Source organism: Neorhizobium populisoli (genome assembly GCF_019430945.1).
Classification (GTDB): Bacteria; Pseudomonadota; Alphaproteobacteria; order Rhizobiales; family Rhizobiaceae; genus Neorhizobium; species Neorhizobium populisoli.
The window spans coordinates 1-57671 of record NZ_JAHYCB010000004.1 but is presented as its reverse complement, the minus strand read 5'-3'; the positions used below and the strand labels follow the sequence as shown (position 1 = coordinate 57671).

At 60.8% G+C, this 57671-nt stretch carries 50 protein-coding genes, 1 tRNA gene and 1 pseudogene; 18 read left to right on the top strand and 34 right to left on the bottom strand.

The window, feature by feature from the left end:
• Positions 1-24 precede the first annotated feature (24 nt).
• On the bottom strand, positions 25-840 hold the full coding sequence (locus KX729_RS11490) for a DeoR/GlpR family DNA-binding transcription regulator (protein WP_219742605.1): 816 nt from the start codon (positions 838-840) through the stop codon (positions 25-27).
• A 198-nt stretch (positions 841-1038) separates the two neighbouring features.
• On the opposite strand from KX729_RS11490, the gene KX729_RS11485 reads away from it, so the two are divergent.
• The 7 genes from KX729_RS11485 (at position 1039) to KX729_RS11455 (ending at position 9791) form a co-directional block, all read left to right on the top strand.
• Complete coding sequence (locus KX729_RS11485; RefSeq protein WP_219742604.1) at positions 1039-3135, top strand: bifunctional rhamnulose-1-phosphate aldolase/short-chain dehydrogenase; 2097 nt, start codon at positions 1039-1041, stop codon at positions 3133-3135.
• A 168-nt stretch (positions 3136-3303) separates the two neighbouring features.
• On the top strand, positions 3304-4596 hold the full coding sequence (gene rhaI, locus KX729_RS11480; RefSeq protein ID WP_219742603.1) for an L-rhamnose catabolism isomerase: 1293 nt from the start codon (positions 3304-3306) through the stop codon (positions 4594-4596).
• Between the two features lie 151 nt (positions 4597-4747).
• Complete coding sequence (locus KX729_RS11475) at positions 4748-5575, top strand: metallophosphoesterase family protein (RefSeq protein ID WP_219742602.1); 828 nt, start codon at positions 4748-4750, stop codon at positions 5573-5575.
• Positions 5572-6738 carry an ABC transporter ATP-binding protein gene (locus KX729_RS11470; RefSeq protein ID WP_219742601.1) on the top strand — a complete coding sequence of 389 codons (1167 nt, stop codon included), beginning with the start codon at positions 5572-5574 and terminating at the stop codon, positions 6736-6738. Before KX729_RS11475 ends, KX729_RS11470 begins: the two co-directional genes overlap by 4 nt.
• On the top strand, positions 6731-7663 hold the full coding sequence (locus KX729_RS11465) for a carbohydrate ABC transporter permease (RefSeq protein WP_219742600.1): 933 nt from the start codon (positions 6731-6733) through the stop codon (positions 7661-7663). Before KX729_RS11470 ends, KX729_RS11465 begins: the two co-directional genes overlap by 8 nt.
• Complete coding sequence (locus tag KX729_RS11460) at positions 7660-8496, top strand: carbohydrate ABC transporter permease (protein WP_219742599.1); 837 nt, start codon at positions 7660-7662, stop codon at positions 8494-8496. The genes KX729_RS11465 and KX729_RS11460 overlap by 4 nt, the downstream gene beginning before the upstream one ends.
• 29 nt (positions 8497-8525) lie before the next feature.
• Positions 8526-9791, top strand: a complete 1266-nt coding sequence (locus KX729_RS11455) for an ABC transporter substrate-binding protein (protein WP_219742598.1) — start codon at positions 8526-8528, stop codon at positions 9789-9791.
• Between the two features lie 183 nt (positions 9792-9974).
• Here KX729_RS11455 and KX729_RS11450 read toward each other — a convergent pair whose 3' ends face one another.
• From KX729_RS11450 to KX729_RS11355, 20 genes are all read right to left on the bottom strand, one after another.
• Positions 9975-10955 (bottom strand): substrate-binding domain-containing protein, encoded by a 981-nt coding sequence (locus KX729_RS11450; protein ID WP_219742597.1) that lies wholly within the window; start codon positions 10953-10955, stop codon positions 9975-9977.
• A gap of 153 nt (positions 10956-11108) precedes the next feature.
• A complete protein-coding gene (locus KX729_RS11445) occupies positions 11109-11846 on the bottom strand; it encodes a tyrosine-protein phosphatase (RefSeq protein WP_219742596.1) in 738 nt (245 codons plus the stop codon).
• Between the two features lies 1 nt (position 11847).
• Positions 11848-12714, bottom strand: coding sequence for a carbohydrate ABC transporter permease (locus tag KX729_RS11440; protein ID WP_219742595.1), 867 nt, complete (start codon positions 12712-12714; stop codon positions 11848-11850).
• Complete coding sequence (locus tag KX729_RS11435; RefSeq protein ID WP_219742594.1) at positions 12704-13657, bottom strand: carbohydrate ABC transporter permease; 954 nt, start codon at positions 13655-13657, stop codon at positions 12704-12706. Before KX729_RS11435 ends, KX729_RS11440 begins: the two co-directional genes overlap by 11 nt.
• 258 nt (positions 13658-13915) lie before the next feature.
• Complete coding sequence (locus tag KX729_RS11430; protein WP_219742593.1) at positions 13916-15211, bottom strand: ABC transporter substrate-binding protein; 1296 nt, start codon at positions 15209-15211, stop codon at positions 13916-13918.
• Between the two features lie 24 nt (positions 15212-15235).
• Positions 15236-16078: a metallophosphoesterase family protein gene (locus tag KX729_RS11425; protein ID WP_219742592.1), complete on the bottom strand. Its 843-nt coding sequence runs from the start codon at positions 16076-16078 to the stop codon at positions 15236-15238.
• 103 nt (positions 16079-16181) lie between these two features.
• Entirely contained in the window at positions 16182-16823 is a 642-nt protein-coding gene (locus tag KX729_RS11420; RefSeq protein ID WP_219742591.1) for a TetR family transcriptional regulator, read from the bottom strand.
• 132 nt (positions 16824-16955) lie between these two features.
• Entirely contained in the window at positions 16956-18080 is a 1125-nt protein-coding gene (locus KX729_RS11415) for a siroheme synthase domain-containing protein (protein WP_312990851.1), read from the bottom strand.
• Between the two features lie 19 nt (positions 18081-18099).
• A complete protein-coding gene (locus KX729_RS11410; RefSeq protein ID WP_219742589.1) occupies positions 18100-20790 on the bottom strand; it encodes a nitrate reductase in 2691 nt (896 codons plus the stop codon).
• A 230-nt stretch (positions 20791-21020) separates the two neighbouring features.
• The gene (nirD, locus tag KX729_RS11405; RefSeq protein WP_219742588.1) at positions 21021-21359 is read right to left on the bottom strand and encodes a nitrite reductase small subunit NirD; all 339 of its coding nucleotides are present in this window, start codon (positions 21357-21359) and stop codon (positions 21021-21023) included.
• 5 nt (positions 21360-21364) lie between these two features.
• Positions 21365-23815, bottom strand: a complete 2451-nt coding sequence (gene nirB / locus KX729_RS11400; protein WP_219742587.1) for a nitrite reductase large subunit NirB — start codon at positions 23813-23815, stop codon at positions 21365-21367.
• Between the two features lie 6 nt (positions 23816-23821).
• The gene (locus KX729_RS11395; protein ID WP_219742586.1) at positions 23822-24619 is read right to left on the bottom strand and encodes an ABC transporter ATP-binding protein; all 798 of its coding nucleotides are present in this window, start codon (positions 24617-24619) and stop codon (positions 23822-23824) included.
• A gap of 10 nt (positions 24620-24629) precedes the next feature.
• Positions 24630-25511 (bottom strand): nitrate ABC transporter permease, encoded by an 882-nt coding sequence (ntrB, locus tag KX729_RS11390; RefSeq protein WP_219742585.1) that lies wholly within the window; start codon positions 25509-25511, stop codon positions 24630-24632.
• Between the two features lie 209 nt (positions 25512-25720).
• The gene (locus tag KX729_RS11385) at positions 25721-27019 is read right to left on the bottom strand and encodes a CmpA/NrtA family ABC transporter substrate-binding protein (protein ID WP_219742584.1); all 1299 of its coding nucleotides are present in this window, start codon (positions 27017-27019) and stop codon (positions 25721-25723) included.
• Positions 27020-27377: 358 nt separating this feature from the next.
• Positions 27378-28655, bottom strand: a complete 1278-nt coding sequence (locus tag KX729_RS11380; protein ID WP_219742583.1) for a CmpA/NrtA family ABC transporter substrate-binding protein — start codon at positions 28653-28655, stop codon at positions 27378-27380.
• Positions 28656-28698: 43 nt separating this feature from the next.
• Positions 28699-29286, bottom strand: coding sequence for an ANTAR domain-containing response regulator (locus KX729_RS11375; RefSeq protein ID WP_219742582.1), 588 nt, complete (start codon positions 29284-29286; stop codon positions 28699-28701).
• A 150-nt stretch (positions 29287-29436) separates the two neighbouring features.
• Positions 29437-30747: a four-carbon acid sugar kinase family protein gene (locus KX729_RS11370; RefSeq protein WP_219742581.1), complete on the bottom strand. Its 1311-nt coding sequence runs from the start codon at positions 30745-30747 to the stop codon at positions 29437-29439.
• The gene (locus KX729_RS11365; protein ID WP_219742580.1) at positions 30744-32018 is read right to left on the bottom strand and encodes a RuBisCO large subunit C-terminal-like domain-containing protein; all 1275 of its coding nucleotides are present in this window, start codon (positions 32016-32018) and stop codon (positions 30744-30746) included. Before KX729_RS11365 ends, KX729_RS11370 begins: the two co-directional genes overlap by 4 nt.
• Positions 32019-32023: 5 nt before the next feature.
• Positions 32024-32563, bottom strand: a complete 540-nt coding sequence (locus KX729_RS11360) for a VOC family protein (protein ID WP_219742579.1) — start codon at positions 32561-32563, stop codon at positions 32024-32026.
• Positions 32564-32642: 79 nt separating this feature from the next.
• Complete coding sequence (locus tag KX729_RS11355; protein ID WP_219743109.1) at positions 32643-33659, bottom strand: TRAP transporter substrate-binding protein; 1017 nt, start codon at positions 33657-33659, stop codon at positions 32643-32645.
• 107 nt (positions 33660-33766) lie between these two features.
• Here KX729_RS11355 and KX729_RS11350 point away from each other — a divergent pair, with 107 nt between their 5' ends.
• A complete protein-coding gene (locus tag KX729_RS11350) occupies positions 33767-34825 on the top strand; it encodes a LacI family DNA-binding transcriptional regulator (protein WP_219742578.1) in 1059 nt (352 codons plus the stop codon).
• Positions 34826-35054: 229 nt separating this feature from the next.
• Positions 35055-36920 carry a TRAP transporter large permease gene (locus KX729_RS11345; protein WP_219742577.1) on the top strand — a complete coding sequence of 622 codons (1866 nt, stop codon included), beginning with the start codon at positions 35055-35057 and terminating at the stop codon, positions 36918-36920.
• A 356-nt stretch (positions 36921-37276) separates the two neighbouring features.
• Here the strand turns inward: KX729_RS11345 and KX729_RS11340 are convergent, their stop codons facing one another.
• The 8 genes from KX729_RS11340 to KX729_RS11305 are packed head-to-tail and all read right to left on the bottom strand — an operon-like array spanning position 37277 to position 46749.
• Positions 37277-39673, bottom strand: a complete 2397-nt coding sequence (locus tag KX729_RS11340; RefSeq protein WP_219742576.1) for a penicillin acylase family protein — start codon at positions 39671-39673, stop codon at positions 37277-37279.
• Positions 39674-39691: 18 nt separating this feature from the next.
• Positions 39692-40669 (bottom strand): ABC transporter ATP-binding protein, encoded by a 978-nt coding sequence (locus tag KX729_RS11335; protein WP_219742575.1) that lies wholly within the window; start codon positions 40667-40669, stop codon positions 39692-39694.
• Positions 40666-41664 (bottom strand): ABC transporter ATP-binding protein, encoded by a 999-nt coding sequence (locus KX729_RS11330; RefSeq protein WP_219742574.1) that lies wholly within the window; start codon positions 41662-41664, stop codon positions 40666-40668. Before KX729_RS11330 ends, KX729_RS11335 begins: the two co-directional genes overlap by 4 nt.
• A gap of 3 nt (positions 41665-41667) precedes the next feature.
• Positions 41668-42450, bottom strand: a complete 783-nt coding sequence (locus tag KX729_RS11325) for an SDR family NAD(P)-dependent oxidoreductase (RefSeq protein ID WP_219742573.1) — start codon at positions 42448-42450, stop codon at positions 41668-41670.
• A gap of 12 nt (positions 42451-42462) precedes the next feature.
• Positions 42463-43326 carry an ABC transporter permease gene (locus KX729_RS11320; protein WP_219742572.1) on the bottom strand — a complete coding sequence of 288 codons (864 nt, stop codon included), beginning with the start codon at positions 43324-43326 and terminating at the stop codon, positions 42463-42465.
• A gap of 11 nt (positions 43327-43337) precedes the next feature.
• Positions 43338-44258, bottom strand: coding sequence for an ABC transporter permease (locus tag KX729_RS11315; protein WP_219742571.1), 921 nt, complete (start codon positions 44256-44258; stop codon positions 43338-43340).
• Positions 44259-44271: 13 nt separating this feature from the next.
• A complete protein-coding gene (locus KX729_RS11310; protein ID WP_219742570.1) occupies positions 44272-45765 on the bottom strand; it encodes an ABC transporter substrate-binding protein in 1494 nt (497 codons plus the stop codon).
• A 48-nt stretch (positions 45766-45813) separates the two neighbouring features.
• Positions 45814-46749 carry a polysaccharide deacetylase family protein gene (locus KX729_RS11305; RefSeq protein ID WP_219742569.1) on the bottom strand — a complete coding sequence of 312 codons (936 nt, stop codon included), beginning with the start codon at positions 46747-46749 and terminating at the stop codon, positions 45814-45816.
• A 134-nt stretch (positions 46750-46883) separates the two neighbouring features.
• Between KX729_RS11305 and KX729_RS11300 the strand changes: the two genes are divergently transcribed.
• Entirely contained in the window at positions 46884-47630 is a 747-nt protein-coding gene (locus KX729_RS11300; RefSeq protein WP_312990823.1) for an IclR family transcriptional regulator, read from the top strand.
• A gap of 48 nt (positions 47631-47678) precedes the next feature.
• On the opposite strand, the gene KX729_RS11295 is transcribed toward KX729_RS11300, so the two are convergent.
• The 4 genes from KX729_RS11295 to KX729_RS11280 are packed head-to-tail and all read right to left on the bottom strand — an operon-like array spanning position 47679 to position 51041.
• Complete coding sequence (locus KX729_RS11295) at positions 47679-48311, bottom strand: SGNH/GDSL hydrolase family protein (RefSeq protein ID WP_219742567.1); 633 nt, start codon at positions 48309-48311, stop codon at positions 47679-47681.
• Positions 48312-48344: 33 nt separating this feature from the next.
• Positions 48345-49202, bottom strand: coding sequence for an ABC transporter permease (locus KX729_RS11290; protein WP_219742566.1), 858 nt, complete (start codon positions 49200-49202; stop codon positions 48345-48347).
• On the bottom strand, positions 49195-49962 hold the full coding sequence (locus KX729_RS11285; protein WP_219742565.1) for an ABC transporter ATP-binding protein: 768 nt from the start codon (positions 49960-49962) through the stop codon (positions 49195-49197). The genes KX729_RS11290 and KX729_RS11285 overlap by 8 nt, the downstream gene beginning before the upstream one ends.
• Before the next feature lie 53 nt (positions 49963-50015).
• On the bottom strand, positions 50016-51041 hold the full coding sequence (locus tag KX729_RS11280) for an ABC transporter substrate-binding protein (RefSeq protein ID WP_219742564.1): 1026 nt from the start codon (positions 51039-51041) through the stop codon (positions 50016-50018).
• Between the two features lie 330 nt (positions 51042-51371).
• Here KX729_RS11280 and KX729_RS11275 point away from each other — a divergent pair, with 330 nt between their 5' ends.
• Positions 51372-52868 carry an alkaline phosphatase family protein gene (locus tag KX729_RS11275; RefSeq protein WP_219742563.1) on the top strand — a complete coding sequence of 499 codons (1497 nt, stop codon included), beginning with the start codon at positions 51372-51374 and terminating at the stop codon, positions 52866-52868.
• Positions 52869-52972: 104 nt separating this feature from the next.
• On the opposite strand, the gene KX729_RS11270 is transcribed toward KX729_RS11275, so the two are convergent.
• A complete protein-coding gene (locus KX729_RS11270) occupies positions 52973-53422 on the bottom strand; it encodes a DoxX family protein (protein ID WP_219742562.1) in 450 nt (149 codons plus the stop codon).
• Positions 53423-53575: 153 nt separating this feature from the next.
• On the opposite strand from KX729_RS11270, the gene KX729_RS11265 reads away from it, so the two are divergent.
• The 7 genes and pseudogenes from KX729_RS11265 to KX729_RS11235 all read left to right on the top strand — a co-directional run.
• Positions 53576-53875, top strand: coding sequence for an Rdx family protein (locus KX729_RS11265; protein ID WP_219742561.1), 300 nt, complete (start codon positions 53576-53578; stop codon positions 53873-53875).
• A 102-nt stretch (positions 53876-53977) separates the two neighbouring features.
• Positions 53978-54064, top strand: a tRNA-Leu gene (locus tag KX729_RS11260).
• A 193-nt stretch (positions 54065-54257) separates the two neighbouring features.
• Positions 54258-55451 (top strand): tyrosine-type recombinase/integrase, encoded by a 1194-nt coding sequence (locus tag KX729_RS11255; RefSeq protein ID WP_219742560.1) that lies wholly within the window; start codon positions 54258-54260, stop codon positions 55449-55451.
• 82 nt (positions 55452-55533) lie between these two features.
• Positions 55534-56595, top strand: a complete 1062-nt coding sequence (locus KX729_RS11250; RefSeq protein WP_219742559.1) for a hypothetical protein — start codon at positions 55534-55536, stop codon at positions 56593-56595.
• A gap of 102 nt (positions 56596-56697) precedes the next feature.
• Positions 56698-56904 carry a helix-turn-helix transcriptional regulator gene (locus tag KX729_RS11245; RefSeq protein WP_115668775.1) on the top strand — a complete coding sequence of 69 codons (207 nt, stop codon included), beginning with the start codon at positions 56698-56700 and terminating at the stop codon, positions 56902-56904.
• Complete coding sequence (locus tag KX729_RS11240) at positions 56905-57315, top strand: helix-turn-helix domain-containing protein (RefSeq protein WP_219742558.1); 411 nt, start codon at positions 56905-56907, stop codon at positions 57313-57315. It begins immediately after the preceding gene.
• Positions 57293-57671 (top strand): annotated as a pseudogene (locus tag KX729_RS11235) (helix-turn-helix domain-containing protein); the annotation flags it as partial. The gene KX729_RS11240 and the pseudogene KX729_RS11235, both read left to right, overlap by 23 nt.

Below are 57671 nucleotides of genomic sequence, written 5' to 3'. Positions count from 1 at the left end.
AATCCTTCTCCCGCCAGCCGCTCCTCATGCGGCGGACGAGGAATCCTCCTTCACCATGTCCGCGGCCGCGGCGCCGGCGATAATCAGCGTCACGCCGGCCTCTTCGATCATCCGCGCCGCATCATCCGAAATTCCGTCGTCGGTAATGATCGTCGTCACCCGTTCCAGCGGGCATAAAATGAGGCTCGAACGGCGGTTGAATTTCGACGAATCCACCATGACGATCAGCTCTTCGGCCTGATGCATCAGTTTCTGTTCGCTCTGGATCACTAGCGCATCGCCTTCCATCACGCCGAGCGGGCCGATGCCCTGTGCGCCGATGAACATGCGGCGCGCATAAAAATTGCGGATCGCATCGTTCTCGAAGGGCGACAGGATCAAGCTCTGCTCGCGATAGATCGCGCCGCCCGGGATCGTCACCGTGCTTTTCGAATGTTTGACCAGATGTTCGGCGATGGCGAAGGAATTGGTCATCACCTGCAGCCGACGGGCCGACATGAAATGCACCATCTGAAACGTCGTCGTGCCGCCGTTGATGATGACGCTGTCGCCCTCGTCGCAAAGCTCGACGGCGCGGCGGGCAATCGCCCGCTTCTTGTCGATATTGACGCCTTCCGAAACTCGGAAAGAACGAGCGGCAAGCTGGCCGATCTGCGGCGGGTGCACCGCTTCGGCTCCACCACGCACACGCCGGAGCTTACCCTGCACATGCAATGCCGCAATGTCGCGCCGGATCGTGGCTTCGGAAGCCTCGGTCAGCTCGGCAATATCCTGCACGGTGATCACAGGCTTTTCCTGGATCGCGCTCAGGATGATGCGATGGCGTTCACGTTCGTGCATGGGGCTCCTCCTAAGCATCAACTATTACTTGAAATTTACCGTTGTCAATCAGAAACGATCAAATTCGCTTTTATTGCGCTGCACAATGAAAGTTTGTGATCGTTTTTGATTGACATGTGTTGCGGCGATGCGCGATACCCATGGCAGGGAGATGGCGGCTGTTTGCTGCCGTAAGCCGAAATATTGGGAGGACAAGCCATGTCGGGCCAAACCCGCCTTCTCGAAAACCATTGGGATGATTCCTATGCCGCCAAGCTCGATGAGCCCGGCAAACTGCTCTATCGCTCCAACCTGCTCGGCGCCGACAAGCGCATCACCAATTACGGCGGCGGCAATACGTCCGCCAAAGTGATGGAGACCGACCCGCTGACCGGCGAAAAGGTCAAGGTCATGTGGGTCAAGGGCTCGGGCGGCGATGTCGGCACGATTAAGCTGGACGGTTTCGCGACCCTCTACATGGACAAGCTCGAAGCGCTGAAGGGCATCTATAAGGGCGTCGAGGACGAGGACCGCATGGTCGGCTTCCTTCCGCATTGCACCTTTAACCTCAATCCACGCGCTGCTTCAATTGATACGCCGCTGCATGGTTTCGTGCCCTTCACGCACGTCGATCACATGCATCCCGACGCGATCATCGCCATTGCCGCTTCGAAGAATTCCAAGGAACTGACGCGGCAGATCTTTGGCGATGCGATAGGCTGGCTGCCCTGGCGTCGCCCGGGTTTTCAGCTGGGCCTCGATGTCGAAGCCTTCGTGAAGGCCAATCCGAATGCCAAGGGCGTCGTGCTGGAAAGCCATGGCCTGTTTACCTGGGATAACGACGCCAAGGCCTGCTATAAACTGACGCTCGAGATCATCAACAAGGCGATCGAGTGGTTTGCCAAGGAAACGGAAGGCAAGACGGTCTTCGGCGGTTCCGTGACGAACAGCCTGCCGGCGCCGGAGCGACGGGCGATCGCGGCGAAGCTGATGCCGGAAATCCGTGGCCGCATCGGCAAGGCGGAGCGCAAGCTCGGCGATTTCGACGATCAGGACGCGGTGCTGGAATTCGTCAATTCGAAAGATCTGAAGCCGCTCGGAAACCTCGGCACGTCCTGCCCGGACCATTTCCTGCGTACCAAGATCCGGCCACTGATCGTCGATTTCGATCCGGCCAAGCCCGATGTCGATGCGGTCATCGCCGGCCTCGACAAGGCGTTGGAAGATTACCGCGCCGACTACGCACGTTATTACGAAGCCTGCAAACACGACAACTCGCCGAAGATGCGTGACCCGAACCCTGTCGTTTTCCTTATTCCCGGCGTTGGTATGTTGTCCTTCGCGCGCGACAAGGCAACCGCCCGCATTGCCGGCGAGTTCTATGTCAACGCCATCAACGTGATGCGCGGCGCGTCTACCGTTTCCGAATATCAGGGCCTGCCGGAGCAGGAGGCCTTCGACATCGAATACTGGCTGCTCGAAGAGGCCAAGCTGCAGCGCATGCCGAAGCCGAAAAGCCTCGCCGGTCAGGTGGCTTTCGTCACCGGCGGCGCCGGCGGCATCGGCCGGGCGACGGCCTCGCGGCTGATGGGCGAGGGCGCCTGCGTCGTGCTGGTGGATATTGACGGCGCGGCTTTGGACGCTACCAAGGCGGATTTCGAAAAGTCCTTCGGCAAGGATGCGGTGCGCGGCGTGCTGCTCGACGTCACCAGCGAAGTAGGCGTGCTGGAAGCGTTCTCCGAAGCCTGCGTCGAATTTGGCGGCGTTGATATCCTCGTCTCGAATGCCGGCATTGCCTCCTCGGCTCCGGTCGAGGAAACGACGCTTGCCATGTGGAGCAAGAATATCGACATCCTGGCGACCGGTTATTTCCTCGTGTCGCGTGAGGCCTTCCGGCTGTTCCGTCGGCAGAAGCTCGGCGGTAACGTCGTCTTCGTCGCCTCGAAGAACGGGCTTGCCTCGTCGCCGAATGCGTCCGCTTATTGCACGGCCAAGGCTGCCGAAATCCATCTCGCCCGTTGCCTGGCGCTGGAAGGCGCGGATGCTGGTATTCGCGTCAATACGGTCAATCCTGATGCGGTTCTGCGCGGTTCGAAGATCTGGAACGGCGAGTGGCGCGAACAGCGGGCTGCCTCGTCCAAGATCGAGGTTTCGGAGCTTGAAGAGCATTACCGCAAGCGTTCGATGCTGAAGCTCAATGTGTTTCCGGAGGATATTGCGGAGGCGATCTACTTCCTGGCGTCGGACCTATCCGCGAAATCGACCGGCAATATCATCAATGTCGATGCCGGGAATGCGCAGAGTTTTACGCGCTAGTCGTCGTCGACCGGCTTGCCCCTCACTAACCCCCTCCCCGAACGCGGGGAGAGGGGACGTGCCTCAAGCGACGCTGGTTTGAATGGAGAGGGTGCCACGATTCTCCTTCGCCCCGTTTACGGGGAGAAGGTGCCCGGCAGGGTGGATGAGGGGCTTTGGGAGGAACACATGACAGAACTACAGATCGCCGCGGACATCATCTCCGCCGAAAACGACAAACGCTCAAAAGCGCTCACATCTGATTACGCCGCACTCGGCGAAAATTTGTCGCGCCGTGGCGTGGACATCGACGCTATCACCAAAAAAGTCTCGGAATTTTTCGTCGCCGTCCCCTCATGGGGCGTTGGCACCGGCGGCACCCGTTTTGCCCGCTTTCCCGGCCAGGGCGAACCACGTGGCATTTTCGACAAGCTCGACGATTGTTCGGTCATCCATCAGCTGACCCAGGCGACACCGACCGTCTCGCTGCATATCCCGTGGGACAAGGCCGATCCGAAGGAATTGCGGGCCAGGGGTGATGCGCTGGGCCTCGGTTTCGACGCCATGAACTCCAACACGTTCTCCGACGCCCCGGGCCAGGCCCATTCCTACAAATACGGCTCGCTCAGCCATACGGACGCGGCAACCCGCGCCCAGGCGGTCGAGCACAATCTCGAATGTATCGAGATCGGCAAGGCGATCGGCTCCAAGGCGCTGACAGTATGGATCGGCGACGGTTCGAATTTCCCGGGCCAGAGCCATTTCACGCGCGTTTTCGAACGTTACCTCGCGTCGATGGCGGAGATCTACAAGGCGCTGCCGGACGATTGGCGGCTGTTCTCCGAACACAAGATGTATGAGCCGGCATTCTATTCGACGGTCGTGCAGGACTGGGGCACCAATTACCTGATCGCCAATACGCTCGGCGAAAAAGCCATGTGCCTGGTCGATCTCGGCCACCACGCGCCGAACACCAATATCGAGATGATCGTCGCGCGCCTCATTCAGTTCGGCAAGCTGGGCGGCTTCCATTTCAACGATTCCAAATACGGCGACGACGATCTGGATGCCGGCGCGATCGAGCCCTATCGGCTGTTTCTCGTCTTCAACGAATTGGTCGATGCCGAATATCGCGGCGTCAAGGGTTTCCATCCGGCCCATATGATCGACCAGTCGCACAACGTCACCGATCCGATCGAAAGCCTGATTTCCAGCGCCAACGAGATCCGCCGCGCCTATGCGCAGGCATTGCTCGTCGATCGCAAGGCGCTCGATGGATATCAGCAGGAAAACGATGCGCTGATGGCATCGGAAAGCCTGAAGCGTGCTTACCGCACCGATGTCGAGCCGATCCTCGCGGAAGCCCGGCGGAGGGCCGGCGGGGCGATCGATCCGGTCGCGGCATATCGCGCCAGCGGCTATCGCAAGAAGGTTACGGCGGAGCGCCCGGCGTCCTCTGCCGGTGGCGGCGGGATCGTCTGATAGGGACCTTCGGAAGCCGCTTTACAGCTATATGACGAAAATGAAAGAAGGCTGGAAAACTCTGTAACCGGCCTGACACGAGAGAGCTCTAAGGAAACTCGCACCTCGCCTTCGCAATTGCGAAAGGCGCTCGCGAGACCGGAGAGCTGCCGTGAAGATCATCCAGATTACCGATACCCATTTCAGCCCGGAAAAGCAGCATTTCAACGGCAACTGGGCGCCGCTCCTGAACTGGATCGAGGACGCTCGCGCCGACCTGATCATTCATACCGGCGACCTGACCGTCGATGGCGCCGACAAGGCTGAAGACATCACGTTCTGCATGGACCTGATGCGTCAGGTCTCGGTTCCGATGCTGATCGTGCCCGGCAATCACGATGTCGGCCACATGCCGGGTGGCAGCCAGCCGGTCAATGCCGAGCGTCTGAGGCGCTGGCGCGATCTGGCCGGCCCGGACCGCTGGTTCCATGACGCCGGTGAATGGCGCTCCGTCGGCCTCAACTCGCTGATCCTCGGCCATGAGGACGACGAGGAGCAGGCGCAGTTCGAATGGCTGCGCGAAACGCTGGAAGACCGCAAGGGCCGTCGCATTGCGCTTTTCGCCCACAAGCCGCTGTTCGTCGATGCGCCGGATGAAGGCGAGACCGGTTATTGGGGTGCCCGCCCGAAGGAACGCGCCCAGCTCTTCGACCTGATCAAAGCTCATGACGTTGCGCTTTACGCCAGCGGCCATCTGCATTGGGCCTGGCAGGGCCGTCATGAGAACATGGCGCTGACCTGGGGACCTTCAGCCGCCTTCGTCATCGACAAGCTGGAGCGAGAAATGCCGGGCGAGCGCCTGATCGGCGCCGCGGTTCACACGTTCGGCGACGATGTGCAGACAGAGATCGTCGCCGTGCCGGGCATGACCGCCTATGTCATCGACGACGTCATCCACGAAGTCTATCCGAGCCCGGCCAAGGCAGAGGAGGAAGCATGAGCAAGCTTTCTCTCCGCAACATCCACAAGGCCTTTGGCGGCAACCAGATCCTCAAGGGCGTCAGCCTCGATGCCGACGAAAACGAGTTTATCGCGCTGGTCGGCCCGTCCGGCTGCGGCAAGAGCACGCTGCTGCGTATTCTCGCGGGTCTCGAAAGCGCCGATGGCGGCGAGATCGTCGTGGGTGACCGCGACCTTTCGCCGGTGCCGGCCGCGGACCGCAACATCGCCATGGTGTTCCAGTCCTACGCGCTTTATCCGCACCTGACGGCTGCGCAGAACATCGCCGTACCGCTCGTCATGCGCAACCTGACACGTGCGCAGCGCCTGCCGCTCGTCGGCCCGCTGGTGCCCAGCCAGCGCAAGGCGATCGCCACGATCAAGCGCGAAGTGCGCGACATGGCCGTCTCTTTGAAGATCGATCATCTGATGGATCGCAAGCCCGGCCAGATGTCCGGTGGTCAGCGCCAGCGCGTCGCCCTCGGCCGCGCCATGGTGCGCCGGCCTTCCGTTTTCCTGATGGACGAGCCGCTATCGAACCTCGATGCCAACCTGCGCGTCCACGCCCGCGGCGAGATCGTCGAACTGCACCGCCGCGCCGGCGTGCCGACCATCTATGTCACCCACGATCAGGCCGAAGCACTGTCGATGGCCGACCGAGTCGCCGTGATGATCGGCGGCGCGCTGCTGCAGCTTGCCTCGCCGCAGGTCATCTATGATGATCCCCAGCATATCGAGGTGGCAAAGTTTATCGGCCAGCCGCGCATCAATCTCTTCGCCTCGCAAGTCGCTGAGGATGGCATGGTGGCAATGGGTAACACTCGCCTGCGGCCCGCCGAGACGCTTACAGCCGGCACGCCGGTGACGATTGGCATCCGTCCGGAATTCGTGGCCGTCAGCCGCAATAGCCAGCACGGCCTGCCGGCGCATATCGATCGCGTCGAATTCCTAGGCTCCGAAATCATCCTCTATTGCCGCCTCGATGCGGTCGGCGAGAATGTCATCGCCAAGCTCTCGCCCTCCGAAGGTGCGGGGCTCGCCGCCGGCATGCCGGTGCGCCTGCAATTCGACGCGGATCGCCTCTTCGTTTTCGCCGAAGACGGTCGCCGATTGCCCTCACTGCCGGTGAACGCGGATGTTGCGCTGGAGACGGCCCATGGCTGAGGCGATTGCGGCTCCCGGTCTGATCGGCAAGTCGTCAGCGCGTTCGACCGCCGAACGGCGCGAGGCACATTCCGGCTGGATGCTTTCGCTGCCGGCGCTCGTGCTGCTGTTCATGTTCATCTTGCTGCCGGTCGCCGCCGTCATCCTGATGAGCTTTACCGATTACGAACTCGGTTATACCGGCTTCAAATGGGTCGGCGTTGAGAACTACGCCGACCTCTTCACCAACCGCACCTTCAAGCGATCGCTGTGGAACACCACGGTCTACACCGCGATCGTCGCGCCCGTTTCGATCTTCATGGCGCTCGGGCTTGCCATGCTGATAGAAAGCGAAGGCATCGGCCGGTCGTTCTTCCGCACCGCCTATTTCCTGCCGGTGGCCTCGCTGCTCGTCGCCATGGCGACCGTTTGGCAATACCTTTTCCACCCGACGATCGGCCCGGTGAATGCACTCCTTCGGCTCGTGGATATCGAGGGTCCGAACTGGCTCGGCGCGTCCGGCTATGTGCTCTACGGCCTGTCGATCATCGGAGTCTGGCAGTCGGTCGGCTTTAACCTCGTGCTCTTCCTCGCCGGCCTCACCGCCATCCCGCGTGAGCTGTATGCGGCCGCGCATGTCGATGGCGCCCGGTCGTCCTGGGACCGCTTCCGGCTGGTCACCTGGCCGATGCTCGGGCCGACGACGCTGTTCGTCACCACGATCAGCATCATCAATGCCGTCAAGGTGTTCGAAACCGTCAAGACGCTCACCGAAGGCGGGCCGAACAAGGCGTCCGAAGTGCTGCTCTTCACCATCTATCAGGAAGGTTTCGTCTACCTGCGCGTCGGTTACGCCTCCGCCATGACGGTCGTTTTCCTGCTCATCCTCGTGATCCTGATGTTCCTGCAATACCGGATCCAGGACCGGCAGGTGCACTACTCATGAACGCGAACACCTTCACACTTGGTCGCGCGCTGCGCCTCTTCATCGTGAGCTTCGGCGCACTAATCTTCCTGGCGCCTTACGTTTTCATGATCTCGACGGCCGGCAAGGCGCAGAGCGACATCTTTTCCTCGTCGCTCAACCTTATCCCGCAGAATCTCTCCTATGTCGCGAATTTCACCAAGGCGCTGACGCGTGTCTCGATGACGACGCTGCTGTGGAACGGCGTCGTGGTCTGCGCGCTGATCTTCGTCATCCAGGTGGTGATCGCCATTCCCTGCGCTTATGCGATGGCGAAGCTGAAGTTCCGCGCGGCGCGGGTGATGATGGTGCTGGTCATGCTTGGCCTGCTGGTGCCGATCCATGCCACCGCGCTGCCGATATACGTGGCTTTCGACCGCGCCGCCCTGCTCAACAGCTATTTCGCGCTGGTGGCACCCTTCACCATCTCGGTCTTCGGCATCTTCCTCTTCCTGCAGTTCTTCCGCGCCATGCCGGACGACCTGATCCATGCCGCTCGGCTCGACGGCATGTCGGAGATCGGCATCATCGCGCGTGTCATCGTGCCGAATGCCTGGCCGGCGATCACCGCCTTCGCGATCTTCTCGGTCGTGGCGCACTGGAACGACCTCTACTGGCCGCTGATCGTCATCTCGAACCAGTCCTATGCCACCCCGCCACTCGGGCTTCTCTATTTCCGGGCAGCCGAGGCCGGCGACGATTACGGCGCGCTGATGGCCGCTACTCTCATCATCACCTTTCCGCTCGTCGCGGCCTTTCTGCTTGCCCAGAAGCGCTTCGTTGAGGGCATCACCATGACCGGTCTCAAGGGCTGACCGGCATTCAACTCTCAGGAGAACATGCGATGAAGCATTTCACCAAATTCCTCGCCACAGCCGCGGTCGCCATGACCGTGTCGTTCCCGGCATTCGCCGACACGACGCTGACCGTGCATTACCCGATGCCGGGCTTCTTCAAGGACGTGATGGACACGATCTCTAAGAAGTTCATGGAAGAGAACCCGGATATCAAGCTCCAGTTCGCCAACCCGTCCGCCACGTATGAAGAAGGCATCCAGCTGATCATGCGCCAGGCCGGTACCGCAGAAATGCCGGACCTGACCTTCATCGGCCTGAACCGCCTGCGCATGGTGCAGGAGCGTGACCTGCCGGTCGACCTCGGCCCGTTCCTCGCCAAGGAAGGCGACGTATCGAAGCTCGGCTTTTCCGACACGCTCCTGAAGATCGCCCAGGTCAAGGGCAAGCAGGTCGGCCTCGCCTTCGCGATGTCGAACCCGATCATGTACTACAATGCCGATCTGGTGAAAGCTGCCGGCGGCAACCCGGACCAGCCGCCGAAGACCTGGGACGAGGTCATTGCCCTCGGCGCCAAGATCAAGGCGCTTGGCAACGGCGTCGAAGGTATCGACTTCCGCTGGCAGGGTGACGACTGGATGTTCTCCGCGCTGCTGTTCGGCGCCGGCGGCCAGATGCTGAGCGACGACGAAAAGTCCGTCGCCTTTGCCGGTCCGGAAGGCGAAAAGGCTGTCGCCGTCCTCGACCAGATGGTCAAGAAGGGTGGCCTGCCGATCTTCACCGCCGCCGCTGGCGAACAGGCCTTCTTCGCCGGCAAGGTCGGTCTTGAATTCAAGACCACCGGCGCGCTGCGCAACACGATCAAGAGCGTTGGCAACAAGTTCGACCTGCGCACCGCCCAGATCCCGCTGATCGACCCGGTCAACGGCAAGCTGCCGACCGGCGGCAATGCCATTGTCATCCTGACCCGCGATGCCGCCAAGCAGCAGGCCGCGTGGAAGTTCGCCAAGTTCGCCGCCGGTCCGTACGGTTCCTCCGTCGTCGTTCCGGGCACGGGCTACGTTCCGAACAACGAACTGGCCGCCAAGTCGCCGGAATATCTTGGCAACTTCTACAAGGAAAACCCGCTCTTTGTTGCCGGCCTGAGCCAGATGAACCGCATGGTTCCGTGGTACGCCTTCCCGGGCACCAACGGCGTGAAGGTCACCCAGACCATCGTCGAAAACCTGTCGCGCGTCGTCGAACAGCAGGCCAAGCCGACTGAAGCGCTGAACGACGCCGCAGACGAAGTGAAGAAGCTGCTGCCGCGTAACTAAGCGATCTCTGCCTTAAGGATAAAAAGCCGCCGCTTCCCAAGGGAGGCGGCGGTTTTCGTTTGTTTGGAAATGTGAGCCGGTGCGACACGATCAACGTGGATAGATGCTCGGGACAGGCCCGAGCATGACGGCGGAGATAGTGGCTATCTTGGCAACTTGGCAAACGGTAGCGTCCGGCTGATCCTAGATTGCCCGCACCGTCCCGCCGCGCCGCATCGTATAGGCGAGATCGAGGTGGCGGGCAGGGGCGGCGTTCTCGGCAATGTCGAGTAGCAGCGATGCGGCTGCGGCACCCATGCTGGCATCAGGCATCTCGACCGTCGTCAGCGGCGGGTCCATCAGCCGCCCGATGGCAATCCCGTCAAAGCCTGCAACGGAGACGTCGCCCGGCACGGAAAGCCCCTCGCGCCGCAGCGAGCCGATGACGCCGAGCGCAAGAAGATCGTTGGAGGCAATGATCGCGGTCGGCGAGGCGGTTGCGAGCGCTGCGCTGAGATCGAGGTGGTCGTAACCGTTGACGAACGAGATCTGCACCGCTTCGAGCGGTGCGATACCGTGATCGACCATCGCATCGCGATACCCTTCATGCCGGCGGCGGGCGCGGTCGGAGCCCGCAAAGCTACCGGATACGAACAGGATGCGGCGATGGCCGATTGCGATCAGCATCTGCGTCAGTTCGCGGCCGGCATTGCGATTGTCCACGGTCACGGCGGCCGGAAACAGCGCGGTCGGCAGGTTGTTGAGAAGCACGGTCGGCGGCAGCGACGGCATCAGCGCGACGCTCGTTGCGGGATCGCAGACGGTGAGGATCAACCCCGTCGGCCGCTCGTTGAGGAGCGAGGCAACCGCATCCGCCTCGCGCGCCGGGTCGTAGTTCGATTGGGCGATCAGCACATTGTGGCCGGCCACCAGCATACGGTTCTGGATGCTGGACAGTGATGAAGCAAAAACGGGATTGGTGATGCTTGGGATCAGCACGCCGATCACCGGCCGGCGGCCCAGCCGGCCTGCCGACGCATTTGCCGGGCGATAACCGAGTTCGGCTGCCGCACGGCGCACCTTGCGCACCATGCCATCGCTGACATTGCCGCGGCGGCTGAGCGCCCGGCTCGCGGTCGCCAGCGAACATCCCGCCCTTGCCGCCACCTGTTCCAGCGTCGCCATCGAAAAGAAACCTTCCGTTTGTCGGCCTCGATGCCGCGGGCGGCAGGTTTCTCCTCGATATGTTAGAGTTTTATGTCAGAGAAACGTATTCGCGGCATGCTCCAGTCTGTCAGCGGTCACCCAGGCGATGCCGACCGACCGGGAGTTGCGGGTTCAGAGCCGGTTTTGCAGCCGCTCGATTGCGGCATCATCGAAGCCGAGCGTAACGAGATAATCCCGGACGGTGCCATAGTGCAGACGGATATGATCCAGCGCCTGGCGCATGCTGCGGGGCTCGGAGGCGAGCACGATATCGACCAGCGCTGCCGGCGTGCCGCGACCAAGTGCCCGTTCGCGAAGTTTTTCGATCAACGGACCGGAAATCGTCGCGGTCAGCGCATAGTCCTCGATGATCGTCGCTTCGTCGACGCCGGCATTGGCGAGCAGGAGGGCGGAGATGACGCCGGTCCGGTCCTTGCCGGCGCTGCAGTGGAAAAGTACGGCGCCTTCCGGTGCATCGGCGATGATGTTCAGCACTTCTGCGATGGCCGGCTGGCAGTTGTCGATCGCCTGGCAATAACGGTCGCCCATGTCGAAGCTAAGGGTTGATTCCGCCATCATCTCGACCGGCGCCAGCGCCGAAAAGACCGGCGTATTGTGATAACGCACACGGTCGTGGCCGACGAACGGATTGGCCTGCGCGGCGATCTCATGGGCATTGCGCAGATCGATGACGGTTGCCAGACCGTGACCGAGCAGCGCTTCGATATCGGCCTCACTCAAATCATGCAGGGCATCGCCGCGCAGCACGGAACGCCAGCGGGTCGAGCCGCCGTCTGCCGTCTTGTAACCGCCGAGGTCACGGACATTGTGGGCGCCCTCGAGCGCGATCAGTCGGTCATGGATGAGCATATCAGCGGATTCCGGATTTCATGAAGGATTCGATGACGTGGCGTTGCAGGACGAGGTAGATGATCAGGATCGGCAGGCTGGCGAGTGCTGCGGCTGCCATCAAGGGTCCCCAGAGATTGCCTTCCTGCGTCATGAACATCTGCAGGCCGATCTGCACGACGGAGTTTTCCGGTTTGCGGGAGAGAAGCAGGGGCCAGAAATATTCGTTCCAGGCGGAGATGAAGGCGATGATCGACAGCGAGGCGATCGGAGCGCCCATGTTCGGGGCAACGATCTGCCAGAGGATCTTCCAGCTTTTCGCCCCGTCGATGCGCGCTGCCTCCAGGATCTCGGTCGGGAAGGAGCGCATGGCATGGTAGAGCAGCAGCACCGCGAAAGCGTGGCTGGCATTCGGCAGGATGAGGCCGGTCAGCGTGTCGAGCAGGCCAAGCTTTGAGGCGAGCACGTAGTTCGGGATCATCGTCACCTGGAAGGGGACGAGCCAGGACAGTGCGATCAAGCCGTGGATGACGCCGGAGAGCCGCATTTTCCAGCGCACCAGCGCATAGGCAGCGAACAGGCCGGTCACGACCTGCAGGCCCGCGGTCGTCGCCGCCACGACCGTGGTGTTGAACAGCATCTGCAGCATCGGGATGCGGGTCAGCACGAAAACGTAATTGTCGAGCGTCGGATTGGCCGGCCACATCGCGGTCGAAAAGATTTCGTTTTCCGGGCGGAGTGAGGTGACGATCATCCAGTAGATCGGAAAGATCGACAGGACCGACAGAACGATCATCACCACATGCACGGCGATACGGCGTGTCTTGCCGCCGGTTTCGGCGGTCAGCGAGGCGAGCGGCTGGTGGTCGTGTGAAGTGTCAATTGTCATAGACCGCAAACCTCTTGGTCAGCCACATGCAGCCCGCGGCGAGAATGGCGAAGCCGAGGAAGGCGATCATGCCGGCGGCCGAACTCCAGCCGGCCGACATGGTCTGAAAGCCGTATTCCCACAGCAGGTAGAAGATGTTGGTGGTGGATTTCAGCGGGCCGCCATTGGTCAGCACGTTGATATAGGCAAAGCTCCACTGCGCGCCGAACAGGATGGTCATCATCGACAGAAGCAGGATGGTGGGCGACAGAAGCGGAAGACGGATATCGCGGATGATGCCCCAGCGGCTGGCGCCATCGATGCGCGCCGCCTCGATATAGGACGGGTTGATGCTGGCATTCGCTGCCGAAAACAGCAGCGTCGAGAAACCGATCAGCTTCCAGCCGGTGATCCAGGTCAGCGTCGCCAGCGCATAGTTCGGATCGGTCAGGAAACCGATGCGGCCGAGGCCAAGCTGTTCGAGACCGAGCGTGATCAGGCCCTGGTCCTCGTTCAGCAGCCAGCGCCAGAGGATGGCGGCGACGACGGGGGCGACGATCATCGGCACGAAGATCAGGCCGCGATAGATCATCCGGGCGCGGCCGGTCAGGTCCTGCGTCCAGATCGCCACGAAAAGTGGGATGATGACTGACATCGGGAAAAGGCCGAGGATGTAATAGAGCGTATTCCAGAGCGCGTTGCGCATCTCGGGCAGCGCCATCAGACGCTCGTAATTCTTCAGGCCCACATAGCGCGGTGTGGCGGTGGGCAGCATGTTCCACTGGTAGAAGGAAAGCTGGAAGGCTTCGACCAGCGGGATATAGGTCCAGACGAACAACAGCACGAGCGCGGGGGTGAGATAAAGCCAGGGTGAAATGGTGAAGGGCTCGCGCTGGCGGCGTATCTTTGCCGGCGCGCGGGCGATCGTCAGCGGTCTGGCGAAATCTGCCTGAATATCGGTCATGGTTGGTCCATCCGGGTGTTTTTCAAATGCCGGGCGGTAACAAGCGAGCCCGCCCGGCATTCTTTCCTCGTGATCTCAGGCCTCCGGAAAACGCCGCGTTTTCTGGAGGCCTTCGTCTGCGTCGAGAGTTTTGCCCCTCATCCGCCTGCCGGCACCTTCTCCCCGTTCTGACGGGGAGAAGGCCACAAGCCGCGGCCTTTCCGTTCCCTCTCCCCGCTTGCGGGAAGAGGGTCAGGGTGAGGGGGCAGCCTTACGTGTTTAAGGCATCAGATCCTGAGCCTGCTCCTGCGCAGTCTTCAGCGTCGCTATCGGATCACCCGAGCCGAAGACGGCTTCGCGAACCGAGTCCATCATCATCTTCTCAACCTGACGGTAGTTCGGGCCGGGGAAGGCCATATTCGGGGTCAGGCGATTGAGCTGCTCCAGGTTGGAACGGAACATCGGGTTTTCCTTCGCCCACGGACCGAGCTGGTTCGGATCGTCGACGATATCGAGGCGCAGCGGCAGGTAGCCGATCTTGCTGGTGATGATCGTGTAGGCATCCGGGCTGGTCAGGTATTTCAGCAGCTCGTAGGAGGCGCGCTGTTTGGCCGGGTCCTTCGAGAAGACGAACAGCGCGCTGCCGGAGTTCGTCGGTGCCGTCGGCTTTTCGCCGAAGGAGGGCATCGGAGCAAGGCGCAGGTCGAACTTGCCGGCAGCCGACTTCTTGACGCTGGAAAGAAGTGCGGTCGTGTAGAGGAACATACCCATGTTACCGGCAGAAAACGTGTCGGAGGCGCTGGCCGGATCGATCTTGGCATGCGCGCCGCTCTGAACCATGTCGCGCATCGTCTTGACGGCTTCGGCAGCGTTCTTGTCGGCGAAAGTCAGCTTGTCGCCTTCACGCACCTTGCCGCCGTTCGACATGACGATCGACTGGTAGACGAACGTGCCGTCGGTCGGGCCGTAGGCGCCCGGGAAGAAGCCGTTCTTGCTGGTCTTTTCCTTGATCGCCTTGCCGGCGATGGCGACGTCGGCCCAGGTCTTCGGCGGGTTGTTCGGGTCGAGGCCGGCAGCCTTGAAGAGGTCGGCATTGTAATAAAGGATCGGGGTGGAGAACGTATAGGCGAGACCATAGGTCTTGCCGTCGACCTTGCCGAGTTCCAAGCCCTTGGGGAATATGCCGGTCAGGTGTTCCTTCAGTTCGGCCGGGCTGACCATGTCTTCCAGCGCATTGCCGCCGAGGTCGGAGGCGATGAAGATCAGGTCGCGGAAGGTCAGCTGGGCGACGTCCGGCTGTTTGCCGGCAACGACATCGGCCTGAACGCGGTTGATGATTTCGTTGGAGGGGACGGCGATCGTCTCCACCTTCACGTTCGGGTTCTTCTTCTCGAAATTGGCAATCAGCTCCTTGGTGGCTTCGGAACCAGCGCCGGCGGAGGCGAGATTGTAGTTGTAGAAGGTGATGGTGACCGGCTTGTCGACGGTCTTCGGCATTTCGGCGAAGGCGCCGAAGGGAAGAAGCGACGTAGCGGCCAGCGTCGCCATCAGCTTGAGAATGGTTCTGCGCAGCATTTGCGTGTCTCCGGGAGGGTAGGATTATTCGGCGGCGACGGGCATTGCCCGGGCCATCAGAAGTTCGAGCGGATAGGTGTTGAGTTCGGCGCGGTCGGACGGCAGCGGCACGAAGGCCATGGTGAGGCCGGACGGGCGGATGGTGCCGATGCCGAAGGAGGCGCCGCGGACCATGCGCAGGATGTCGGTGCGCAGGATATCGGTCGCGGCATGCTGACCGGTGCCGACGACGACCGGAATGCCGTGCCAGACGGAAACGCGGTCATGGTGGATATGGCCGCTGAGGACGCCGATGATGTTGCGGCCCTTCAGCAGTTCACGGAAACGTTCGGACTGCGGGAAGTGGATGGTGCGCCAATGGGTGGCGTCCGCCTCTTCGCCGAGTGCCGGCGGATGATGGACGACGATCAGCTTCGGCAGTTCCAGGTGCTTGTCGAGGGTCGATGCGAGCCAGTCGAACTGTTCCGGATCGATCGTGCCGCCGATCAGGCCCGGCGTGGTGGAGTCGATCGTGACGATGTGAATGCCGTCGATGATCGTATCGTGGTCGTAAGGCGCGTCCGGATCGACCGATTCGACGCCCATGCCCTCGTAGAAGCCGGGGCGGGTATCGTGGTTGCCGAGCGCGTAAATCACCGGAACGTCGATCTTGGCGTCGATGATTTCCTTCAGCCGGCGGAAGCTTTCCGCATCGCCACGGTTCGTCAGGTCGCCGCTGGCGATGACGAATTGCGGCTTCGGCGTCACGGTCGCGACGAGATCGAGCACCTTGTGCAGCGTCTCGGTCGTGTCCGAATGCAGATGGCTGTCATCGGCGGTGCCGATATGCAGGTCGGTAAGATGGATGAAGGTGGTTTCGCGGCGCATCGGATGCCTCCTGAAGGGCAGTTTCGTCAGGAGGATCGATAGGAGCGGTTTGTTTCCCGGTCGTGACGGATTTCGAATGCCGTTCGAATTGATCGTGGAAAGCTTAAATGGGGCGGCGGAACATCGGCGCGATCACCTCGATCATGCGGGCGATGACGAATTCGGGATCGTCGAGATTCATGCTGTGATTGGTGAGGATTTCGGTGCGGGAACGGCTTCTCGTTACCTGCGAGCGGATGCCGAGCGCCGAGTTCAGCCGCCAGCCGATATCCACCTCATCCAGCCACGGCGCAATCCGCTTCAGAGGCGGGATGAAGGCCAAGTGATGTTCGACATTGTCGATGATCTTGCGGTAATGCGGACCGCCCTCGCGATGAGCCTTTGCCATCGAGGTGAAATGCGACAGGACCGGATAGCTGGATGACGGATCGAGGCTCCAGCGGATCGACGGGCCGACCAGTGCCGCAATGACCTCGTCGAGATCGGCAGGCTCGGGCGCCCGGCGATCGATCGCCTTGCGTAGCAGGCTCAACCGCTCGGCATTCAAGCGGCGGTAGACGCGCTCAGCGACAGCCGCGATCAGGGCTTCCTGCGATCCGAAATGATAGACGATCGCCGAAGGCGTCGCATGCGCTTCAACCGCAATCTTGCGTGCCGTCAGCTCCTCCAGAACCTCGGATTCACATAACAGATGCTCGCAGGCATCCATAAGCCTGATAGCGGTCAGATTGGTGCGGCCGTGCATGCATCGCTCTCCGAACGGAGAATATAATGAACCCGTTTCGTGTAGGGCGGATGACAGCGGCGGAAGGGTGTCGCTCGGATGCAAATTCGGTTGAGGCGATCCTGTCCATTGGCCCGCGTCGCGAGAGCACCATCACCCGTTCGATCCTTGTGCGGGCTCCCTCCCGCTTACGTCAGGACCACCGGCGCCCAGTGGGATATTCCGCTTGAATTTACGCTCACGCCTTTCCCGGCAAGATGGCGCGGTATTAGCTGCGACCACACCGGGAATGATGTTGATCGGGATTCCTCTTGCGGTGAGAAAAGCGATTTCCCTGGAAGCTGCTGAATCATCGACTGTCAAGCGCACGACATTCTTGCCGGCATTTGCAGATGCCGCCATTGCTTCGATGATATCGTCCGAAGCCGTGATCTTCAAATCTTGCCGGCGCTCTACAGGCCGCCGTTCTGCCTCCCGGCGGGCGAGCTCCAGCACGTCAGGGGAAATTCGGTCATCGTACAGAATGATATCGGCAGCCTGCAGGGCGCGGACAGCCTTTAGGGTCAGAAGCTCTGCGTCGTCTGGATGGGTGGCGATCAGCGTCGCACGGCCCTTGCCGTTCTGTGCAGCTGCCACGGCGGTCACATCTGCAAGGATGGCTGCTTCGCTTCGGCCGTCGGGCGCCGGTCCGAAAGCGCGATGGACGAAGCGTTCCCAGAAGCTTCGGCGCTGCTGTCCCGGCAGAAGGCGCTTGTTGATCGTCTCGCGCAGAGATTGGGCGATTTCGGCCCATGCCTGAAGGGATTGCGGCAGCGATGTTTCGATACGCCGCCGGATCGCCTGGGCGAGAACCGGCGCCGCGCCGTCTGTCGAGATCGACACCACGACCGGCGAGCGGTTGACGATCGAACCGAACTGGAAACGGCAGAAGGCCGGCTTGTCGATGACATTTACCGGAACGCCGGCTGCACGCGCAGCACTCGCCAAAGCCATTGCATCGGCTTCGTCCTCGCAGTCGGCGACTGCGAGTTCGGCGCCGGCGAAAATGCCACGATGCCAGGGCAGGGCGTGATGGATGAAACGGCCGCCAGGATGTTCTGCCGGCCGCGCGATCAAGACCTCGAACATTTCGGACAGCTTCTGAGCATAGACATGGACCTCGGCCCCGCAGGCCGCCAGAAGCTCTGCCTTCCACGCCGCGGCATCCGAGCCGCCGGTGACGATGACGCGTTTGCCTTCTAGAGCCCAGAACACCGGCAGTTTGGCGAGTGGCGCCATGCGGGCGCTTCGTGTCCGCTCATTCCGCGGCAACGGCAAGACATCCATCAATGATCCCCCTGATTTCGGAGCGACAGGAGCCGCAATTTGTGCCGGCATTGGTTTGCCTGCCCACGGCTTCGACGCTATGGCAACCGCTGCGGATAGCGGACACGATCTGGTTGACCCCGATCGAAAAGCAGGAGCAGACGGTCGCGCCCGGGTCCGGCTGGTCGGCCCCTGGCCTGCCGGCGACAATTGAGAAGCGCCTGCGCATATCTGAATGATCGGCCGTCAGCTGGCTGATCGCCCAGTTGCGGGCGACGGCGACGGGTTGGCGGGCCAGGAAGAGTGCGGCAAGCAGGCGCGGACCTTCGAAAAAGGCGAGCCGGATATCGCCCGATTGCAGGTCCGCATAACCGATCGGTTCTATCCCGGCCGCGATATCGAAGGTCCCCCGGCACCAATCGGTCCAGTCTTCGACCATCTCCTTGAAGCCGAGTTCGATCCGCCAGCCGCCATCGGCCCTGGCCATTGCCCAATAATCGGCGCCCAAGGCCACCGGTTTTTCGATGGACACGGCAAAGCCGTAAAATGCGGACGCGAATAGCCGGGCTGCGATCGCCACGTTCTTGGAGGCGGGCTGGCCAGAGATTGGATCGGTCAACGAGGTCACGAGCGCATCGATCCGCGCCTTTGCGGCGAACTGGTCGTTCCAGTGCATGGGAACAAAGACGTTGCCGCGTGCCTGACGCTCGGTAACGAGAGCCCGAATGATCACCTGGCCATGCGGGCTTTCCAGCTCGACAAGGGTGGCATCGCGAATACCGAGTTCGGCCGCATCCCACGGGTGGATTTCTGCGAAGGGTTCGGCGATATGGCTTGAAAGCCGGGCACTTTTGCCGGTGCGGGTCATCGTGTGCCAATGGTCGCGGATGCGGCCAGTGTTCAGCGTCAGCGGGAATTTTTCATTGGTGCGGTCGGTAGTTGGCGCCTGCACGGCAATGAAACGCGCCTTGCGGTCGAGGTGGTAGAAGTCGCCGTTTGCGAAGAAGCGGGTATCGCCACATCCCTCTGCCCTGCCGGGCATCTCCCCCACAGGATGGGTGTTTTTCGACGACGCCGGCCATTGGAAAGGCAGGAGCGCGTCATATTCACCCGCGCTGATTGCCGCCGCTGCGCCGATATCGAAATCCCGGCTACCGTCATTCTCGAAAGCCGAGAGCGCCGCATGTTCTGCAAAGATATCCGCAGGCGATTGATATTCGAACCCGGCAAATCCCATTCGCCGGCCGACTTCGGCCATCTGCCACCAGTCGGCCCTTGCCGTTCCGGGAGCGGGTAAAAATCGCCGTTGGCGGGAAATGCGGCGCTCCGAATTGGTGACCGTGCCATCCTTTTCGCCCCAACCGAGCGAGGGCAGCAGGACATGCGCGTGGCGAGCGGTGTCGGTATCGCGCAGAATGTCGGAGACCATAACGAAGGGACAGGCCCTTATCGCTGCTTCCACCACATCGGCATCCGGCATCGAGACGACCGGATTGGTGGCCATGATCCATAATGCCTTGATCCGCCCATCCGCGACGGCGCGAAACATATCGACGGCCTTCAATCCGGGTTTTGAGGCGATTGTCGGAGAGGCCCAGAAGCGCTGCACCCGATCCCGATCCTCGGCGCTCTCGATGGCCATATGGGCGGCCAGCATATTGGCAAGCCCGCCGACTTCGCGGCCGCCCATCGCATTCGGCTGGCCGGTCAGTGAGAAAGGTCCCATGCCCGGACGGCCGATGCGGCCGGTGGCAAGGTGGCAGTTGATGATGGCATTGACCTTGTCGGTGCCGGACGAGGACTGGTTGACGCCCTGGCTGTAGCAGGTGACCACCTTTTCCGTCGTCTCGAACAGCCTGAAAAATTCGCGCAGCTGCATGGCCGGCAGGCCCGTGCGCTCCATCAGGTCGATGAAGGAAAGGGCGGCTGCAGCCGCGAAGGCTTCGGCGAAACCTTGCGTGTGGGCGCCGATATAGTTCTGGTCGATCGCCGGGCTGGTGGAAAGATGTGCGAGCAGGCCCATGAACAGCGCCACGTCGCCATCCGGCCGGATCGCCAGATGCAAGTCGGCAATATCGCAGGTCATCGTCCGGCGCGGATCGATGACGACGATCTTCATTGCTGGCCGCGCGGCCTTGGCGGCGGCGAGGCGCTGGTAGATCACCGGATGGCACCACGCGAGGTTTGAACCGGTGAGGATGACGAGATCGGCAAGCTCGATATCCTCGTAGGTGCCGGGCACGGTATCCGATCCGAAGGCGCGACGGTGGCCTGCAACGGAAGACGACATGCAGAGACGGGAGTTGGTGTCGATATTTGCCGAGCCGATGAAGCCCTTCATCAGCTTGTTGGCGACGTAATAGTCTTCGGTGAGCAACTGGCCGGAGACGTAGAAGGCGACAGAATCCGGGCCGTGTTCTGCGATGGCTTCGGAGAATTTCGCCGCGACGAGGTTGAGGGCTTCGTTCCAATCTGCCTGACGGCCATGGATCTCCGGATGAAGGATGCGGCCGTCGAGATCGATGGTTTCGGCAAGCGCCGAACCCTTGGAGCAAAGGCGGCCGAAATTGGCGGGGTGGTCGGGATCGCCTTTGACTGTCACTGTGCCCGTATCCGCTACCGTGACGATGACGCCGCAGCCGACGCCGCAATAGGGGCAGGTGGTTTTGGTTTCAGTGGGCATAGTGCCCTCTTATGCGGAATTGGATGAGGCTACCCCCCTCTGTCCTGCCGGACATCTCCCCCACACGGGGGGAGATTGGATGGAGCAACGGCGTCTCGTCCCACTTTCGGACGGTGCAAAGGTCACGGGCGGTCGGTTCAGGGCGATGGATGAGCCGCGAGTCGATCTCCCCCCTTGTGGGGGAGATGTCCGGCAGGACAGAGGGGGGTAACTCGGCGCACATCCGCCCGCTACTCCGCCGCCACCATCATCACATTCTCCAGCGCTATCGAAAGCCGACCACCCTCGTTGCGCACCGGGATCACCCGCACCTCCCCCTCATCCGCGCCAAGCGCCTTGCCGGTTTCCAGCGAGATCACCCAGTTGTGCAGCGGGCAGGTCACCGCATTGCCATGCACGATGCCTTCGGAAAGCGGCCCGCCTTTGTGCGGGCAGCGGTTCTCGATCGCATGAACCTCGTTTTCGCCGGTGCGGAAGATGGCGATGTTCATCTGTGGGGTTTTCACGCAGCGCGCACCGCGCAGCGGGATGTCGGAAATGTCGCCGATCGGATACCAACCCATGTCCATCTCCTTCACTCCGCCGCCTGATTGAAGCCGACGGTCGCCATCGGCTTGAACTCGTGCTTGTCCTTGCCGGAGACGCGCTCCGACCAGGGATCGACCTGGGCGAATGTCTGGGAGAAGACGAAGCGCTCGTAATAGGCCTGTCGCTTCTCGGTATCGGTCATGATCTGCCGGCGGATTTCGTCGAGACCGACGCGCTTGGCCCATTTGTAGATGCGCTCGAGATAACGGCCCTGTTCGCGGTACATCTGTGTCAGCGCCACGATATGCTCGAGCGCCTCATCCTCGGTCTTCACGAGGCCGAGGACTTCCGTGCCCTTGATATCGAGGCCGGCCGCGCCGGCGAAATGGATCTCGAACCCGGAATCCACGCAGATGACGCCGATGTCCTTGCAGGTTGCTTCAGCGCAGTTTCGCGGACATCCGGAGACGGCGAGCTTCAGCTTTGCCGGCGTCCAGGAACCCCACATGAACTTTTCGATGCGGATACCGAGGCCGGTGGAATCCTGCGTGCCGAAACGGCACCAGTCGGAGCCGACACAGGTTTTGACCGTGCGCAGTCCCTTGGCATAGGCCTGGCCGGAGATGAAACCGGCTTTGCCGAGATCAGCCCAGACGGCGGGCAAATCCTCCTTCTCGATGCCTAAAAGGTCGATGCGCTGGCCGCCGGTCACCTTCACCATCGGGATTTCGAACTTGTCGACCACGTCGGCAATCGCCCTGAGTTCCTGCGAATTGGTGACGCCGCCCCACATGCGCGGCACGACCGAATAGGTACCGTCCTTCTGGATATTGGCGTGGACGCGCTCGTTGATGTAGCGCGACTGGTAGTCATCGGCATATTCATCCGGCCAATCGCAGACGAGATAATAGTTGAGCGCCGGCCGACATTTGGCGCAGCCGCAGGACGTCTTCCATTCCAGTTCCTGCATGACGGCCGGAATGGTCTTCAGTCCCTTCGCCTTGATCAGGCGGCGCACATCGTCGTGGCCAAGCTCGGTGCAGGGGCACATGGGCGACACAGCTTTTGGATTATAGGCGTCGCCCAGCGTCAGGCTCATCAGCTGCTCGACGAGGCCGGTGCAGGTGCCGCAGGAGGCGGAAGCCTTGGTATGGGCGCGCACTTCGTCCAGTGATGTGAGGCCCTTGGCCGTGATCGTCGAGGTGATTTTGCCCTTGCAGACGCCGTTGCAGCCGCAGATTTCCGCATCATCCGGCAAGGCTGCAACGGCCGCCATAGGGTCCAGCGGGGCGCCCCCCTGATAGGCCTGGCCAAAGATCAGGGTGTCGCGCATCTCGGAAATATCGACAGCCTTTTTCTTCAGGTCGTTGAACCATGCGCCGTCGGCGGTCTCGCCATAGAGGACGGTGCCAATGATGCGGTTGTCCTTCAGGACAAGGCGCTTGTAGACGCCGGCGGTGGCATCGCGCAGCACGATTTCCTGCCGGTCGTCGCCATCGGCGAAGTCGCCCAGCGAATAGAGATCGATGCCGGTGACCTTGAGCTTGGTCGGCGTATCGGAATGCACGAAGGCCGGTTTGCTATCGCCTGCAAGATGCGAGGCGGCAATACGGGCCATTTCGTAAAGCGGCGCGACGAGGCCGTAGACCATGCCGCCCACTTCGGCGCATTCGCCGATGGAATAGATATCGCCATCCGAAGTCTGCATGCCGGCATCGACGACGATGCCGCGATTGACGGCAAGGCCCGCGTCCTTGGCGAGCCCGGCGCTGGGACGAATACCGACTGCCATGACGACGAGTGTGGCAGGGATGATGGTGCCGTTGTCGAGTTCGACGCCTTCCACCCTGCCATTGCCGATGATTGCCTTGGTGTTGGCCTTGCAGATCACCTTGATGCCGCGGCGTTGCAGCTCCGTCTGGAGAAGATAACCGGCCGCCGGATCGAGTTGCCGTTCCATCAGGCTCGAGTTGACATGCAGGACCGTCACATCCATGCCGCGCAGGGCCAGGCCCGCAGCGGCCTCAAGGCCGAGCAGGCCGCCGCCGATGACGATCGCCTTTTCGCGGGACTGCGCGGCGAGCAGCATTGCCTGCACATCGTCGAGATCGCGATAGGTGATGACGCCCGGCAGGTCCTTGCCGGGAACCGGAATGATGAAAGGCACCGAGCCTGTGGCGATCACCAGCTTGTCGTAGCTTTCGGTGACGCCGTGATCCGAGGTTACGGCCTTCGTGCCGCGATCGATCGCAACTATCCGATGGCCTTTGTAAAGCGTGATGCCATGGTCAATGTACCAGCCGTCGCCGTGGATGACGATCTGTTCGTAGGACTTTTCGCCTGACAGCACCGGCGAGAGCATGATGCGGTCGTAATTGACGCGCGGTTCGGCGTTGAAGATGGTGACGGCGTAACGGCCGGGCGCCTGTTCGAAGAGATGTTCCAGCATGCGCCCCGGCGCCATGCCATTGCCAATGATGACGAGTTTTTCGGTCATAGGTCGTTACTCCGCGGCTTCGACGAAGCGGTGGCGCTCGTAGAGGAATTTCAGGACGGCCTCGCGGCACTTCAGATACGTGCGGTCGGAGGCGAGTTCGATGCGGTTGCGTGGGCGTAGGATCGGCACTTCAAGGATTTCGCCGATGCGGGCGGCCGGGCCATTGGTCATCATCACGATGCGGTCGGAGAGCAGCACGGCTTCGTCCACATCGTGGGTGATCATCACCATCGTGTTGCCGAGCCGGGCGTGGATTTCCATCACGGCATCCTGCAGATGGGCGCGGGTCAGGGCATCGAGCGCCCCGAACGGTTCGTCGAGCAGCAGAATCTTCGGTTCCATGGCAAGGGCGCGGGCAATGCCGACGCGCTGCTTCATGCCGCCGGAGATTTCCGAGGGGCGCTTATCCTTGGCATGCGCCATCTGCACCAGGTCGAGATTGGCCATCACCCAGTCGTGCTTCTCCGCCTTGGTCTTGGTGTTCTTGAAGACCTTGGAGACGGCGAGATTGACGTTTTCATAGACCGTCAGCCAGGGCAGCAGCGAATGGTTCTGGAAGACCACGGCGCGTTCCGGGCCGGGATCATTGACCTCACAGTTTTCGAGAAGGACGGCGCCCTTCGAGACCGGCGTGAGGCCGGCGATCAGGTTGAGCAGCGTGGACTTGCCGCAGCCGGAATGGCCGATGATCGAGACATATTCACCTTTCGAGATCGTCAGGTTGATGTCCTTCAGGACTTCGGCGCGCATGCCGCCGCGGTCGAAATGCTTGTCGATATGGTCGAGCTTGAGATAGGCGTTCATCATGTCGCTCCTATGCGCCGCGGGTGACGAGTTTGCCGGCTGCTGCCACGAGCTTGTCGAGCGCGAAGCCGACGACGCCGATGTAGGCGAGTGCGACGATGATGTCGGGCAGGCGCGACGAGTTCCACGCATCCCAGATGAAGAAGCCGATGCCGACGCCGCCAGTCAGCATTTCGGCAGCAACGATCGCCAGCCACGAGAGGCCAACGCCGATCCGAAGCCCCGTGAAGATGTAGGGTGCGGCAGATGGCAGCATGATCTTGAAGAAGAATTCGAACTGGTTGAGCCGCAGAACCTGCGCGACGTTGCGATAATCCTGCGGGATATTGCGCACGCCAACGGCGGTGTTGATGATCACCGGCCAGATCGAAGTGATGAAGATCACGAAGATTGCTGAAGGGTAGGCATTCTGGAATGCAGCCAGCGACAGCGGCAGCCAGGCGAGCGGCGGCACGGTGCGCAGTACCTGGAAGATCGGATCGAGGCCGCGCATCGCCCAGACCGACTGGCCAATGATCGCGCCGATAATGACGCCTACCACGGCCGCCATGCCGAAGCCGTAGGCGACGCGCTGCAGCGAGACGAGCACGCGCCAGCCGAGGCCGATATCCTGCGAGCCGTAGTTGAAGAACGGGTAGGCAATCAGGTCGTAGGCCTCCAGCCACACGCGATGAGGCGAGGGCAGCGAGGCATCCGGCGAGGAACAGAGGACCTGCCAGACCAGCAGGATCAGAGCCAGGACGACGAGGGGCGGGGCGATGTTCTGCAGCGTAGTCGCGCCGATGCGCTTGAAGTCAACGCGACGCGGCGTCTGTTTTGCCAAGTGGACGACGTTTGCCGGTCTGGGTGTCGCCTTTGGGGTGGCAATCTCATTCTTTGCCAATGCGGACATGGGTTATTCCTTTTAATTCAAGTGCATGGCGTGAAAGCGCCCCTCACCCAGAGAACAGCTCGCTGCTCTCCGCCTCTCCCCGCGCGCGGGGAGAGGGGACGTGCCCTGCGCTACGTAGGAGAGGGAGAGAGACAGTGCGGCATGCGTGCTTCTCCTCGTCAAAACGGGGAGAAGGTGCCGGCAGGCGGATGAGGGGCAAACTCGACGCATCACGACGCGGCCTTGATCGACAGGCTGTCGAGATAGGCGGAGGGGTTTTCCGGATCGAAGACCTTACCGTCGAAGAAGGTCTCCTTGCCGCGCGAGGATGAGGCCGGGATATCGGCCGCGGCAACGCCAAGTTCCTTGGCTGCTTCGCGCCAGACGTCGTCGCGGTTCACCTGATCGACCAGCTTATTGATGTCGGTATTCGGGGCAAACGTGCCCCAGCGGATGTTTTCCGTGACGAACCAGCTGTCGTGGCTCTTGAACGGATAGGAGGCGTGGTCGCGCCAGAACTTCATGAAGAGGTCGGTACCCTTCACGTCGTGGCCGTTGCCGTAGTTGATGTCGCCCTTCAGGCGGCCGAGCACATCCTTCGGCGGCACGTTGAACCACTGCCGACGGCCGAGAATGTCCGCCATCTCCTCCTTGTTTTCCATCTTCTCCGCCCATTGCTGGGCTTCCATGATGGCCATCAGCAAGGCCTTGGCGGCGTTCGGGTTCTTTTCCAGCCAGTCGGCGCGAATGCCGAGCGCCTTTTCCGGATGACCCTTCCAGAGCTCGCCGGTCGTGGCGGCCGTGAAACCGATGCCCTGGTTGACGAGCTGTTCGTTCCACGGCTCGCCGACACAGAAGGCGTCCATGTTGCCGACCTTCATGTTCGCCACCATCTGCGGCGGCGGCACGACGATGGTCGAGACGTCCTTGTTCGGGTCGATGCCTCCGGCGGCGAGCCAGTAGCGAATCCAGAGGTCGTGGGTGCCGCCCGGGAAAGTCATCGCGACCTTCACCTCGTTGCCGGTTGCCTTCTTTTTCGCGAAGGCTTCCTTCAGCTTCGAGGCGTCGAGCTGCACGCCGGTCGAGGCATATTCCTTGGCGACTGAGAGACCCTGGCTGTCGAGGTTGAGGCGAGCGAGGATCGCCATCGGCACCGGCTTGTTGTTCTGGGTTACCTTGCCGGTATGCATCAGATAGGGAAGCGGCGAGAGGATGTGGGCGCCGTCAATGCCGTTTGCGGCGCCGCCGAGCACGAGGTTATCGCGCGTCGCGCCCCAGGAAGCCTGCTTGGCGACATCGACTTCCGGCAGGCCGTGTTTGTCGAAAAGGCCTTTTTCCTTGGCGATGATAAGGGGGGCGGCATCGGTCAGCGCGATATAGCCGAGCTTGATGCCCTTCACTTCAGGCCCCGGGGCGGCGGCAAAAGCGCCGGATGGGAACGCGGTCTTGATCGCGCCTACAAGGGCAGCGGTGGCGGTTGTCTTGAGCATGCTGCGGCGGGAGATGCCGGTCGTCAAAATCTTCGTCATGCGCAGGTTCCCTCTGCTGCCAGGTTCGGGCTGGCCGGTTTTCAGGCACAAAAAAACGCCGCTCGGAGATTGCGCCCGCGGGATAAGGAGGATTCCCAGGCAGCAAAAACCTTGCGACGTCGGTGTCTTTTGTAAGCGCTTATGCCGCGCTCATCTGCACCGATCGCCGTTGACCGGTGCAAGAGTTAGAACGCAAGAGGCGTGCCAGTTTAAAAAATCTGGACCATGTGGTTGAAAATAAACTGAAATATCGTCTTTTGGGAAATGGATAGATTTTGCGCTTTTAATTTCATCGCGACTATTTTGTGCGCTTGCTAAATCCAAGACGCGTAAATGATGTGCAGTGCACTTTGAAAAATCAGACGTCCTGCTCTAAGGAATGAATGGGCGGCGGGCTGCTTACGGCAAAATTTTCGACATAGGCGCCGATGGCCCCGGGGTCGAAAACATGGCCATCCATGAAGCGGTCGCCACTCTTTATCCCTTCCAGGCCATGATCGGTTTCCGACGGGCCGATGCCGAGTGCGGCTTGATAAAGGTCCGGCCGATAGGTGCCTGCGGCAGCGCGCAGGCCCTCTTCGCTGAGCTGCGCCTGTCCCCAGCGGATCATCTGGCTGTAGATCCAGAGCGCATGTCCGGGTTTCGGATAGTTCGCAAAGTCGCGATGGAACCTGAAATAATCGGGAATGATCCGGCGGTTGCCTTTGGCATCCAGGCTGAATTCGCCAGCCAGCACATGCCGGATGATCTCGACCGGAGCCGCTATATAGCGCGGATCGGCCAGCGCTTCGGCAAGCGCATCATGGTTTTCAGCGGCATCACACCAGTGCGCCGCTGCATCCAGCGCGACGATCAGGCGTGAAACGATTTCCGGATGGCTTTCCGCCCATTCCGGCCGCATGGCGACGACCTTTTCCGGGGCAGACGGCCAGATATCCTGCTTCGCGGCGACGATGCGGCCGACGCCTCGTTCCGAAGCGATCATGTTCCACGGCGCCCCGACGCAAAAACCGTCGATCGCTCCAGCGACGAGAGCGTCGGACGTGAGCGGTGGCGGCACGACGACAAGCTTGACGTCCTTGTCCGGGTCGATGCCGCCGGCGGCCAGCCAGTAGCGGAATTCGTAATTGTGGGAGGAGAACGGATAGGTGACGCCCAACATCGGCAGCGGTTCGCCGCGCGCTTTCATCGCCGCGAGCACTTTCGCGAGCGCTTTTGCATTCTCCAATGCGCTGGCGTTTTCCGAAATCCCGCCCACTTCGCGCATGCGCTCGAATAGCCGTGTCGAGAGCGTAATCGCATTGCCGCCGCGGCCGAGCGAAAATGGTGTGATGGTCGGTGAGGGATTGGAGCCGAGACCCAGCATCGAGGCGACCGGCATGGGAGAGAGCATATGGGCGATATCGAACTGCCGGAATGCAAGGCGGTCGCGGACATTGGCCCAGGAGACATCCTTGACCAGATCGAGCGTCAGGCCTTCTTTACGGGCAAACCCGAATTCGGCGGCAGCGATCAGAACCGAAGCGTCCACGAGTGGAATGAAGCCGACACACAGCACTTTCGGGCCTTCGCCATTGGAACGGAAAGGTGCCGCAAGATTGCTCCCGGGTAGGTCGATACTGCTCATCATGTTCATTTCCGGCTCTCTCCCGGATATTCCATCATCTCGGAAACCCAAATCACATCAGAAGTCCTGCGGCGGTAACGACGCTCTGGGCAATTTCGGACATCTTTTTCTTTTCGTTCATGGCGGTCTGGCGCAGCAATACGAAGGCATCCTCCTCGGAGAGCCCGCGCATCTTCATCAAGATGCCCTTGGCGCGGTCGACGACCTTGCGTTCTTCAAGTGCCGATTTGGCTTCTGCCAGTTCCCGCTGCAGGCGGCTGAAAGCGTTGAAGCGGCTGACCGCCATGTCGAGGATCGACTTGACCCGTTCTTTCTTCAGCCCATCGACCACATAGGCGGAAACGCCCGCCTCCATCGCAGCCTCGATCTGTGCCGTATCCGAGCGATCGACGAACATGGCGATCGGCCGGCTCACCGTCCGCGTAAGCTGGAAAAGATGTTCCATCATATCGCGGTTGGGGTTTTCGATATCGATGACGATCACGTCAGGCTTGGAAGTTTCGATAATACGCGCGATGCCGTTCACTTCCTGGACGACCGTAACGTTCTCATGCCCCGCCTCTCGCAATCCTTCCTCGATAATGGAGGCGCGGATGGCGTTTTCATCGATGACCAGAATGGTGAGATCGGAGGCCGGCATGCTTCAAGTGTTGCCGCAGTGCAGCATTTTGGCAAGGCCCAATATGCGATAAAATGTGCCTCTTTCGAAATTGCACATAAAGAGGGCAATTCCTGAGGTCTCATGCCATATCTTTGAAGTGAGGTTTTTATGGAGTGATCGAAGAACACATCATCGGGTATTGATCGCCAGCTGATCGTTCGGGATCACAGTTTGAGAGGGGATAACAGCAAAGCGGTCGAAAAGATCGACACTGCCCATCTGTCCGCCCTTCAGCATCAGGGTCATGCCATCGCGAGCCGGATTGTCGCTTCGGCCGGTGGAAATCGCGACGCCGGGCGAGAGTTGCCCGCCATAGGCCAGCCCCCAGAGCCCGAGATTTTGGGCAAGATGGCTGGACGTGTCGCCGCCGGCGGCGATCAATCGGCGGACCGGGACCTGATCGAGCAGGCGATCGACAAAACGGCCGGTGGCTTCCGCAAGTTCGGCATTCGCACCTGAGATCGAGGCCGGGTTTTGCGGTGCTGTGGATAGCAGCACATTGCGCTCCTCGCAGAGCGAGAGGCAGATTTTTGCTGCCAGTCGTTCGCGATAGCTTTCTTCGCTGACGAAACGCTCGGCATCCGCTTCAATGCGGATATAAGCTGTCGCAGCCTCCACCTGTAGGTGCGTAAGGGGCGACAGAGAGCCGGCGACAGCCAGGACGGGGCCGCTATCGGTCGCTGAGAAGGCCGGTGGAGAGGCTGCACGATCTTGATAGACAGCCTCTGCCACGCTGCTGGCTCCGGCAATTATAAACGAACCTTCCTCGGCAAACCGGTTGAGCGCCTTGCCGATCGTCGCGATGTGGTCCTGTGTCAGCGCATCGAAAAGAATGTCCGCCTGCGCTTCCAGCGTAGTGTCGCCGGCATCCAATGCGGTCCACGGCACTAGCGCGATCTCACCGGCGCCAAGCGCCTGCAAGTGCCGGCGCAGATCGGCCTCGGTCATCGGCGTCGAGGGGTGGCGACTCATGGTCGGATGCCGGTCGAGGCGGTGGACGCCGCTTGCGCCGCCTGCGGCAAACAGGTTGCCGAAAGCGCAATAGCGACCGAGCGAAGGCTGTCCCCCCAGGATGAAAGCCTGCTCGCGGCTGACGAAACGGCGCAGTACCCTCACCGCCACCGCGATATTGCCAATTTCGGGCGCGCTATCAAAGGTCGAACAGCATTTGTAATGCAGGAGCCGAATGCCCGCTTCGGCAAAAAAACGGCCGACCGGTTCCAGTTCGGCTTCCATCGCAGCCGGCGACATGGTGCGTGCCGAACCGGCGATGCCGATGGCATCGAGTTCGCCGGCCTGCGCCAATTGCCGTTCGGATGGTGGGCCAAGAAAGAGGAAGGCCTTTACCCCACGTAGCGACAACGTCGCCAAAGTGTCCGTCGCGCCGGTGAAATCGTCGCCATACCAGCCGTAAAACGGGGTTTTGGCCGGCATGCTCATGCAGTCTTCCCGAAGAAGGCGAGTGCTTCACGCAAAGGTTCCGATGATCCGGCCGCCTCTTCCAGCGTCTTGCCGTCGCTCATCGCCCGGAAGGCCGCGCGGATGCTTTCGATCCCGGCTGCTGGTCCGCCCGGATGGCCCATGATGCCGCCGCCCGCCATGAACAGGAAATCGTCGCCGCCGGCGGCCTTCCAGGTGACCGGAACCGTGCCTGCCCATTGGCCGGAGGAGAAGGCCGGCAGGACACGGTCGTCGGACTGGTCGTCGAGAGCGGAAAGGCACATGGCCGTACTGTCGATCACTTCGCTGTTTTCCTGCGCGAACTTGCCGTCCAGGCCATGCACATGCATGTGGTCGACGCCGGCCAGCCGCCAGAGAACCTGATAGGCCCCGAAACCGATACCCAGAACATCGCAACGGGAGAACGCGCCAAAACCGTTGCGGTGGCCGTGGAGCGCCAGATCGGTGGAGCGCCGCAGCGTCTCGACTGCAGAAAAACCGCACCAGTTGAGGTTCGCCATCACGCAGGTTCCGCCTTCGCGCGCTACCTGATCGGCATGGCGGCGCATCGCGTCCGTCTCGTCGGTAATGTTGAAAGCAATCATCACGCGGCGGCCGAGATGGTCCTCGGCGCGTTTCACCGCAGCCATCACAGCCGGGATGCGCTCGGCAAGCGGCGCATGTACCGGATTGGCGGAAATCTCGTCGTCCTTAATGAAATCGACGCCGGCAGCGCATAGCCGCTCGACCAGCTTGCCGGTATCTTCGGCCGTCAGCCCGACATTCGGCTTGATGATCGAACCGATCATCGGTCCATCGGTGACGCCCATCAGTTTTCGGGTGCCGGCGATCCCCTGTTTCGGCATCGCGTATTGCCGTCGCCAGGAGGCGGGCAGGGTGATGTTCTCCAGCCGCAGCCCCGTCACTTCGCCGAGATCGTAGAGATTGCCGGCAACCGTCGAGGCGAGCGCTGCGAGGTTGACGCCGATATTGTCGATCGGGAAGCGGATTTTTACCGTGGCGCGATGCGACCGGGCGGAGATGCCGCGGCGGTTCAGCCAGGCGCTCGGCAGGGTCGGGAATTCGACCTCGCCGAGATCCTCGATGCCGATCACCTCTGCACGGGCGCGAGCGCGCAGATCGTCCGTTTCGCCCTCGACGCGGATGAACGTGCCGGAAGACTGTTCGCCGGCCATGATCTCCGCCACCTTTGCTAGAGGCAGAGGCGTTTCGATCAGATAACCGGCGGTGAAATGCGTGTCCGTCACCATGCGCCTCAGATCTTGGAGAGATCGGGGAAGGGGCGAACCGGATCCTTGCCGTCCCAGTCTTCCGACGCTTTGCGGATCGCATCGAACATGCGGCCCTTTGGGCCGGCAACTTCCGAAAGCTCGATCACCGTGCCCGGATGATAGTGGGTGTCGAAATAGATGAAGCGGCCGTTTTCACCCACTTCGCCGCTCATGACCGGCTTAAAACCTTCCTTCAGCAACCGTTCGAGATCGGCGTCATAGCTGTCCGTCCAATAGGCGACGTGCTGCAGCCCGCGATGGCCGGCATCGCGAAAGTCCTTGTACATGGACGGCACGTGGTTACGGGTCTGGATCAGCTCGATCTGCAACTCGCCGGAATTGGCGAGCGCCACCGAATTATGTGGCTGATAGCTTTCACCGTTATAGCGATAGTTCACGATCGGAACTTTCGGATTATAGAAAAACGGACCGACGCCGAGTACGCGGCTCCAATAATCCATCGCCGCTTCGATATCGTCGACGACATATCCCGCCTGGCGGATCTTTCCGAAAAAACGGCTCATGTGATGTCTTTTGCTTTAATTTTCTGATGTGATTTGATGGACGGCGGAATACCCCGTTCCGCCGTCCGGGAGGCGAAGATCAGGCGAGCGAGCCGACGACGCTTTCGAGAGCGCCCCAGGCTTCCGCACCGAACTCCTTGCTCCACTTCGAATAGAAGCCGCCGGTTTTCAACTTGGCGCGGAAGCTGTCCGTCTCGACCTTGTTGAAGCTCATGCCTGCCTTTTCGAGATCGGCCTGGACGCCCGCATTCAACGCCGCGATATCGGCGCGCTGCTTGAGGCCGGCTTCGTTGATGGCGCGGGAAACGACCGTCTTGATATCGTCCTTCATGTCCGACCACTGCCGGCCATTGGCGATGAACCAGTAACCGTCCCAGATGTGATTGGAGAGCGCGCAGTTCTTCTGCACTTCGAAAAGCTTGGCGACCTGAATGATCGGCAGCGGGTTTTCTTGTGCATCGACGACCTTGGTCTGTAGCGCAGAATAGACCTCCGAGAACTGCAGGCTGGTCGGCGAAGCGCCGAGCGCGGAGAACATGTCGATCGACAGCGGGCTTACCGGAACGCGGATTTTCAGGCCCTTCATGCCGTCGGCATTGGTGATCGGTGCACCGCTGGTCGTGGTCTGGCGGAAGCCGTTATCCCACATCGTCTCCATGGCATAGAGGCGGGAATCGGCAATCTTTGCCCGCACCAGCTTGCCGACCGGGCCATCCATGGCCTTCCACACCTGGTCGTAATCCTTGAACGCGAAGCCGACGGCATTGAGCGCCGCAGTCGGAACCAGCGTCGCGATGACCAGCGAGGAGGGCGTGAAGAAGGTGAGTGCGCCACCCCGAACCTGCGATAGCATGTCGGTATCGCCGCCGAGCTGGTTTGCAGGGAAAATCAGCATCTCCACCTTGCCGTCGGTTTCCTTGGCAATCCGTTCAGCGGCTTCCTTGGCGCGAATGTTCAGCGGATGGCTGAGCGGCAGGTTGTTGCCGTAACGCAGCTGGATTTCGGCGGCCTTGGCAAAACGCGGGATCGAAAATACGGCGCCGGCGGCAGGTGCTGCGGCCAGGCCCTTGAGCAGGGTGCGCCTGTTGAGTGTCATCGTCATCTTGTTCCCTCCCGATGAAAAAAGTCACTTCCCAAGCCGGAAATTCGATCATATGAATGATGAAGTCAAACATGAAATCTGATGTAAATTGATGTAATCCGATGTTGTTAGATACGCTTGAACCCATCGAAATCAACCGTCGTGCCACCATTGTCGACGTGGCGCGGCATGCCGGCGTCTCGACCGCGACGGTCGATCGCGTGTTGAACGGCCGGCAGGGCGTGCGGGCGCCGACAGTGCAGCGGGTGATGCGATCGGCCGCCGAACTGGGCTATGTCGAGGAAGATGCGTTGAGTGCCGTCGCGCCGCAAACGCTCGCCAACATCTCCTTCCTGCTGCCGGCAGGGACCAACCGGTATCTTGCACATCTCGGCCGCTCGATCGTCGAACAATCCGCACTTTTCCACAAACATGGCATCAAGCCGTCGGTGGAATACATCAAGAGTTTCAATCCGGAGGCTCTCGCAGTGGCGCTGCAGCGGCATGGCCGCTCGGCGGATGGCATCGCCTTCATGGCGCTGGAGCACCCTGCAGTGCGGGAGGCGGTGAACCGGCTTTCGGCCAAGGGCGTACCGACCGTGACGCTGATTTCCGACATCGGCAATGCCCAGCGCTCCGCCTATCTCGGCCTCGACAATCGCTCGACGGGACGGCTCGCCGGCTATCTAATTGCCCGTTTCGTCGGCAAGGCGCCGGCCAAGGTGGCGATGATCGCCGGCAGCCTCAGCTATCGCGCTCATGAGGAGCGTGAGATGGGTTTCCTGCATGTGCTGAAGGAAAGCTACCCGCATATCGAAGTGGTCGGCATCCGGGAGGGGCATGACGACGAGAACATGAACTACCGGCAGATGCGCATGCTTTTGAGCAAACATCCCGATCTCGCCGGCATCTACAATATCGGCGGCGGCGCGAGCGGCGTCGGCAAGGCGATCAAGGATGCACGGCGCGAGGAATCTCTGGTCTTCGTCGGCCATGGCCTGACGCCGGATACCCGCGCCTTCCTGATCGACGGCACGATGGATGCCGTCATTACGCAGAACCCGAACGATACGATCAGCCGGGTTGCTCGGGTGTTCAAGAACCTGCGCGATGGCAGGCCGGCGGACGAGGATGTCGAGCCGCTACGCAGCGAGGTGATTTTCCGGGAAAACCTGCCGTGAGTGGGATGCCGCGAGCTCCCTCTCCCCCCTTGCGGGGGAGATGTCGCCAGCGGCGACAGAGGGGGTGGTTCAGCATATTCGACAGTCGGGTTTGTGGCACCACCCCCATCTGTCAGCTCCGCTGACATCTTCCCCGCAAGGGGGAAGACAGGAATTTGCGGCACCCGCATCAGTTAGTTTCGAATTCAAGGAGACGGCGTCGTAGTGATTACCGCCGGGGAGGACATAAATGGCAATCAATTCAGACGTGATGGACGACCTGCCGCTGATGGAGCTGCAGCAATCGGCGCCGGGTTCCTTATGGATGCGGCCGGTGGAAGTGGTCGCGGCGGCGCTGCTGACATTCATCATCGGCATTCTTCTCGTCGGCGTCACGGCGCGTTACGTGTTTTCCTCGCCGATCATCTGGGGTGATGAAACCGCATCGCTTGCCTTCCTCTGGCTTGCGATGCTGGGCGCGGCAATCGCCATCGACCGCCATGAACACCTGCGCCTGACGGTTTTTCTGCATCTCCTCAGCGAGCCAAAGCAGAAATTCGTCACCACGGTCGGCCTGCTTCTGACAGCCGTCTTTCTCGGCAGCCTGCTTTATCCGGCAATCGATTATGCGATCGAGGAGAGTTATGTCACCTCGGCCTCGTTGCTGATCCCGATGAGCTGGCGTGCGTCGGCGCTGCCGGTCGGCCTCGGGCTGATGCTGGCGATCGTCATCCTGCATGGGGTGAGGATCGGCAATATCCGCATGCTGCTTGGTGCGGCGGTGCTAGTCGGTGCGGTCGGCGGCGCGCTGTTTGCGCTGGAGCCGGCGCTGGCGGCACTCGGCAACTGGAATATCGTCGTTTTCCTGGTCTTCGGCGTCGGCATCCTGCTTGCCATGGGCGTTCCGATCGCCTTCTGTTTCGGCCTTGGCGCTTTGTCCTTCCTCACCTTTACCAGTTCCGTGCCGATCTTCGTCATCGTCGGCCGCATGGATGAAGGCATGTCGAGCATCATCCTGCTTTCCGTGCCGATCTTCGTTCTGCTCGGCTGCATTCTCGATGCGACCGGCATGGGCAAAGCGATCGTCGAGGTCTTGGCCTCCATGCTTGGCCACGTCAAAGCCGGCATGTCCTATGTGCTTCTCGGTTCGATGTTCCTCGTCTCCGGCATTTCCGGCTCGAAAGTCTCCGACATGGCGACCGTCGCACCGGCGCTCTTCCCGGAAATGAAACGTCGCGGCCACAAGCCGCCGGAAATGATCGCACTTTTGGCGACCGGTGCCGCCATGGCGGAAACCGTGCCGCCGTCGATCGTGCTGATCGTGCTCGGCTCGACGGCAGGCGTTTCGATTGCCGGCCTGTTCACCTCCGGCTTCGCCATTGCCATGGTCCTGCTGCTGGTTCTGGCCGTTCTCGCTCGCTGGAAGTCGCGGCGTGAATCCATGGCCGGTGTGAAACGCGCATCGCTCAAGAATATCTGGAAGGCGATCGTCGTTGCCGCGCCCGCGCTGCTTCTGCCCTTCCTGATCCGTAGCGCCGTCGGCGGCGGGGTCGCGACGGCGACGGAAGTTTCAACAATCGCCGTGCTCTACGCACTGATCATCGGTGCGACGCTTTACGGCGGCATCAGCCTGAAGAAGCTTTACGGCATGCTGGTCGAAACGGCGGCCTTGTCCGGCGCCATCCTGATTATCCTCGGCTGTGCTTCCGCCATGGCTTGGGCACTGACCCAGACCGGGTTTGCGTTCAAGCTGGCGCAGGCGGTGACCGATCTTCCGGGCGGCTGGCTTACCTTCATGGGTGTGACGGTGCTGATCTTCATGGTGCTCGGCTGCGTGCTGGAAGGCCTGCCGGCTATCGTGCTGATGGCGCCGATCATGTTTCCGATCGCCAAGACGCTCGGAATCAACGATGTACATTACTCGATGGTGGTGGTGACGGCGATGAATGTCGGCCTGATCGCCCCGCCGATCGGCATCGGTTTCTACATCGCCTGTAAGATCGGCGGCGTGCCACCGGACGATGCGATGAAGGCGATCTGGCCCTATATCGGCGCATTGCTGATCGGCCTGTTCCTGATTGCGGTCTTCCCAATCTTCTCGACAGCTTTGCTCTAGCCTTCAGAGCCTGTCGGAATGAACTGACCAGCGGCCCGAATTCCCGCGGCCGCTGGTATGGGATGAAATGCGCGCCTTGGTCGATCAGGACGAGCACAGAGGACGGCAGCGCGGCGTGAATTTGCTCCGCGTGATAGCCGGGTAGAAGCCAGTCCTGTCCGCCGGCCACGACCAGTGTCGGGATGTTGATTTATTTCAGATAGGACGAGGTGTCCGAGCATGCCCTCGATCTGCAGCGCATAGGCATGCAGCACAATATGGGAGCTCGGCAGCGGGTGTGGGATTCTTCGGCATTCAAAGACGCACGACAAAAAGCCGGGCGCGTAACACCAATTTTCACAGTTGGCTCAAGATCTCTACGACATCAAGCCAGACAAGTTCAGCGGATCAGCGTGCCTTGTGTCCGGCAAAAGCGTGATCGTGCGGATCGTCTCTTCGGCGATACGTTTTTCGCTGTAGACCAGCGGCACGTATACCCCTTTCGACCAGATCTCTGCGAGATCATCGTAATGCGGTGAGCGCGGGTCGCCGGACTGTCCCGGCGTGTTGACGCAAAAACTATTGTCCCAGTTGCCGACATCCATGACGAGGCGAACGGAGGCGCCGGCATTGACGCCGAAATCGCTCATCCGGTAGCCGGCATGCATGGCAGTGGACCGGCTGCCGCCGACCGGTAGAGGGCCGACATTCCAATCTGCGATGTTTTCGGCCTTTACGCGACTGGTCGCATGTTCGAACAGCGCTTTGTGCAGGTGACCCCACTGCCAGGTGACCGGATCGGCGCCGAGACGCTTTTCGCAATCGGCAAAGCCGGCAGAAAGTGTCAAGAGCATCATGGCATCGCGCTCACTCTCATCCCAGCGGGTGCCCGTCTCAGACAGGAGCGTGAGCATGCGGTCGACGTCGCCCGGCAGCAGCAATTGCCGCACGATCGGGTTCGGCGCAACCCTCGCGAGCAGGGCGGGGCGCAGGTGCTTCATCCACCAGACTTCGAATAGAGCAGCGCAGCCGCTTGTCGCTTCAAGGCGATGATCCCAATCGCGGAACATCACAAGCGCCCGCTGTTGCTCGGCAGTTAGCGGTTGACGGCTGGCAACTTTTTCCAGAACGCCGCAGATGACGGCGGCCGGGCGGGAATAGGTATCCGTTTGAAGCGCCATCGATGCTTTCACCGTATGCTGCGGATCGGCGCGCAGGACGGACTTTATCCGCTGCGCACGGCTGACTTCCGCCCATTCATGACCGATCGACGGCGCCTTTGGATCGCGGTTGGCGGGCAGGTTCATCTCGTTGGCGGAAGCGACGAAACCCTCGGCCGGATTGTATTTACGTGGAAGCTGGTCGGCTGGCAGGAAGCCGTCCCACTCACGCGAACCGTTTCCCGGTACCGGCAGCAGGCCTTCCCAATTGTGCCGTACCGGCGTGAAGCCTGCGGTGAACCAGCCGATATTGCCGTCCATGTCGGCGCTGACATGGTTGACGGAGGGAGTGCCCCAATGATGGAGCGTTTCGGAGAAATCCGTCACGGTCGCCGTGCGCATATAGGAAAGGCTGCCGAGATAGGCGGCCGAGCCGGGAGACAGCCAGACGGAACGCATGGCAATCGCTATCCGCTTTGCCGGGTTTTCGTACAGGATCGGGCCGTGGCGGGTGAAAGAGAGCGTCAGCGTCTGCTCGTCATAGCCTTTTACCTCGAAGGTTTCGGCAACGCGGCTGATCGTTTCCCAGCCATCGCCATAACGATATTGCTCCGGATCGCCGTCCTTCGTCTCATAGACATAAACGTCTTCCTGATCCGCGCCGAAAATGGTGAGGCCGAAGGCGATCTTGTCGTTGTGGCCAAGTGAAATCCCCGGTGCAGTCGGCTCACCGGTGCCGATGGCGTTGAAGCCCGGGGCTTCGAGATGCACGAGGTATCGCAGCGACGGTACGGCATGGGCGCGGTGCGGGTCACTGGCCAGGATCGGCCGGCCGGCCTCGGTGCGCGAACCGTGGACTGCCCAGTTGTTGGAACCTTCTTCCGCGACACGCTGGATGATATCGCCGAGATCGGTCACCTCGGTCCATTTCCAGACATCGTCGAGTGTCGCGGCAAGGCGGGTCTTGTCGAAGGTGACGGGTGCGGTCGCGAGCTTGAAAAGGCGGGTCGCTTCCAGCGGAATGTCCGCAAGCACGATGCCATCGGCCGGCTTCGGCTGGACAGGAGGATCGATCTCGTAGCGCAGCAGATCGGTTTCGGCGTCGGCCAGCGCCATGATGTTGGCGCGCAGGATTTCCGAGAGACCGTTGCGGGTCAGCGCATGACTGCGGACACGCACGACATCGGACGGCTGCCAGAAAGCAGGCTTGGTGCCGAAGACGGCAAATTCCGGCGGAAGGCGGGAAGGCTCTGCCTCGCAAAGTGCAATATAGGCATTGATGCCGGCGGCGAATGCGATGCAGATCGCCTGCGTATCCGGTGCGTAGGAAGTCCATTCGGGCGCCATATCGCCGCGATAAAGAAAGTGCCGGGCAGCATGATCCTGCGCCAGGTAGCCGGGGCCGAAATCGGCAGCCAGCAGGCCAAGGCCGCGCTTGCGCCAGAGATCGAGTTGCCACAGCCGGTCGCGGGCGGCATTGAAGCCCTGAACGAAGAACAGGTCTTTTTCGCTCGCGGCCTTGATATGCGGGATACCCCAGCGATCGACCCGAATTTGCGCCTCGGCATCGAGGCCGGCGAGGAGGAGAATTTCGTTCGTCGGGGCTTCGGTCATGGGGTTCTCTGTTGCAAATCAGGCGTGATGGCAGGCGACGCGAGCACCGTCCGGACGTGAAGTCAATTCCGGCCGTTCCTTCGAGCAGATTTCCGTCGCGAGCGGGCAGCGCGTGTGGAAGGCGCAGCCGGACGGGATATTGGCCGGGCTTGGCAGCTCGCCGCCCAGTATGATCCGCTCCTTCGACCGCTGCACGACGGGATCGGCTTCCGGTACGGCCGACATCAACGCCTTTGTGTAGGGGTGCTTGGGATTGGCAAAGAATGTATCTCGGTCCGCCATCTCCACGAAGCGGCCGAGATACATCACCACGACGCGGTCGCAGATATGGCGAACCACACCGAGATCGTGAGAGACGAAAAGGTAGGAAACGCCGGTGCGCTTCTGCAGCGCCACCAGAAGGTTGAGAATTTGCGCACGCACCGAAACGTCGAGCGCCGAGACGGGTTCGTCGCAGATGACAAGGTCCGGTTCGAGCGCGAGTGCACGGGCGATGACGACACGCTGGCGCTGACCACCGGAAAACTGATGCGGATAACGATCGGCGAACTCGGGCCGCAAACCGACCTGCTGCAAAAGCGTCGCGACGTGTTCTTTCAGCTCCCTGCCCTTGGCGACGCCGCGAACGATCAGCGGTTCGGCGATTGTGGCACCCACGGTCGAACGCGGGTCGAGCGATAGGGCAGGATCCTGGAAGATCATCTGCACCTTGCGTCTTATATCGTTGAGCTTCTTTTTGTCGGCGCCAACCACTTCCTCGCCACTCACCCTGACGCTGCCGGACACCGGAGCCTGCAGGCCGACGATCGTATTGGAAAGCGTGGACTTGCCGCAGCCGGATTCGCCGACGAGCGCCACCGTTTCGGCACGGCCGATTTCCAGATCGACGCCATTGACAGCTTTCACCACCGGACCGGGCGAGGACAGGAAGCCGCCACGGCCGCCGAAATGGACCGCGACATCGCGCAGCTCGAGAACCTTGGGCGCGTCGCTCATGCCGCTACCCCGCGGATTTCGGCCATGCGGTCGATATGCCAGCAGGCGGAGCGGTGGCCGCTCTCGCCGCTCTGGAAGAGCGGCGGCTGTTCGCTACGACATTTGTCGGTCACCAGCGGACAGCGGTCCGCGAACCGACAGCCGACGCCGAATTCGCTCGGCGTCGGCACCGTACCCTCGATCGTCGCCAGGTCCGCCTTGGGCGAGTGATCGAGCTTCGGTACGCTGGCCAACAGGAGGGCCGTATAGGGATGTTTTGGAGCGGCAAAAAGTGCGTGGACCGGCGCGATCTCAGCGATGCGGCCGGCATACATCACCGCCACTTCGTCGGCGATATCGGCTACCACGCCCATATCGTGGGTGATCAGCACGATCGCCGTGCCACGCTCGGAGACCAGTTTCTTCATCAGGTCGAGGATTTGCGCCTGGATGGTCACGTCGAGCGCTGTCGTCGGTTCGTCGGCGACCAGCAGGCGAGGGCCGTTGATCAGCGCGATCGAGATCATGATGCGCTGGCACATGCCGCCGGAGAGCTCGAACGGATATTGATCGAGCCGCCGTGTCGGATCGGGAATGCCGACATCGACCAGCATCTGCCGCGCCTTTTCATAGGCTTCCGTTCGCGACGCACCCTGGTGGACGCGGTAGGCTTCGGCGATCTGCGAACCGACCGTGGTCAGCGGATCAAGCGAAGCGCTCGGCTCCTGGAAGATGATCGAGATGTCCTTGCCGCGCGCCTTGCGGAGCTGCCGTTCCGACATGGCGCCGAGGTCGGTGCTTTCCAGCATGATCCGGCCACCTGTGCGTTTGGCTGCCGGCGGCAGAAGACCGAGCATGGCGTAGGAGGTCAAGGACTTGCCGCAACCCGACTCGCCGACCAGCGCCATGACCTTGCCGGGCGCCACGGTGAACGAGATATCGTCGACGACGTTGGCACCACCGATCTCGATGGTCAGCCGGTCGACGGATAATAACGGGTTTGCGACAGCATTCATCGGTCAGACCTTCTGGGTGCTGCGCTCGGGGCGCTTGTAGTTGCCGATCGAATTGCCACCGTCGACCGAGATCACCGCGCCGGTAATGAAGGCGGCCTTCTCCGAGCAGAGATAGGCGATCGCACCTGGCGCGTCTTCCGGCCCGCTGGCGCGGCCGAGCGGAATGTTTTTCAGCATGTTGGTCACGTACTCGTCGGAAAGTTCGCTGACTTCGCTGCCCGGCGCGAAGCCCGGTTCGACGACATTGACGCGGATGCCGTATTCGGCAAGTTCCATGGCAAAGCCCTTGGAAAGCCGCTCGACGGTCGTTTTGGACGTGCAATAGGGAACGCCGTTCTGCGTCATCTTGCGGGCGGCGCCTGAGGAGATGTTGACGATGGAGCCCTGCTTGCCTTCGGCAATCATCAATTTGGCAAATTCACGCGACAGCACGAAGGGCGCACGCACATTGACGTCGAAGACGCGGTCCCAGTCGGCAAATTCCATGTCGAGCAGACTGAAGCGGGTATAAATGCCCGCGTTGTTGACGAGGATATCCGGCGCTTTCCATTCGCGCTTCACGAGATCGACAAGCTCGAGCATCGAAGTATCGCTCGTCAACTCAGTCGCGTGCAGCAAAACCTTCGAGTGGTCGAAGCCGAGCTCTTCCACCGCCTTTTCCAGCCCGTCCATGCGATTGTCGCTGAGGCAGAGTTTTGCGCCTTCCTTGGCAAAGTAGGCGGCAATCCAGCGGCCGAAAATGCCAGCGGCACCTGTGATGACGATGGTCTTGTTTTCGAATTCCATGGCAAACAACCTTTAGCGAGCGCGGGAGCGCGGATCGATCTCGTCACGCAGCCAGTCGCCCAGCACGTTGACGGAGAACACGAGAAGGAAGAGGCAGACACCGGGGAAGGCGACGATCCACCAGGCCCGTTCCAGATATTGACGGCCGACGCTCATGATCGAGCCCCAGCTTGCCGCCGGCGGCTGGATGCCGAGGCCGAGGAAGGAGAGGCCCGCTTCCATCAGGATCATCAGGCCGAATTCAGCCGTCGCGACGATCAGCAGCGGACCGGCGATATTTGGCAGGATGTGATGGAAGAGGATGCGCCCCGCACCGGCGCCGGCGAGTTCGGACGCCTTGATGAACGGCAGGTTCGCCACCTGCAGCGTCTGGGCATAGGCAACGCGGGTATAACGCGGCCAGCGGGTAAGGCCGAGGACCAGAACGAGTTTCAGGAAGCCCGGGCCGAGAACGGCGACAGTCAGCACGGCCAAAAGGATCGCCGGGATCGACATCATAATGTCGACGAGACGCATGATGACGATCTCGATCTTGCCGCGGAACCAGCCGGCCACCATGCCGAGCGTCACGCCGACGAGCGAAGAGACGACGACGGAGAGAATGGCGACCGAGAGCGAGACGCCGGCGCCATACATGGTGCGGGACAGGAGGTCGCGGCCGAGATCGTCGGTGCCCAGCCAATAGGTGACGCCGCGCAGCTCGAAGCCCGGTCCCTTGAGGCGTGCAAGCAGGTTCTGTTTCGCGGGATCGGCCGGTGCAAGCCAGGGCGCGAAGATGGCGATCAGCACGATCGCCAGGAAGATGATCGAGACGACGATGACCGAGATCGGTATACGACGCAGGCGGTTTCCAAGGGCGAGGACGGCGGTGTTCATGTTCTACCTCCTCAACGGACCAAGCGGATGCGCGGATCGACGATCGCGTAGACGAAGTCCGCGAGCACGCTGGTCAGCACGTAAACGAAGGAGATCAGCAGCACGATGACCTGGACGACCAGGAAGTCGCGCGACTGGATGGACTGGATGGCGAGCTGGCCGATGCCCGGCCAGGCAAACACGGTTTCTACAATGACGGCGCCCGCAAGCAGGTTGCCGATTTCGAGTGCGGCGATGGTGATGACCGGGATTGCCGCATTGCGCAGCACATGCCGGAAGACCACCGAGCTCAATGACAGACCACGGGCGCGGCCGGCGCGGACATAGTCCTTGCCGAGTTCGTCAATGATCGAGATACGGGTCATGCGGGCGAAGGTCGACATCGAGATCGCCCCGAGCGCGATCGACGGCATGATCAACGAGGCGAAATCGCCGGAGCCGGAGGTCGGCAGCCAGCGTAGCGTCACGCCGAAGAAGAAGATCAGCACGATGCCAGAGAGAAAGGTCGGCACGCTCTGGCCGGTGACGACGATCGCCGTCAGCAGCCGCTCGATGACAGTGCCGCGGCGGGTCGCCATGATGATCCCGGCCGGAATGCCCATGCCGATCGCCACCACCAGCGCGCCGGCGGCAAGCATGATCGTATAGGGCACGCGGGAGAGCACGATATCCAGCGCCGGCACGCGCTGGACCACGGAGACGCCGAAATCCAGCTGCGTCAGGCCGCCGAGATATTCGAGATATTGCACATAGATCGGCCGGTCGAAACCAAGCTGGCTGCGCAACTGGGCGATCATCTCGGCCGATGCGTCCTGCGGCACGAGCAGCAGGGTGGGATCGCCCGAGAGATGCATGACGACGAACACGATGGTGAGAACGCCGAAGATCGCGATGATCGCCTGTATCAACCGTTCTACGGCGTATCTCAACATGATCGTGATACCCTTACTGCTGCCAGCTCATGTCCATGACGAACATGGCTTCGTTGGCGGTCGGCTGCCACTTCAGCTTCTTGGCCGCGCCGTAAAGCGCATAAGCCTGATAGAGGCCGAGACCCGGAACGTCGTCCTTGATGATCTGGTAGGCTTGTTCGTAAAGCTTCAGGCGCTCCTTCGGGTCGAGGATAACACGGGCCTTGTCGACGGCTTCATCGAACTTCGGGTTCGAATATTTGGCCCAGATGCTGCCGGTACGGAACAGCGGGAAGATCACGCCGTCGACGTCCTGGCAGGCGCAGGACCATGCGCCGAAGGCGAGACCGCCGGCATTGGCCGGATCGCCCTGACGGCGCTTCAGGAAGGTGGCCTGGTCGCTGGAGGAGATTTCCACCTTCAGGCCGGCTTCGTTGACCATCTGCTGGATCGCCTCGACCGTCGCGCGGCTATAGGCCGGCGAGGTGAGGAATTCGACGGTCTTGCCTTCGGCACCGGCGGCTTTCACCAGTTCCTTGGCCTTGTCGAGATTGTACTCATAGCCCTTGATCTTGTCGGTATAACCAAAGACCGGCTCGGCACCGAGCACTTCCACCGGCTTGCCGTAACCTTCGAGCAGTGCTTCGACCAGCGCCTGACGGTCGATTGCGTAGGCGATGGCCTGACGGACGCGGATGTCCTGGGTGACGCCGCCCTGGGCGTTGACGAAGAGGTAGCCGATACGCTCGGTCGGGACCGAGAGGACCTGCGAATTGCTGTCGCTCTTGATGCTTTCGGCCTGATCCGGCGGTACTTCGCGGATGAGGTCGGCCTTGCCGGTCTTCAGGTCGGCGATGCGGGTGGAGACGTCAGGTACGGTGCGGAAGACGACCTTCTGGAACGGCGGCTTGGCGCGCCAATAGCTCGGATAGGCTTCGAGCTCGGTCTGCACGCCCTTCTGCCAGTTGGTCATCTTGTAGGGGCCGGAACCCATCGGCTTGACGTTGAATTCCTGGTCGCCGACTTTCTCGACATAGGCTTTCGGGACGATCGACAGCTTGACGAGCTGGGCAAGCAGCGCCGGATAGGCGGACTTGGTGGTCATTTTCACGACGGTCGGGCTGGTGGCCTCGGCCTTGGCGATCTGGTCGAACTGCGAGAGCTGCGGGCTCTTCAGCTTCGGGTCGATGATGCGGTTGATCGAGAAGGCGACGTCATCGGCGGTCAGCTTAGATCCGTCCTGGAAGGTCACGTCGTCGCGGATCTGGAACTCGATCGTCTTGTCGTCGATATATTTCCATGACTTGGCGATCTGCGGAACGATCTCGCCCTTGACGTCACGTGTCAGCAGGTTGTCGAAGATGTTGCGGTAGATCGTGTAGCTGTCCGTGTTCCACTGCAGATGCGGATCGAGCGTCGCCGCATCGTTCGGCAGGTCGATGGTCAGCGTGTCCTTGGTCTGGGCGAATGCGGTCGACGCGGTGAGCGCCAAAAGCATTGCGGCGATTGATGTGAATTTTGCAGACATGTTCCTTACCCTCATTTTCCTCTGTTGCTGCTGCATTCCTAGTCTGTTCTACGCCGCCTTTTCAGCGGTCTTCAGGCCTGCCTCGTCGGCGCAGTAGCGTGCTAGTTCCGCATGCGTGCAGAACCAGACATCGCCCTTCGATTTCGCGAGGCGGATGATTTCTTCAAGAATGAAGATACGCGACCGGTGGCCGACATGATGCGGGTGCATGGTGAGCTGGAAGAGACCTTCCTCTTCCCAGGCGACTTCCAGTTCGCGTGCAAAAATATCGAGTACCATGGCCGGGCCGCCGTAGGGGCGGGCGCCGGTCATCCGATCCATCGCCACATAAGGCGCGTCGTCGCGGATCCACTCGACCGGGATTTCGACGATGCCAGTCGGCTCGCCGTCTTCCAGAAGCTCGTAAGGCTCCTCGTCGGCCATCAGGGATGAATCGTAGAGCAGGCCCATCTCGCGGGCGATCTTCAGCGTATAAGGGCTAAAATCCCAAGAGGCGGTGCGCATGCCGACAGGGCGCGTACCGGAGAGCTTTTCAAGAACGTCGGCGGCCCGGAAGGCGAGGTCGCGTTCCGTCTCTTCGTCGAGACGGGAATTGAACTCGTGAATCCAGCTATGGATGCCCAGCTCGTGGCCGGAGGATGTGACAGTCTTGACCTCCTCCTCGTTAATCATCGCCGAGACCGCCGGCATGAAGAAGGAAGCTGGGATGGAATACTTCTCCAGGAGCCGCAGGATACGCGGCATGCCAGAGCGGGCGCCGTACTGGCCGCGGCTCATTGTGCCGAAGGACATGCCACCGTTTTTCAGCTCCATCGTCTCGTGGTCGGAATCGAAGGAGATTGCCACTGCCATGCGCGCGCCGTTCTTCCATTTGCTCGGCCGCAGGGAGCGCCCGGCGCGCACTTTCTGAACCTTCTGTCGCCAGACTGTATCCGACCACTTCCAAGGTTCGGAGACATCGTTTTGCTTATTCGGGGCGTTCATGAGATCGTTTGTCCTCCGGCGCGCAGTCTGCCATTGCGTAAGCAAGAATGGACTGGCTGCTTTATAGGCAGAATTGTTATGAGCCGATCCGGTAGCCAGCAATGGGGGTTTTGTTCACATCCATGAACTCTGAAGTGAAAAGTGCCGGTCGGATTCTGGATCTCCTGGAATATATGGCTTCGCGGCGTGAAGCCGTGCCGCTGTCGCAGATCGTTCGGGACCTTGAATTCCCGAAAAGTAGCGCTCATGGTCTGGTGCAAACACTGTCGGCGCGCGGTCATGTGGTTCAGGACGATGCCGGCCGGTATATGCTGGTGGAAGCGAGCCGTCACGGCTTTCCCTTCCGCCGCCATGAGGAGCCGCTTGTGGTTGTTGCTCAGCCCTTCATGGAGAAGCTTCGGGACGAATCCGGTGAAACCGTTCTGTTGGCCACGATGAACGCCCATTGCGACGTACGCCGGCTAGCGAAATGCGTGAGCCGTCATCGGGTGCGCTACGATGTAAACCTCGATGCGGCAATCGCTGCCTATTGCACGGCGACCGGCCGCGTGCTGCTTGCCTATGCGCCGAAGGAAGCCCTCGAGCATTATCTGGCCCGCGTTCAGCTTCTCTCCTATACCCGCTACACCGTCACCGATCTGGACGGTATTCGCGACATGCTGGTGAGGATTCGCCGGGATGGCTACGCGCTCAACAATGAGGAATTCGTCACCGGTTCCACGGGCCTCGCAGCGCCGATCCATGATGCCGGCGGTTCAGTCGTTGCAGCCCTCAATCTCGGCATGCCGACCATTCGTTATGTCGAACGGCGTGAGACGCTGCTATTGATGGTCCGCAGCGCGGCGGACGATATAAGCCGCGCTCTTGGTTATCGCCGCTGACAGGCCCGTAGGTCGCGTGTAGCGGCTAGAGGCGCAATCTTCGCTCGATCAGATGAGATCGGTCTTCTTCAAGACTTCCGCGATCGCGGTCCCGATAATGCGGGTGTTCGCTGCGTCCAGATGTATGCCATCGACCAGCGATGCTTCTGCAATGCCGGCGGCATCGAAAAACAGGCATTTCCGTTTGTTTGCAACCGCCTTGTAGAGAGGGGCGAGGAGCAGGGATTTATCGATCTCCAGCCCTTCCATCAGGGTCGTCATAGGCGGAGCCGGCTGACGAAAATGCGGCGGGCTGACGATCACGATCTCCGGCGCGGGGCGCCCTTTGCCGTAGTCGAAGGTGGTGACGATTTCCACGAGCCGCTCGATGCCTTCGGCGGAACCTTCCGCGGTGCCGCAGACATGCGGTTTCAGGTCGTTGGTCCCGAGCATGAAAACGACGAGGTCGAGCGGCGAATGGCTGGCGAGCAAGATGGGAAGGATGTTTGCGCCATTTCGGTCGATATTCGCTGTCCGGTCATCGAAACATGTCGTTCTTCCGGGCAGACCTTCCGCTATGACGCGAACATCATTGAAAGCAGCTTCCAAGGCGCTCGGCCACCTGTCTTCGAACGCGTATCTGCCGCCCTGGGGATTGGCTCCCCAGGTCAGGCTGTCACCGAATGCCAGAATCTGTTTCATCGACCTTTTGTCCAGATTTCCTGCTCAAACCGGTTATTCGCGCCAGTTCAGAAAGCGCCGTTCGATCCGTCCGATCACGAAGTTTACGATCAGGCCCATGATTGACAGGATCGTCACGCCGGCAAAGAGCTTCTCGAGATCGTAGAGCGAGCCCGCTTCGAGGATGTAGGAGCCGATGCCATATTGCGCGCCCAGCATTTCGGCGGCGACGAGCAAAATGATGGCGATCGAGATCGAAACCCGCAGGCCGGACAAGATCGCCGGAAAGGCGCCGGGCAGAACGATCTTGCGGACGATCGACCACCAGCTCAGGCCGAAGCTCTGGCCCATGCGGATCAGCGAACGATCGACATTGTCGACCGCGCCGAACGTGGCGACAACGGTCGGCGTAAACGTGCCGAAGGCGATCAGCATGTATTTCGACATTTCGTCGATGCCGAACCAGATGACGAAAAGCGGCAGGAGAGCGATCTTCGGGATAGGGAAGAGTGCCGCGACCAGCGGAACGAGGCCGGCTCGGACATAGCTGAACAGGCCGATCATCACGCCAAGTGCGACACCGACGGAGATACCGAGCGCCCCGCCGACGAGAAGCCGCTGCAGCGACGGGATGAGATGTTTCCAGAGACCGCCTGTCTGCCACAGTTGCACGAGCGTTTCAAAAACGGCGGTCGGGCGAGGCAGAGTGAGGTTGGTGATGAAGCCGGTGCGGGTGCCGATTTCTGCGAATATCAGCAGCGCCACGAAAACGGCAATTGCCACGCCGCGAACAGGCTTCGGCGCAAAGCCGCCGCCGCGGAACGGTACGGGCTGAACGACCGAACCGGTCTGGCCGGTATCCCTGTCGTTCGAAATCGTGGATTGTGTCGAAAGCGTGCCGGCGTCAGACATTGATCAGCTCCTTGTCCGCGGCAGCCGCTTCCTCGCGCATCAGCTCCCAGAGCTGTTTCTGTTTTTCGTCCAGCACCGGATCGCCGAGATGCCGTTCCGACAGCGGGATATCGATATCGACGATCTCGCGGATGCGGCCTGGGCGGCGGGAAAGCACCACGACGCGGTGGCCGAGCCGGACGGCTTCGTTCAGGTTGTGGGTGACGTATACGGAGGTGAACGGCTGGCGGGTCCAGAGTGCGATCAGATCGTCCATCAGTAGTTCCCGAGTCTGGCTGTCCAGCGCCGACAACGGCTCGTCCATCAGCATTACCGCGGGGCGCACGGCAAGCGCACGGCTGATCGCCACACGCTGGCGCATGCCACCGGAGAGCTGCTTGGGCAGCGCTTCGCGGAATTCCGAAAGACGTGTGCGCTCCAGTACGTTGGTGACGATATCGTCCATCTTGCGCCGAGAAAGACCGTGATCTTCCAGCACGAGCTTGATATTGCCTTCCACGGTGCGCCAGGGCAGCAGCGCGAAGTGCTGGAAGACATAGGTCAGCGGATTGAGACAATCTTCCGGCGGCTGACCGATCTGCAGGATTTCTCCCGACGACGGGCGCTCAAGTCCGCCGAGAAACCGCAGCAGGGTGGACTTGCCGCAGCCCGAAGGGCCGATCAGGCAGGCGATCTGGCCCCGTGGGATATCGAGCGAGAGATCTCGGATGACTTCGACGGAACCGTAATGATGATTGATATTTTTGAGTTTCAGGTCCATGCGGCCTCACTGCCGGAGGCCTTGAAAGGCCTCCGGTCCTGGGCGCCAGGCGATCAGATCGTCTTGACGTAGGATGTATCGAAAAGCTGGTCGTTGGTGATGGCATCCTTGACCATGCCTTCGGCCTTGAACCATTCGAGCTGCTCGACGCAGCTCTTCAGCGAGATCGCCATACCCTTGTTGACGCGCATCGCACCCTCGATGAGGTTCTGCTTGGCGGTTTCGAACGGGCTGTCGGCTTCGACATATTTGTAGACGAGCTTGGCCAGGGCATCGCGCGTAGCATCGTCTGCGGTCTTGTCGACGAAGGCGGCGTTATAGTCGTCGATCGCCTTGGAATAGGCGGTGATGAAGGACTGGGTCAGCGCCCGGTCGTTCTTGGCGTTCTTCGTCGAAGTGAAACCGGTCGTCACCTGATAGTCCGGCGCATAATCAGAAACGAGACCGATCTTCTTGGCTGCACCTTCGCGGATCATCTTGTTGGCCACATTGGCCTGGATCGCCCAGGCATCGATCTGGCCGGTCGACAGCGCGCCGACCACGGCGCCGAGCTTCTGCAGCGGGCGAAGCTGGATGTCAGCGAGCTTGATATTGTTGGCAGTGGCGATCTTGTGGGCCATGAAGTGGAAGGACGAGCCCGTCGTGGTGATACCGAAGCTCTTGCCGGCAAGTTTGGACGGATCAGTCAGACCGGCTTCGTAAGCCTTGTTGGAGGCAAGGATGACCGCGCCGACAACGCCCTTTTCCTCGGTCAGCGCGCCACCGACCACCTTGACCGCATCCTTCTGCGCCAGGCTGATCAGGCCGCCGCTCATGGCGGTCACGCCGAATTCCGCATCACCCGAGGCGATCGCGACAGCCATCGGCTGGGCGGCTTCAAAGAACTTCAGCTCGATATCGAGGCCTGCATCCTTGAAGTAGCCGCGCTCGTAAGCGATGAAGCTCGGCGCATGGCTGGCAAGGTTGAGGACGGCGAGATTGCGCTTTCCGGCGGCCAGCGCCGGCATGCCGAATGCGGCTGCGGCGCCGACGGCGCCCATGCTGATAAGTGCCTGACGGCGGTTCAGGGCAAAAGTCATATGGGGTCTCCTCCAATGTCGACGCGCTTGGCGGCGTCATATCATCTCAGTGTCACTCAACGCCTTCGAAGACAATGAATAATCATGGTGCCTTCAGCAGCACGCGGGCCTGTCATAAAGTCGCATATTCCAGAACCTGTGTTTGTCAAGCTTTGACGGGCAAAGCAGCCCAGGTGATCCCATTTGCGGCTTACTGTTCCGTTTCTCGGTGTAGGCGATGTCTTCGAGCTGACAGCACATGTCACGCTGCCGATATGTTTGGATCATAGAAGGCGGCGCATCAATAGGCGCAATGCCACCAAGAGAATTCCGGAAAGGTTCAAACGGGCTATGGTTTCCAACGGTTCGAACGCGCGTCATGTCATCGTCGTGGGCATTGATGGCTTGCGTCCAGACATGATCAACGAGAAGACGATGCCAAACCTGACCGCCATGCAGGCCCGTGGTGTTTCCAGCAAGGATCACCGCACCGTATTCCCGAGCGAGACGCGTGGTGCGCTAACGGCGCTGGCCAGCGGTGCCCGCCCGGAAACGACTGGCGTTCTCGGCAACGAATTCTATTCCCGCGACGGCTCGGACCGCCTGACGGGCACCGATACGATCCATGATTGGCGCGCCGGCGACAGGCGTATCATCGGCGGCATGGTGACGGCGACCAATCTGTCCGAAACTTTTGCCAAGAGCGGCAAGTCCTTTGCAGTGGTCAATTCGAGTGGGCAGGGCTCGTTTACGGCGCTCAACTGGAAAGGCGCCGATTGGGGGCAGGTGGGCTATAACGTCCGCCATCCCGCGATCGCCTTCCCTCCGGAACTCGCCGTCGATGTCGCCGAACAGCATCGCATGCCGGCCCATGGCCTCGACCGTGGTGCCGAACGCCAGGCCGTTGCCGTTTTCACCGATACCGTATGGCCGGCGAAAAAGCCGGATGCGGCGATCATCTGGCTGACGGAGGTGGACAGCGCCTCGCATCGTTATGGTCTCGGTGCCGAAGGCATGCTGGCTTCCATGAAGGATTGCGACGAGGCGATCGGCAATCTTCTGGAGTGGCGCGACAGACAGCCGGAGAAAGATGATATCGTCATTTTCGTGACCTCTGATCACGGCCATTCGACAATCAACGAGTTCATCTCGGTCGGAGATGCGCTTAAACAGGCCGGCATCGCGGCCGATACGAAGCTGGATGACGATATCGATGTCCTCTATCGACGCGGCCGTGCGCCGGGTTTCTGGCTTAAGAAATTCGACCAGGGCCTGCTGCAGGGGGTCTTCGATGCGCTTGTCGCCCAGCCTTGGTATGGCGCGACTTTTACCCGGGCGATCGAACCGGGCGCGCATGAGGGCATCATCCCCGGCACGCTGGCCCTGGAATTGACGGGCGCCGCTCATCGTCGTGCGCCGGATCTCTACATCAACCTCAAGGGTGACAACGACGCGGTCAACGAGTTTGGCGTGCGAGGCACTTCGATCTGTGATGCCGGTAGCTATAGTGGTATTCCGCTCGGCGGCGGCTCGCATGGCGGCCTGCACTGGAGCGAGCTTGCAGCGGTGTTGATCGGCGAGGGTGCGGTGCTCAAGCGCGGCGGTCAAGTCGTGGCATCGCGCACCGCGATTTACGATATCGCGCCGACTGTTCTCGAACTGCTGGGTGTCGAACGCGCCGCCACCATGACAGGCCGGCCTATGTTCGAATTGTTCGAGCATGGGCAATCCGTGCCGGCGCCGGTCGTTACGGAATATACCGCCGCGGTCGATGGCAAGATATCACGAATAGTTATCGGCCAGGTGGAAGGCCGGTCCTATGTGGATCAGGCCGATTTGCAGGCCTGATCCACTTTTGCTGCTGCGCATCCGGTTGGCAGGACGCGCAGGTGCCTCAATTCAAGAGGCTGTCAATTTCGATGCACTCCGATGCTCGGAGTTTAAGCTTCCCGTCAGAACGTTTTGCCGAGGCGGGCGTCGACGGAATGGCTGTTGCCGCCACGCAGTGCGAAGAACAGGAAAATCGCGGCCCAGAGGATCGATTTCTCGGCACCCGCCAAGCCTTCCGCACGCACGATCCCATGGAAATAGACCGTGACCAGCAGCACGATCATCGCGGCGAACGAGGCAGGGCGTGTGAAAAGGCCGATCGTGACCAGAATACCGCCGAAGAATTCCGTCGCCGCCAACAGCGGCGACCAGAAGACACCCGGATAAAAGCCGAGGCTTTCGACCATGCCGATGGCACCGAAAGGATTGCTGATCTTGCCGAAGCCGTGCGTGACGAGCAGCACGCCGGCTGTAACACGCAGGATCGTCTCGACGATCTCATGCGTCGAGGTGTAGACGGGGGTGAGGGCGGGAATAAACAGGCGAGAGCGGGTGGTGGAATGAAGAGCCATGGGGAGGACCTCTTGTCTTTGGGGGCAATGATTTCTCTACAGCGCCAAATTGCCTCTCGGTGATCCCAAGTCGAGATGCGTGCATTCAAAAACTTGACTATTTAAGGTGACATTATTGTGAGACTGATTTGAGCAGTCACGAAAGGAAAACCGATGGAAAAACCGCGCATCACGATTCTCTATTGCACTCAGTGCAACTGGCTGCTGCGCGCCGGCTGGATAGCGCAGGAGCTTTTGCAGACCTTTGACGACAGTCTGGGCGAAGTGGCGCTGATTCCAGGCACGGGCGGCAATTTCGAGATTCGCCTGAATGGCGATTTGCTCTGGGAACGCAAGCGCGACGGCGGCTTTCCCGGCCCGAGAGAATTGAAACAGCGGGTCCGCGACGTAATCGACCCCGACCGCGATCTCGGTCACCTGGACCGTAAAACCCCGGAAACCGGTGAAGCCTAAGGCTTTGCGCCATGTGGATAAAAAAGTTTTTTTGAGACTGACACGGAAAGTTCAAAAACCCTGTTGACTTGAAGAACCAGCCCCCGTACATGGCTCTCCGTCGCCCAGATGGCGGAATTGGTAGACGCGCCAGCTTCAGGTGCTGGTACCCGAAAGGGTGTGGAGGTTCGAGTCCTCTTCTGGGCACCATTCCGGTTTCAGACCGTCCTAGATGGTCCAGAAGCAACATAAAAAAGCCCGGTTTTCCGGGCTTTTTTATTGTCTGACGTCCGGTGACGTCCCGTTGCATCCGAAAGTTTTGTTGGTAGCATCGTTGGTGCTTGGCAGAAAATGCCAACAGCGGCTTGGCCCGATGCCAACAGAATTCCGGCTGGATACCAACATGGCGCTCACCGACACCGCCCTAAAGGCCCTGAAACCAACAGAAAAACCAACAAAGCACAGCGACGGCGGCGGGCTGCATGTTCTGCTTTCGCCGCAAGGCTCGAAGCTGTGGCGCCTGTCCTATCGTTTCGACGGCAAACAACAGACGATGGCGTTGGGCTCATATCCGGCCGTGACGCTTGCCGATGCGCGCCGACTGCGGGAGAACACCAAGGCCCTCCTGGCCAAAGGCATCAACCCTTCGCATCATGCGAAACTGGAGCGCATCACCAAACGAGCCAGCAATGCCGTCACATTCAAGGCGGTGGCGGACGAGTACCTTGTGAAGATCGCAAAAGAGGGCAAGGCCGACACGACCCGGAACAAGAAAGAATGGCTGCTTGGTCTTGCCATGTCCGACATTGGTTCGCGGCCCGTGTCCGAAATCACCGCTGCCGAGATCCTTGTTCCGTTGCGAAGGATCGAAGCCAAGGGCAATTATGAAACGGCCCGGCGTGTGCGCTCCACCATCGGGCAGATTTTCCGCTATGCCATTGCCACGGCGCGCACCGACAACGACCCGACCTTCGGGCTAAAAGGCGCCCTGACGGCGCCGGTTGTCTCGCATCGGGCCGCCGTGACCGGCAAGAAGGCATTCGGCGGCTTGCTTCGCGCGATCTGGGCCTATGAGGGAATGCCGGAAACGCGCATGGCGCTGCAATTGATGGCCCTACTTTATCCCCGCCCCGGCGAGCTTCGCCAAGCGGAATGGAGCGAAATCGATTTCGACAAGGCGATCTGGACCCTGCCGGCGTCGCGAATGAAGATGCGCCGCGAGCACCGCAAGCCGCTGTCGGGCCAAGCCTTGGCAATCCTCGAAGAGTTGCGCATGCTGACCGGTGACGGGAAGCTGTTGTTCCCCGCCGTTACGTCTCGCACCCGCACCATGAGCGAAAACACGATGAACAGCGCACTTCGCCGGATGGGCTTCACCCAAGACGAGGCGACGTCCCACGGTTTCCGGGCAAGCGCTTCCACATTGCTGAACGAAAGCGGCAAATGGGCGCCGGATGCGATCGAAGCAGAATTGGCCCATGTCGGCGCTGACGAGGTTCACAAGGCCTATCACCGGGCGCTCTATTGGGAAGAGCGGGTGAAAATGGCCGATTGGTGGGCTGGGGAAATCCACAAGATGAAATCACAGGTGGAATAGGGTCAATATTGAGCAACTGCCTCTTCTTCTGTCGTGGCTGCCGCGTCTATTATCCTGCATCGGCAGCGGGACGGAATCGGCAATGCCAAAACTCGAACCCTTGTGGGCACTTGACCCCGTTTTTTACCTGATCTTGCAGCGCTACCCAATCTTGCGGTTCGGCGCTCGCACTGAAAGCGTTGGAAAAAACTATGATCCGGATTTCGAGGAAAAGCGGGAGACGGCCGAAGAGGAATCCAAAGCCTATCGCGTCGAACTGGAGCAGCTTCCGACGGTCGAACTGAAAGCCCGAATCGCCGATGCCCGCAAGCGCGAAGCGGAGATTATCGCCGCGTCGAAAAAGCGCTTGGAGGACGAGCGCTTCTACAATCAGCCGGAGAGTACGCCCGATTTCAAATACTGGGCGAAGTTGTCCTATTGGTCCCTTGAAGAAATCGTCGCGCTCAGCCTTGGCCGCGACCCAAAAACGGTAAACTGGCAAAGCATCGGCCGTTTCTATTCCGAGTCCGAATTCGTCCGCCGATACGAACAGCATCGCACCATCGTCAACCGTGCCAAAGCCATGGGACAATTGTGGGAGCAGACCATTCCCAACGTGGCAGTCGCATGGGCTCGCCGGATGCGGATAGAGATCCCCGACCAACTTGCCGCTGAAATTGACGCGCTTGGAATTCAAGTTGCTGACTGGAAAAGCCTTTTCGATCAGCAACAGGAGGCATTCTCCAAATTGAGCGCTAGCCTTGCTGAAGAGCGGGAAAAATACCTGCTAGCGATGAACGAAAGATCGAAATTTCAAGAAGAATATTCTGCACAGGCCAACAGTACGATTACGGGATACCAGACGTTAGTCGAGAGCCTGAAGGCCAAAAACAAAGAACTATCTGAAGCGCTGGGCCGTCTCCAGAAAGACGAAGCCGATGCAGGCAAGCGTGATATTGGCGTGCGCGAACGTGAAAGTCTGTTGAAGCTTGTCATTGGCATGGCCATAGGCGCCTACTGCTTCAATCCAACAATGGCGCGAAATTGTGCGACAGCGGACATTGAAACCGACCTCGCCACCCGCGGCATTCCCCTGGATGCCGACACCATCCGAAAATACCTCAACGAAGGCAAAGCCTTGCTGCATGGCGAGGTAACCGAATAGCACCTTCCAAAACCGAATTCGGTTTGACGTAAACCGAATTCGGCCAAGCCCACTATCGGCCGACTTAAAACCATCTCGTTTCAACCAAGACGAGATGGCACCATGCCGAACAACACCCATTTCCCTACAACCGGCTTCGTCCGGCTTTCCGCAATCATCGCGCCGAACGGGCCGATCCCTGTCAGCAAGTCCACATGGTGGGCGGGCATCAAGGACGGGCGGTTTCCGAAGCCGGTAAAGCTTGGCCCGCGCATCACTGCATGGCGGGTGGAAGACATTCGATCGCTTATCGACAGCGGAGGCCGGTGAATGGCCGGGCGTCGTCCGATCCGGCGGGCGATCAAGCAGCATTACAGCTACACCACCGAGGAAGCGGCCCTTGTTCTTGGTGTGGCGAAGGGCAGCGTGCGGCGATGGCTAAAGGCGGGATTGCCGCACCTGGCCGACCAACGGCCCTTCCTGATCCTGGGAAGCGATTTGCGCGCCTTCCTCGACAAGCGGGACAAGCCGAAGCAGCGATGCGGGCTGCATGAATTCTACTGTTTCCGTTGCCGTGAACCGAAACCCGCTGCCGGTGGATTGATCGACTACACGCCACGCACGGCCCTTAGAGCAGTTCCCTGTCTGACTGAATCGAATGGCTTTGCAAATCGCTCGCGTTCTGATTCAAGCTATCTGCCGATGGAGGTCGGCAGATATGTCGAAAGCCCTTTCCGTTGATCTTCGCATACGCGTGCTTGCCGCCGTTGACGGCGGCGCTTCACATAGGGAGGCTGCCGAGCGTTTCGGCGTTAGTGCGGCCAGCGTGAGCCGTTGGCGTAATCTACAAATCCGGCAAGGAAACGTTCGTCCCGGTCCGCTCGGTGGCGACCGTAGCTCCCACAAGATTGAAGCTCATGCCGATGTGATTATGGGCTGGCTCGGAGAGCACCGGGATGGAACGCTGTTTGAGCTTCGTAACGCTCTTGCGGGCCAAGGCATCATCGCGAGCAAATCGTCCCTGCACCGGTTTTTGGTTCGGCACGGCCAGACGCGCAAAAAAAGACTGGCCATGCGGTAGAGCAAAGCCGTCCCGA

Bases quoted from the DNA above. Each gene is read 5' to 3' on its own strand.
- KX729_RS11490 (WP_219742605.1), bottom strand. From the start codon at position 840: ATGCACGAACGTGAACGCCATCGCATCATCCTGAGCGCGATCCAGGAA.
- KX729_RS11485 (WP_219742604.1), top strand. From the start codon at position 1,039: ATGTCGGGCCAAACCCGCCTTCTCGAAAACCATTGGGATGATTCCTAT.
- rhaI (WP_219742603.1), top strand. From the start codon at position 3,304: ATGACAGAACTACAGATCGCCGCGGACATCATCTCCGCCGAAAACGAC.
- KX729_RS11470 (WP_219742601.1), top strand. From the start codon at position 5,572: ATGAGCAAGCTTTCTCTCCGCAACATCCACAAGGCCTTTGGCGGCAAC.
- KX729_RS11465 (WP_219742600.1), top strand. From the start codon at position 6,731: ATGGCTGAGGCGATTGCGGCTCCCGGTCTGATCGGCAAGTCGTCAGCG.
- KX729_RS11460 (WP_219742599.1), top strand. From the start codon at position 7,660: ATGAACGCGAACACCTTCACACTTGGTCGCGCGCTGCGCCTCTTCATC.
- KX729_RS11455 (WP_219742598.1), top strand. From the start codon at position 8,526: ATGAAGCATTTCACCAAATTCCTCGCCACAGCCGCGGTCGCCATGACC.
- KX729_RS11450 (WP_219742597.1), bottom strand. From the start codon at position 10,955: ATGGCGACGCTGGAACAGGTGGCGGCAAGGGCGGGATGTTCGCTGGCG.
- KX729_RS11445 (WP_219742596.1), bottom strand. From the start codon at position 11,846: ATGCTCATCCATGACCGACTGATCGCGCTCGAGGGCGCCCACAATGTC.
- KX729_RS11440 (WP_219742595.1), bottom strand. From the start codon at position 12,714: ATGACAATTGACACTTCACACGACCACCAGCCGCTCGCCTCGCTGACC.
- KX729_RS11435 (WP_219742594.1), bottom strand. From the start codon at position 13,657: ATGACCGATATTCAGGCAGATTTCGCCAGACCGCTGACGATCGCCCGC.
- KX729_RS11430 (WP_219742593.1), bottom strand. From the start codon at position 15,211: ATGCTGCGCAGAACCATTCTCAAGCTGATGGCGACGCTGGCCGCTACG.
- KX729_RS11425 (WP_219742592.1), bottom strand. From the start codon at position 16,078: ATGCGCCGCGAAACCACCTTCATCCATCTTACCGACCTGCATATCGGC.
- KX729_RS11420 (WP_219742591.1), bottom strand. From the start codon at position 16,823: ATGCACGGCCGCACCAATCTGACCGCTATCAGGCTTATGGATGCCTGC.
- KX729_RS11415 (WP_312990851.1), bottom strand. From the start codon at position 18,080: ATGGCGCCACTCGCCAAACTGCCGGTGTTCTGGGCTCTAGAAGGCAAA.
- KX729_RS11410 (WP_219742589.1), bottom strand. From the start codon at position 20,790: ATGCCCACTGAAACCAAAACCACCTGCCCCTATTGCGGCGTCGGCTGC.
- nirD (WP_219742588.1), bottom strand. From the start codon at position 21,359: ATGGACATGGGTTGGTATCCGATCGGCGACATTTCCGACATCCCGCTG.
- nirB (WP_219742587.1), bottom strand. From the start codon at position 23,815: ATGACCGAAAAACTCGTCATCATTGGCAATGGCATGGCGCCGGGGCGC.
- KX729_RS11395 (WP_219742586.1), bottom strand. From the start codon at position 24,619: ATGAACGCCTATCTCAAGCTCGACCATATCGACAAGCATTTCGACCGC.
- ntrB (WP_219742585.1), bottom strand. From the start codon at position 25,511: ATGTCCGCATTGGCAAAGAATGAGATTGCCACCCCAAAGGCGACACCC.
- KX729_RS11385 (WP_219742584.1), bottom strand. From the start codon at position 27,019: ATGACGAAGATTTTGACGACCGGCATCTCCCGCCGCAGCATGCTCAAG.
- KX729_RS11380 (WP_219742583.1), bottom strand. From the start codon at position 28,655: ATGAACATGATGAGCAGTATCGACCTACCCGGGAGCAATCTTGCGGCA.
- KX729_RS11375 (WP_219742582.1), bottom strand. From the start codon at position 29,286: ATGCCGGCCTCCGATCTCACCATTCTGGTCATCGATGAAAACGCCATC.
- KX729_RS11370 (WP_219742581.1), bottom strand. From the start codon at position 30,747: ATGAGCATGCCGGCCAAAACCCCGTTTTACGGCTGGTATGGCGACGAT.
- KX729_RS11365 (WP_219742580.1), bottom strand. From the start codon at position 32,018: ATGGTGACGGACACGCATTTCACCGCCGGTTATCTGATCGAAACGCCT.
- KX729_RS11360 (WP_219742579.1), bottom strand. From the start codon at position 32,563: ATGAGCCGTTTTTTCGGAAAGATCCGCCAGGCGGGATATGTCGTCGAC.
- KX729_RS11355 (WP_219743109.1), bottom strand. From the start codon at position 33,659: ATGACACTCAACAGGCGCACCCTGCTCAAGGGCCTGGCCGCAGCACCT.
- KX729_RS11350 (WP_219742578.1), top strand. From the start codon at position 33,767: ATGTTGTTAGATACGCTTGAACCCATCGAAATCAACCGTCGTGCCACC.
- KX729_RS11345 (WP_219742577.1), top strand. From the start codon at position 35,055: ATGGCAATCAATTCAGACGTGATGGACGACCTGCCGCTGATGGAGCTG.
- KX729_RS11340 (WP_219742576.1), bottom strand. From the start codon at position 39,673: ATGACCGAAGCCCCGACGAACGAAATTCTCCTCCTCGCCGGCCTCGAT.
- KX729_RS11335 (WP_219742575.1), bottom strand. From the start codon at position 40,669: ATGAGCGACGCGCCCAAGGTTCTCGAGCTGCGCGATGTCGCGGTCCAT.
- KX729_RS11330 (WP_219742574.1), bottom strand. From the start codon at position 41,664: ATGAATGCTGTCGCAAACCCGTTATTATCCGTCGACCGGCTGACCATC.
- KX729_RS11325 (WP_219742573.1), bottom strand. From the start codon at position 42,450: ATGGAATTCGAAAACAAGACCATCGTCATCACAGGTGCCGCTGGCATT.
- KX729_RS11320 (WP_219742572.1), bottom strand. From the start codon at position 43,326: ATGAACACCGCCGTCCTCGCCCTTGGAAACCGCCTGCGTCGTATACCG.
- KX729_RS11315 (WP_219742571.1), bottom strand. From the start codon at position 44,258: ATGTTGAGATACGCCGTAGAACGGTTGATACAGGCGATCATCGCGATC.
- KX729_RS11310 (WP_219742570.1), bottom strand. From the start codon at position 45,765: ATGTCTGCAAAATTCACATCAATCGCCGCAATGCTTTTGGCGCTCACC.
- KX729_RS11305 (WP_219742569.1), bottom strand. From the start codon at position 46,749: ATGAACGCCCCGAATAAGCAAAACGATGTCTCCGAACCTTGGAAGTGG.
- KX729_RS11295 (WP_219742567.1), bottom strand. From the start codon at position 48,311: ATGAAACAGATTCTGGCATTCGGTGACAGCCTGACCTGGGGAGCCAAT.
- KX729_RS11290 (WP_219742566.1), bottom strand. From the start codon at position 49,202: ATGTCTGACGCCGGCACGCTTTCGACACAATCCACGATTTCGAACGAC.
- KX729_RS11285 (WP_219742565.1), bottom strand. From the start codon at position 49,962: ATGGACCTGAAACTCAAAAATATCAATCATCATTACGGTTCCGTCGAA.
- KX729_RS11280 (WP_219742564.1), bottom strand. From the start codon at position 51,041: ATGACTTTTGCCCTGAACCGCCGTCAGGCACTTATCAGCATGGGCGCC.
- KX729_RS11275 (WP_219742563.1), top strand. From the start codon at position 51,372: ATGGTTTCCAACGGTTCGAACGCGCGTCATGTCATCGTCGTGGGCATT.
- KX729_RS11270 (WP_219742562.1), bottom strand. From the start codon at position 53,422: ATGGCTCTTCATTCCACCACCCGCTCTCGCCTGTTTATTCCCGCCCTC.
- KX729_RS11265 (WP_219742561.1), top strand. From the start codon at position 53,576: ATGGAAAAACCGCGCATCACGATTCTCTATTGCACTCAGTGCAACTGG.
- KX729_RS11255 (WP_219742560.1), top strand. From the start codon at position 54,258: ATGGCGCTCACCGACACCGCCCTAAAGGCCCTGAAACCAACAGAAAAA.
- KX729_RS11250 (WP_219742559.1), top strand. From the start codon at position 55,534: ATGCCAAAACTCGAACCCTTGTGGGCACTTGACCCCGTTTTTTACCTG.
- KX729_RS11245 (WP_115668775.1), top strand. From the start codon at position 56,698: ATGCCGAACAACACCCATTTCCCTACAACCGGCTTCGTCCGGCTTTCC.
- KX729_RS11240 (WP_219742558.1), top strand. From the start codon at position 56,905: ATGGCCGGGCGTCGTCCGATCCGGCGGGCGATCAAGCAGCATTACAGC.